Origin of the sequence: Gilvirhabdus luticola (genome assembly GCF_040117515.1) — a bacterium.
GTDB lineage: Bacteria > Bacteroidota > Bacteroidia > Flavobacteriales > Flavobacteriaceae > Gilvirhabdus > Gilvirhabdus luticola.
This window is the reverse complement of record NZ_JBEEEN010000004.1, coordinates 1-57,671: the sequence shown is the minus strand read 5'-3', so window position 1 is coordinate 57,671 and position 57,671 is coordinate 1. Positions and strand designations below refer to the sequence as shown.

Genomic DNA, 57,671 nt, shown 5'->3' with positions numbered 1-57,671 from the left:
ATTTGGGTCAAACGTTTTTTCTTCTTCGTTTTGTATTTCAATTAGTTTGGCATCTATGTCAAAGATACCTCCTCAACGCTCCAAGGCGTTCTACAAGATCTTTTACTTGATCGGATGTAGTCATAAAATTTAAAGTTTTCACAAATTTAAAATTTAACAAACACTGAAGAAACTTTTATGCTTTTATTTTTTTAAAGTAAATTAAGTACTTTTGCTTTTCAATTTTTTAAAATGAAAAAGCACTATCCATTTTTAATTGTTTTATTGGTATCGAGTCAATTATTTTCTCAAGGATTAAAAGGGAAAAGCCTTAAAAGTTATAAAGGATTTTTTAATTTTTATTATGAAGAAGCACAGGATAAAATTTATCTTGAAGTAGAAACGCTTGATAATGAGTTTCTTTATGTCAATTCGCTAGTAACTGGAATTGGGTCAAATGACATAGGTTTTGACAGAGGGCAAATTGGAGACCAACGTGTTGTGAAATTCATTAGACGAGGCGATAAATTGCTTTTAGTACAGCCAAATCAAAACTACAGAGCTGTAACAGATAATGAACTTGAAAAGAAGAGTGTAGAGCAAGCTTTTGCTCAATCCGTTTTATTTGGTTTTGAAATTAAAAGTCAAACAGCTGGTAAATTTATTATAGATTTTTCACCTTTTTTATTACAAGATGCTCATGGCATTTTAGATACATTAGCCAGAAAAAATGAAGGTAATTATACTTTAGATTTGAGCAAAAGCGCTATGTCTTTAGAGCGTACGAAAGCATTTCCTAAAAATGTAGAATTTGAAACGCTTTTAACTTTTAAAGGAGAGCCAAAAGGCAAAAACATTAAAAGTGTGACACCAACACCTTCTTTAATTAGCGTTATTCAGCATCATTCATTTATAGAATTACCAGATGATAATTATAGAAAGAGAGCGTTTGATCCAAGAAGTGGTTCGATTTTCATATCATATTCTGATTATTCCACTCCAATTCAAGAACCCATAAAAAAGAAATATATCATTCGCCATCGATTGGAAAAATTAAACCCAACTGATTCGATAACTGAAGCTGTAGAGCCTATAGTTTATTATTTGGATCCAGGAACTCCAGAACCTGTTCGTTCGGCATTATTAGAAGGAGCCAGTTGGTGGAATGAGGCTTTTGAAGCTATTGGTTTCAAAAATGCATTCCAGGTAGAAATGCTACCAGAAGATGCAGATCCAATGGATTGCAGGTATAATGTTATTCAATGGGTTCATCGATCTACAAGAGGTTGGAGCTATGGTAATAGTGTTATTGACCCAAGAACCGGAGAAATTATAAAAGGCCATGTGAGTTTAGGTAGTTTAAGAATTCGTCAGGATTTTATGATAGCTCAAGCCCTTTTGAATAGGCCTTTTGCAAATAATGATCATAATTACAAGCCAATGTTAGATATGGCATTGGCACGCATTAGACAATTATCTGCACATGAAGTTGGGCATACACTTGGCTTTACTCACAACTTTGCAGCAAGTACAAATAACAGAGCCTCCGTTATGGATTATCCTCATCCTATGGTCAAACTAAGTGATGGAGAAATTGAATTAAGTGATGCTTATGATGTAGGCATTGGAGATTGGGATAAAACTACAGTAGCTTACAGCTATTCTCAATTTAAAAATACCGAAAATGAAAAACAAGCTTTAAATAACATTTTAATTAAAGCTCAAGACAAGGGTTTAAGATTTATGGCAGATAGAGATGCCAGAGCAAAAAATGGAGCCCATGCGTATGCTCATCTTTGGGATAATGGCACAAGTGCTTCAAAAGAATTGGAAAATGTCTTAAAGATTAGAAAAACTGCAATTTCTAATTTTTCTGAAGACAACATTAGAAATGGAGAAACCTATTCAACACTAGAAGATGTATTTGTTCCTTTATATTTTTTTCATCGTTACCAAACAGAAGCTGTTTGTAAAGTAATTGGTGGATTGAATTACAACTATGCTATAAAAGGAGAAGACGAAGTCATTGTTGAAACAGTAAAGCCTCAACAACAAAGAGAGGCTCTTAGCGCTTTGATGAAAACAATTACATCTCAAACATTAGCAATTCCAGAAAGTAAATTAAAATTATTTCCACCAAGAGTTTATGGCTCTCCAAGAACTCGAGAATCTTTTAAAGGTGTTACAGGAGTTGCATTTGATCCATTATCTGCTGTTGAAACAGCCAGTGATATGGCATTAAGTATTTTGTTCAATGCAGAACGCATGAATCGAGTTTATGAACAAAGCATATTTGATAAAGAGCAATTAACTGTCAATGAAATTTTGGAAACAGTTTATTCTGAAACCCTGAAAAAGAAACCAGAAAAAGGATATTTAGGAGAAGTTCAGCAAATGATTAATTTTTCTGTATTAAAAAATATTATGTCCATGTCGGCTAATGATAAGTTATTGCCTCAAGTTCAAGCTATTATCAATTTTGAGATGATGAAACTAAAAGTCATTTTGCAAGTTAGACATATTGATCCAATTGCAATGCTTATGGTTAAAAAAATAGATTCGTATTTAGGGAATCCTTCAGGTTTTAAGGCGGTAGCCTCACCAAAAATTCCAGATGGTTCGCCTATTGGGAATGATGTTTGTAATTATATTCTGGATTAACTTATTTTAATCATAAGTTTGCATAACATGATAGATTTAAGGAGTGATACAGTAACTAAACCTAATCAAGGCATGCTGGAAGCCATGATGCAGGCTAAAGTAGGCGATGATGTTTTTAAAGAAGACGAAACGGTTAATATTTTGGAATGTAGATTAGCAAATATGTTTGGAAAAGAACAAGCTTTGTTTTTTCCTAGTGGCAGCATGGCTAATCAAACGGCTTTAAAGCTTCATACCAATCCTGGTGAACAGGTTATTTGCGATAAGTTTTCCCATATTTACAATTACGAAGCTGGAGGCGCTTCTTTTAACAGTGGTATTTCTTGTAATTTAATTGATGGAAACAGAGGAATGTTTACGGCACAACAAGTTATAGAAGCTATAAATCCAGACGCTTTTTATTATGCAAAAACTACTTTGGTTGAAATTGAAAACACCACAAATAAAGGAGGAGGAGCGTGTTGGGATTTTAATGAGATTGAAGAAATAAAAAAAATCTGTAAATCGCATAATCTCGGATTTCATTTAGATGGTGCTCGCATATGGAATGCACTGATAGAAAAAAAAGAATCTCCTAAACAATATGGAGAAATTTTTGACACAATTTCTGTTTGTTTAAGTAAAGGGTTAGGTTGTCCAATTGGCTCGGTGTTGATTGGTAATGAAAAGATTATGCGGGATGCTATTAGAATTAGAAAGGTTTTTGGTGGTAATATGCGTCAAGTAGGTTATTTGGCTGCCGCAGGAATATATGCTTTGGATAACAATCTTGAACGATTAGCCGAAGACCATAAAAAAGCAAAAGAAATAGGAGAGTTATTATCAACTATGTCAATAATAAAAAAAGTAGAGCCTGTAGAAACTAATATTGTTATTTTTGAATTAGAAACAAGTGTCAATGAAAAAGATTTTTTAAGAACGCTTGAAGCCCATAACATTAAAATTATAGGAATGGGAAGTCATAAATTAAGAATTGTCACACATTTGGATTATTCCAGCAAGATGCATGATAAGCTTTTATCAACCCTTAAAGAACTTACATTTTGAGTATTAATAAAAGTTCTTTAAATCTATTTAAACATATCTAACCCAGGAATATTTGGCATACCTTCTTTTGCCACAGCAGCCAATTCTGTTTTGTTTACTTTTGTGGCTTTTTCAATAGCCTTATTAAGGATTAAAATTAGATAATCTTCAAGTTGTTCTTTATCAGACAGCAATTTATCATCAATACTAATGGATTTAATTTTTCTATTTGCCGTAAGTGTAACCTGTAACAATTCGTCATTACTTTTTTCATCGATTAAAACTGAATCCAAGCGTTTTTTTGTTTCTTCAACTTTCTTTTGGGCCTCTTTAAGTTTGCCCATCATATTCATCATATCTCCAAACATAGCTTTATAATATTTTATTGATTACAAAACTATTTAATTTTTCTATTTTTGAAACCTTAAAATTCAAGAATATAAATCTTTTCATTTGAAAAAATCATTTTCTCCTCCTAGAGCAAAGCAAATATCTAAAAAGCTTGTTAAACACAATGATGTTAGAATTGACGAGTACTATTGGTTGCGAGAAAGAGGAAATACCAAAGTTATAGATTATCTCAATAAAGAAAATGATTATCTAAAAGAGCAAATGAAACATACCGAGGAGTTTCAAAATTCTTTATTCGAAGAGATGAAAGGTAGAATAAAAGAAGATGACACAACAGTTCCTTATAAGTTAAACGGTTATTGGTATATAACGCGATATGAAAAAGGAAAAGATTATCCAATTTATTCGCGTAAAAAGGAAACTCTTGATGCTGAAGAAGAAATTCTTTTTGACTGCAATGAGATGGCTCAAGGCCATGCTTATTTTAAATTAGGAGGTATTTCTATAAGTCCTGATAACACAATGGCAAGTTTTTCAGTTGACACATTAAGCAGAAGACTTTATACAATTAGAATTAAAAATTTAGTATCTGGAGAAATTTATCCAGAAACTATTTTAAACACATCTGGTAGTGCTGCTTGGGCAAACGATAATAAAACGTTATTCTATACACAAAAAGATGTGGTTACATTACGCTCAAATAAAGTCTTTAAACATTTATTATCGACTCATCCCAATGGTGATTTGGAAATTTATGAAGAAACGGATGAAACTTTTAACACTTTTGTTTATAAATCCAAGTCAAGAAAATATATCATTATTGGTTCAACAAGTACTCTGACATCAGAATATAGAATTTTAAATGCCAACACACCTCAAGAGGAATTTAAGATTTTTCAAAAAAGAGAACGAGAATTAGAATATACAATTTCACATTACGGAGACAATTTTTATATTGTCACAAATAATGAAGGAGCCACAAATTTTAAACTTCAAAGAACAAGTGAATTAAATACAGAAAAAGAATACTGGAAAGACGTTTTGGAATACAGACCAAAAGTCTTAATAGAAGATATTGAAATTTTTATGGACTATTTGGTTGTAAATGAACGACAAAACGGATTAAACTGTATCCGTATCATAAGTTGGAATGGGAAAGAAGATTATTACTTGCCTTTTAATAATGAAACATATACGGTATCTATTGGTAATAATCCGGATTTTGATAGTGAATTTTTACGTTATACCTATAATTCATTAACGACACCTAGCTCCGTTATTGATTATAATTTTTACAGTAAGGATAAAGAAATTAGAAAAGAGCAAGAGGTATTAGGAGGGAAGTTCAATAAACACAATTATACATCAGAAAGAATTTGGGCAACATCAAGAGATAATGTTAAAATTCCAATGTCTGTTGTGTATAAAAAAGGAATAAAGAAAGATGGGAGTAATCCACTTTTGATATCTGCCTATGGTTCTTATGGTCATACAGTTGATCCATATTTTTCTAGTGTTAGGTTGAGTTTGCTTGACAGAGGTTTTATTTATGTTATTGCACATGTTCGAGGAGGTGAATATTTAGGTAGAGATTGGTACGATAATGGAAGACTTTTAAACAAAATGAATACTTTTTATGACTTTATAGATTGCTCCAAATATTTGATTGAACAAAAATACACCTCACAAGAGCATTTATATGCCTATGGAGGTTCTGCTGGAGGTCTACTAATGGGAACAATAATTAATTTAAACCCAGAATTGTATCATGGCATTATTGCAGCTGTGCCTTTTGTTGATGTTGTTACAACCATGTTGGATGATACTATACCGTTAACTACAGGAGAATATGATGAATGGGGAAATCCAAACGTAAAAGAATATTATGATTATATGAAATCATATTCGCCTTATGATAATATAGAAGCTAAAAACTATCCTAACATGTTGGTTACAACTGGCTTGCATGATTCACAAGTACAATATTGGGAGCCAGCAAAATGGGTTGCTAAATTAAGAAGACTTAAAAAAGATAAAAATAAAATACTTTTTCATATCGATATGGATTCAGGTCATGGTGGAGCTTCAGGGCGATTTGAAAGTCTAAAAGAAGTAGCATTGGAGTATGCTTTTTTATTCGATTTAGAAGGAATTGACCATTAATTAAAAAAAATGTTTATTTTTGCGAGGTTTAGGTTACATTTTATTTTGACACAAAATGTAGTTTTAAAAGTCATTTATGAAATATAAAAATCAAGTTTTTGATAATGTATTGGATTTGGTTGGCAATACACCGCTAATTAAATTAAATAATATGACCTCCGATTTTAAAGGTAAATACTTTGCAAAAGTAGAAGCTTTTAATCCAGGGCATTCTTCAAAAGATAGAATAGCATTATTTATTATCGAACAAGCAGAAAAGCGTGGTTTATTAAAGCCAGGAGATACCATTATTGAAACTACTTCTGGAAATACAGGGTTTAGTATAGCAATGGTCAGTATCATTAAAGGTTATGATTGTGTTTTAGCTGTAAGCTCAAAATCTTCGGCAGATAAGATTGATATGCTGAAAACAATGGGAGCTAAAGTATATGTTTGTCCAGCTCATGTTAGTGCAGATGATCCAAGATCATATTACCAGGTTGCAAAACGTTTGCATGAAGAAATTAAAGGGTCAGTTTATATCAACCAATATTTTAATGAATTAAATATTGACGCTCATTACTATAGTACTGGTCCAGAAATTTGGAAACAAACAGAAGGAAAAATAACACATCTTGTTGCCTGTAGTGGTACAGGTGGCACAATTTCTGGAACAGCTAAATATTTAAAAGAGCAAAATCCTGCGATCAAAGTTATAGGTGTTGATGCTTTTGGTTCGGTTATTAAAAAATATCATGAAACAAGAGAGTTTGATGAAAAAGAAATTTACCCATATCGTATTGAAGGATTAGGCAAAAATCTAATACCATCTGCAACAGATTTTGACCAAATAGATGATTTTGTAAAAGTAACCGACGAAGAAAGTGCTCATACTGCCAGACAAATTGCTAAAACAGAAGGATTGTTTGTTGGTTATACATCCGGAGCTGCAATGCAAGCAATAAAACAACTTAATGAAGTTGATCAGTTTAAGGAAAACGATATTGTCGTTGTTATTTTCCCTGATCATGGTTCACGTTATATGAGTAAAATCTATAGTGATAAATGGATGAGTGAACAAGGCTTCTTTGATAGTATTAATGAAGTGGCAGCAGAAAAGATTCAATATATAAAGTAAAAGTTTTAAAATATTCTTAAATGATAGTTAGCTTTTTTAATGGTTGACTATCTTTTTTTTAGAATTGATTGAAAAAAAAGATTATGTAAAAAGGGTATAAATCCCTAATTTTACAACCACTAACGAAGAACTAATAGCTTTCATGAAAGACTTATTTGAAAAAATTTATAGAGATAAAGGACCTTTAGGTAAATGGGCTTCTCAAGCCGAAGGATATTTTGTGTTTCCTAAATTAGAAGGTCAAATTGCTAATAGAATGAAATTTCGAGGTAAAGACGTTATTACCTGGAGTATAAATGATTATTTAGGATTAGCCAATCACCCTGAAGTTAGAAAAGTTGATGCTGAAGCAGCGAAACAATATGGTTCTGCTTATCCAATGGGTGCGCGGATGATGTCTGGTCACACAGACCTACACGAAAAATTACAAAATGAGTTAGCTTCATTTGTGAATAAAGAAGCTGCATACCTTTTAAATTTTGGTTATCAAGGTATGGTTTCGACTATTGATGCATTAGTAACAAAAAACGATATCATTGTTTACGATGTTGATGCCCATGCATGCATTATAGATGGAGTACGTTTGCATATGGGTAAACGTTTCACATATAAGCATAATGATGTTGAAAGTTTAGAAAAAAATCTTGAGCGTGCAACAAAAATGGCCGAGCAAACAGGTGGAGGAATACTAGTTATTTCTGAAGGTGTATTTGGAATGAGAGGTGAGCAAGGCAGACTTAAAGAAATTGCAGCATTAAAGAAGAAATACAATTTCAGGTTTTTGGTTGATGATGCTCATGGTTTCGGAACTTTAGGCAAAACTGGAGCTGGAGCTGGTGAAGAACAAGGAGTCCAAGATGACATTGATGTATACTTTGCCACGTTTGCTAAATCTTTAGCCAGTACAGGAGCATTTATTGCTGCAGATCAAGAGATAATTGACTTTTTGAAATATAACTTACGTTCTCAAATGTTTGCAAAGTCATTACAAATGCAATTGGTAGTCGGAGCACTAAAACGATTGGAAATGCTTAAAACTAACCCAGAAATGAAAGCCAAATTATGGAATAACACAAATGCATTACAATCTGGTTTAAAAAACAGAGGTTTTGACATTGGTACTACTCAAAGCTGTGTAACACCGGTATATTTAAAAGGAAGTATACCAGAAGCTATGGCATTAGTTCGTGATTTGCGTGAAAATTATGGTATTTTCTGTTCTATCGTGGTATATCCTGTAATTCCGAAAGGAATGATTTTGTTAAGATTGATACCAACCGCTACACACACTTTAGAAGACGTAAATGAAACTTTAGACGCTTTTGATGCGATAAGAAACCGTTTGGAAAATGGTACTTACAAGCGCCTGTCGGAAGCTGTAATAGCATCTATGGAGTAGATTAATAATTATAAAATTTAAAAAAAAACCGATGACCGATCATCGGTTTTTTTATTCAATATTTTTTCTGAAAGTTTTTCTTCGCTTGTGAATTTTAGAATTAAAATGTTTCCATATCTGATGAATGGCATAATTCTCCTTTAATTCTGGAGTTCTAATACAATTTTGAATTCCTTTAGCATTAAAAACCTCATAGTATTCATTAAAAATAACAGCTGTTATTCCTTTATTTTGATAGTCCTTGTCAATTCCAATTAAATAAAAGATAACATCTTTACTTTCCTTTCTAGCTTTTATTAACTTGAAAAAACCAAAAGGAAATGGTTTTCCTTTTATTTCTTGTAATGCTTTTGAAAATGAAGGCATTACAATTGCAAACGCAATCATTTTATCATCTTTGTCAACAACAAATTTTATATATTCTGGATTAATAAAATTAATGTACTTCTTTTTAAAGTATTCCTTTTGAATATCTGTTATAGCAACAAATGATGAGAGATTTTTATATGTTTCATTAAAGAGATCAAACATATCGTCTACAAAAGGCATGATATCTTTTGTTCTGGTAAAATTGAGAGCTTTAACTTGATAACGTCTTTTGATCAATTCATTTGCTTTTACAAATGTGTCTGGGTCTACATCGTTGAAAGAAAATATTGCTTCTATAAACTCTTTTTCTGGCTTAAAGCCTAATTGTTCTAAATGAGTTACATAATATGGGTAATTGTACCAGGTTATCATAGTGCCAATACTATCATAACCTTCAGTAAGCACACCAACTTTGTCTAAATTTGAAAATCCAACAGGTCCTTCAATATATTCTAATTGGTTAGCTTCACCTATTTTATCAACTTCATCTAAAAGGGCTTGAGTGACAGCGATATCATCAATAACATCAAACCATCCAAAGCGCATTTTTTTTAAATTTTGTTGATTCACTTCGTTCCAATTAATGATTGCCGCAACTCTGCCTACAATCTCATTATTTCTATATGCTAACAAAAAGGTAGCTTCAGCGCTTTTAAAAACAGGATTCGCATCTTTATTAAAAGATTCAATTTCTTGATTAATAATTGGTGGTATCCAATATTTGGAATCTTTATATAGTTTAAAAGGAAATTTTACAAAAGCTTTTAAATCTTTCTTGGTTTGAACTTTTTTAATTGTTATCATTCATCATTTGCTTAATCATTAAAATCAATGTCAGTTTCTTGTCTATTTCCTCTTTTCTTTTCTCGAGATCTTCTTTTTCCTTCTTCCTTGGCCGATCCTCCATTGTCAATCTCTTTGTCTTGGTGAAAATCAAATCTGTAGGAAGCACCAAAGTTTACACTAAGTACAGATGGTGTGTCTTTTGTGTTAAATGTTATTGCAGTATCCAGTTGAATATCTTTTCCCCATAAATATGCTCCACCAAGTCTGAATAAGTTATCGGCATAAAAGTCGCTTTTAATACCTTGAGCTTCTCCAAACACGACCCATTTTGGATTAAAAGAATGTGTTAAAGTAAGTATGTATTGAAAATCTGAATAGTCTGAACCAATTCTATCTTTAATTAAATTCATTACAAAAACCCAACCACCGGCTAAATTGTTTTGTGTTGCAATCATCACCTTGGGACTAAAACCTTCAACATCTGGCAAAGTATATGGGTTGTCTTTAGAATCATAATTTGCACCTACATAAACAGCTACAGCAGGAATTAAGCTATTCCATTTAAACTGATGATTTGCCTTCCAACTATACAAATTTGGTTTTTCTTCTTCAGCATTTTTATAAGGATCGTAAACCAAGTATTTTGCACCAAGAGTAAAATTTTTAAAGTTAGATCGCTTATCTTCAGATGTAATAACAGAACGATTATCCGTAAAGGTGTCATTTTGGTAAGTACCTTCAAGATTTATTTCCAATTCTTCAAAAAGTAATCCATATCTAGCAGAAAAATCTGCTCCAAAACCAGAAACTTCATATTGGAGAGGAGTATGCTCTTCTTTAACAAAATATGGACCTACTTCAAATTGTATGACATTCGTGCCAACAGAAAAGGCGCTTCTTGAAACACCAGGTCTGTTAGAATTAATCACATCTGTATACTGTGCATAGGCATTAAAACAAAATAGGCTAAAGACTATTATGATAAAGGGCTTTACTGGGTTCATAATTTTGGTGTTAGGTTTCAAATATAGAGATTTTATATTTTTTTATCATTCTACAACGGATTTTAAGTGGTAAGAATTGTATTTTTGCATAAAAATTAAATTATGTTGCAAGAAGCTTCTGCCGTAGGTTTGGTAAGAACGATTTTAATTATATTATTGATTTATTTTGGAATAAAAATCCTTTCAAGGCTCTTTGCTCCAATTTTAATGAAATATGTAGTAAAAAAAGCTGAAAAAAAGTTTGGTACTCAATTCGAAGGATTTCAAAAACCTAAAGAACAAAAAGAAGGCGAAATTTCTATTGATAAGATTCCAAAGACTAAACCTTCAAATAAAGATGTTGGAGAATATGTAGATTACGAAGAAATTGATTAATTTTCAAAATCACTGTTTAACTCGCATCTATGCAATTTAATTTTAATAAACTCATTCCTCATTTATTAGTTTTAGTTGGGTTTGTAATTTTATCATTGGCTTATTTTAGTCCAGTTTTGAAAGGCAAAAAGATATTTCAAAGCGATATTATGCATTATATCGGAATGTCTAAACAACAAAACGATTTTAATGCAAACACAGGAGATGAAACCTATTGGACTAACAGTGCTTTTGGAGGCATGCCGACGTATCAATTAGGTGCAAAATATCCTCATAACTATATTAAAAAACTAGATTTAACTTTACGATTTTTACCAAGACCAGCCGATTATTTATTTCTTTATTTTGTAGGGTTTTATATTCTACTATTAGTATTAAAAGTTGATTATAGACTTTCCATATTAGGAGCTTTAGCTTTTGGATTTTCTACATATTTGATTATAATTTTAGGTGTTGGACATAATAGCAAAGCTCATGCTATTGCGTATATGCCATTGGTTTTAAGTGGAATTATACTCACTTTTAAAAGAAAATATATTCAAGGTTTTTTATTGACCGCTGTCGCTTTGGCATTGGAAATAGTTGCCAATCATTTTCAAATGACCTATTATCTATTGCTATTGGTCATAGTTTTAGGAATTGCTTATTTAATTGATGCTTATAAAAAGAAACTTTTGCATCATTATTTCAAATCTGTTGGAATACTTGTTTTAGCTGTTATTTTAGCCGTTGGACTAAATGCAACCAATATTCTGGCAACTCAAGAATATGTTAAGGAAAGTATGCGAGGAAAAAGTGAACTCACAATAAATCCTGATAATTCACAAAAAGAAGAGTCTTCTGGTTTGAGTAAAGAATACATCACAGAATATAGTTATGGTTTATTGGAAACCTTCAATTTATATATTCCACGTTTTCTTGGTGGAGGAAGTTATGAAGATGTGGGTAAAGATTCTGATTTTTACGAATTTAACCTTCGGCAAGGTGCAACACCATTGCAGGCCAAAGAAATGGTAAAACAAACACCAACATATTGGGGAAATCAGCCCATTGTTGAAGCACCAGCTTATGTTGGAGCAGTAATTTTGTTCTTGTTTGTGCTAGCATTATTTTTGGTTAAAGGACGATTAAAATGGTGGTTGGTTGGAGGAACCATATTGTCATTATTTCTTTCATATGGGAAAAACTTTGGAATTCTAACAGATTTCTTTATTGATTATGTACCACTATACAATAAGTTCAGGGCAGTAAGCTCTATTCAAGTCATTCTAGAATTGTGTATTCCTGTTTTGGGAGTATTTGGATTATTTAGATTATTGAATGATTTTGAAAGGGAAGAAGATAAACATAAAGCTTTAAAATATACTTTTGGTATTACAGCTGGACTAGCCTTAATATTTTTGTTTTTTAAGACCAGTTTGTTTGATTTTGTTGGAGCAAATGATGGCTATTATCTCCAAAATTATGGTCAGCAATTTATAGATGCTTTAAGAGCAGACAGGCAAATGCTTTTTACACAAGACACATTAAGAACTCTAGTACTGGTATTACTTTCAGCTGGTTTGGTTTTTGCATATTTAAAGAAAAAATTGTCAGAAACTTGGGTCATTGTTGCTTTTGGAATATTAATTCTGTTTGATTTAGTAGGTGTAGATAAACGTTATGTGAATAATGATAATTTTGTTTCTTCATTACAAGTTAATAAGCCGTATCAAGCCAATGCAGCCGATTTAGAAATATTAAAAGACACAACTCATTTTCGTGTTTATGACATCGTTTCTGGGAATCAGCCTGCTAAAGCATCATATTTTCATAATTCAATTAATGGATATAGTGCAGCAAAATTAAGACGATATGACGAGCTGTATGATTTTCATATCGAAAAAAGTAATATGGAAGTTCTAAATATGTTGAACACTAAATATTTAATTGCTCAAGATGAAGAAGGTAACATTTTTCCTTATACCAATGAAGAAGCCAATGGTAATGCTTGGTTTGTTGAATACTTTAAAGAAGTTAACTCCGCAGATGAGGAAATTATTGCTTTAGACAGCCTTGATTCAAAAAGGGTTGCTGTTATAAATATAAATCAATTTAGAAATTCAAACAAAACAGCATTTATAGTAGATTCAACCGCTTCGATAAAAGTATTGGAGTACAAGCCAAATTATATAAAATACGAATCGAACAATAATCATGATGGGTTTGCAGTGTTTTCAGAAGTTTATTATCCAAAAGACTGGAAATCATATATAGATGGTCAAGAAGTACCTCATATAAGAGTAGATTATGTGTTACGAGGCATGGAAGTTCCTAAAGGAAAGCATATTATAGAGTTTAAATTTGATCCTCAAGTGGTTAAAACAGGAAGTAAGATTTCGTTGGCAAGTTCTTTTATCTTTTTGCTATTGCTTTTAGGTGGATTGTTTATAGAATTAAAAAATGAAATTCAGAAAGGTGCGTAAAGCACTCATCATAACATATTATTGGCCTCCAGCTGGCGGACCTGGTGTACAACGCTGGTTGAAGTTTGTAAAATACCTTCCAGAATTTGGTGTTGAACCTATTGTATATGTTCCTGAAAACCCTAATTATCCTATTCTGGACAAGAGTTTGTTATCTGATGTACCAAATAGTATTACTATTTTAAAACAGCCTATAAAAGAGCCTTATAAGTTTGCTAATGTTTTTTCAAAGAAAAGATCTCAATCAATTAGTAAAGGTATTATTAAGGAAAATGATAATCAAAGCATTTTGGAGAAGATGATGTTATACATCAGAGGGAATTTTTTTATTCCAGATGCTCGAAAATCTTGGATTAAACCATCTGTAAATTACCTTATAAAGTATATTATTGATAAAAAAGTTGATTTAATTATCACAACCGGTCCTCCGCATAGTTTACATTTAATAGGGTTGCAATTAAAAAAACAACTAGGAGTGAAGTGGATTGCTGATTTTAGAGATCCTTGGACTACGATAGGCTACCATAAAAAGTTAAAACTAACAAAGCGTGCTCAATTAAAACATCAAGAATTAGAACATGATGTCCTAAACTCTGCAAATCAAATTATTGTAACAAGCCCTTCAACCAAAAAAGAGTTTGAACAAAAAACAAATAGTCCTATTGAGGTGATAACCAATGGTTATGATTGCGTATCAATAAACAAATTAGAACTGGATACTAAATTTACATTATCACATATTGGGTCATTGCTTTCAGGAAGAAATCCAAAGATTCTTTGGCAAGTTTTAAAAGAATTGATTGAAGAAAATCAAGAATTTAAAAATAGTTTCCAATTAAATTTGGTTGGTTCAATAAGTGAAGATGTATTAAATTCGATAGAAAAATATATTTCAACTAATTATATTAATAAGGTAGGATATATTTCACATAATGAATCAATTAAATATCAAAAAAAATCACAATTGTTGATATTAATAGAAATCGATTCCGAAGAAACCAAATGCATTGTGCCTGGTAAATTGTTTGAGTATATGGTATCCAATAGACCAATTATTGCTATTGGTCCTAATTCGTCTGATGTTGAATATATTTTAAAAGAAACCAATACTGGACATTATTTCAATTATTCAGACTACGATTTAATAAAGGAAACAATTTTATCGCATTTTATAGCGTTTCAAAATGGAGAATTAAAATCTCATGCTATAGGATTACAAAAATATAGTAGGAGAGAACTAACCAAAACACTTGCCAAGCTGATATTATGGGAATAGTAATCTCACAGTCCATTAAAAATACAGTGATTACCTATCTTGGTTTTGTTATTGGTGCTATTAATGTATTATTTCTCTTCACCAATTTTTTGAGTGATTATTATTTCGGACTTATTACTTTTATTCTCTCAACTGCTAACATTATGATGCCAATTATGGCATTTGGCGTGCAAAATACTATCATCAAATTTTATTCGTCATTTAAGACTAGACAATCGCAAAACAGTTTTTTGACATTAATGCTTTTCTTGCCAATATTGATAATAATACCAGTTGGATTAATTGGATACTTCTCTTTTGATATTATTAGTCATTGGTTAGCAAAAGAGAACGATATCATTGGAGATTACGTCTATTTAATTTTTATCACTTCTATTGCATTTGCTTACTTTGAAGTGTTCTATTCTTGGTCCAAAGTACAAATGAAAAGTGTCTTTGGAAATTTCATGAAAGAAGTATTTCATAGAATTTGTATTACAATTCTTTTGTTTGCGCTTTATTTAAATTATCTAACAGTTAATCAGCTGATATTTAGTATTGTTGGTGTTTATATTTTGCGAATGTTGATTATGAAAATTTATGCTTTTAGTTTAAGATTTCCTGTGATAAAATTTTCAAAGATCAATGGTTTGAGCTCAATCCTTAAATACACATCATTAATTATTATTGCTGGGTCTGTCGCTAATGTAATTTTGGAGATTGACAAATTTATGTTAGGCCAATATGTTGCTATTGAAAATGTTGCCTATTATGGTGTTGCGGTTTATATAGCCACAGTAATTGGTGTACCTTATCGTTCTTTACACCAAATTGCAAATCCGTTAACCGCAAAGTATTTAAATGAAAAAAACAGTATTGAATTAGAAAATTTTTACAAGAAAAGTTCATTAAATCTTTTTATTATAAGTGGTTTAATTTTTTTGCTCATTATTCTTAATATCAATGAGTTATACAAACTTATACCTGATGAGTTTAGCGGAGGATTACTGGTTGTGTTTTTGATTAGTTTTTCAAAACTAATAGATAGTATTTTAGGAAATAATAATGCTATTTTGTTTAATAGTAATTATTACAGAATGGTTTTGGTATTAGGAGCTTTTTTAGCTGTGTTAACCGTATTGTTTAATTTGTATTTTATTCCTAAATATGGATTAAATGGAGCTGCCTTTGCTTCTTTTATAGCTATATTTATTTATAATGCTGCAAAAATTTGGTTTGTTCATGCCAAGTTTAGAATGATGCCTTTTACTTTAGATACTGTTAAAACCTTTGTGTTGATTTTGGTGAGTATTGGTGTTTTCTACTTTTGGGATTTTTCTTTTAGTCCAATAATTAATATTATTATTAAATCATTAATTATAACTTTGTTTTACGGTTTGATAGTTTACTTTTTTAGGTTTTCTGAAGATATTTCAACGATTATAGATTATTTACTCAAGAAAGTAAATATATAAAAAAAGCCCTGTGATGCTGCTTTGAGGCAAACTATTTCACAGGACTTTCCAACTAACCAACCAAAAAGTTATTGCCTTTTTTGGCTCGATCTTGATTTAGATCTACTTTTATTATTTTTTGAGCTATTACTCCTTTGAGGTTGAGCTCTCTGTTTTATTTGTTTAGTTCGCTTTGATACTTGTGGCGAATTTTTTGGGATCTTCTTATCATATTTACGAACACTAGATGGTTTTGGATTATTAACTACACGTTTGCTGTTTGTCGTTCTTTTGTTAACTACCTGATTTTTGCTAACATTCCTTTTAGAATTATTTACAATATTTACGTTTTGTTTGCTTCTTTTTATATTAGCATTCGTATTAACTCTTTGAGTTGAATTATTTCTTCTTATATCTTGTCTGCTATTATCTCTTCTAACGGAGCTATTTATGCTTTTAGTATTATTTCTTCTTGTATTACTACTTGAAACTATTTGTCTGTTATTGTCTCTTCTTAAAGAATTATTAACATTGGCAGTTCTTCTGCTCGAATTGTTATTTCTGTAAGCAGAAGCATAGTTTCTGTTTCTAACAACTGCTTCACCTCTTCTACTTGCAACTGAAGTTCTATATCTATAATTGTTAGTGTATGGTCTAGTATATTTATATCTAACGGGCTTATAATACTGTCTATACGGCCTATTATAAACAACACAATAATCATAAGCTGGCACTCTATAATAGCTATGCCATGGTCTGTAAGTATAATATCTGTTATAAACATTAATGTATCCTGTATAGTGTGAGAAAACATTATATCTGTTATAGTGAACATATAAACCACCTACTCGAGAAACATAACCATAGTTATTATAGTTTATCCTCACATTACCTGCTCTTACAATTCTACCATAGTAATCATAATAGATAGGGACATTTTCAATTTGAATTATCGCACCAAATTCATCATATTGCACATAAGCATTAAAATCATAACCAGAATTAAAACTCACATTTAAGCGAGGTGAACCAACAGATACATTTACGTTCGAACCATATCTTGGCATGTAGAAATCGAATTGACCATCTGGGAAAACAGAAAATTCAACACCACCTTCCATAAAGATAAATGAGTTGTCATAGCCTTTTATAAAAGTTGTGTTTATAACTGTATTGACATTGGTAGTAGTTGCATTTGCCGAAATTGCTACTATGAATAAGCAAGCAATTAGTAATGTAATTCGTTTCATAATATAAAGTTTTAAAAGTTCAATATTATAATACCAAACAGCGTGCCAAAACTTTTTTTGATAATTTGATATCAACTTAATTATTGATAATCAAGTATTTAATTTAATTTGTTTTTTATTACTTTTATAGTGCTAACCAATATTTAATGGAGACTAACATTACCATTTGTAAAAACTGTGAGAAAGAACTTAATGAGAACTTTGAATTTTGTCCTCACTGCGGGCAAAAGACCAAGGATGAGCTTACCATTGGTGTTTTATTTTACAACACGATAAGTAATTATTTTTCTTTTGATGCTAGATTTTTTAAGAGTTTTATTCCTTTAATGTTTAAGCCCGGAATTCTTGCCAAACGGTTTATTCAAGGTAAACGATTATTGTATCTACATCCTGCGCAAATGTACTTGTTCATTTCGGTTATATTTTTCTTTTTGTTTGCGATTTATTCAAGAGATTCGGTAAAAAAATTTGATGAAGTTCTAGAAAAGGGATTTAAGAGCGATGCAATTTTAGAATTTGACTCTGTTCCCAAACGTGTAACAGACTCAATAGAAATTAGGAAAATAGCTGAATCTTTAAAGGATGATGGAGTAATAACAGGTTTGAAGGATGAAGAGTTTGAACAACTGGATTCTATTTTAAAAGAAAGTACACAGCCAAAAAATATTACATCAATGACATTTGATTATGATAAAAACAAGGTAGATTCTTTAATTGCTGTTGGAGCGCCAGAATCTGAAAAGTTGAAGGCCATGGGAATGCCAGACGACGCAGGATTTTTGAAAAGACGTTTTTATAGGCAATTGCTTAAATTCCAAGAACAAAGTGGAAAAGGAATATTACAAGCTTTTTATGATAGTATACCAATATCATTGTTTGTACTTTTACCAATATTCGCATTAATTTTAAAGTTGTTCTTTTATAGGCGAGGAAGTTTTGCTCATCATCTAGTATTCAGTTTCTATTTTTTTTCATTCCTTTTTACAACTTTTAGCATCATATTACTTGCAGAACTAATTTTTGAAATTCCAGGTTGGATTAAATGGTTGGTCTTTTTGTCTACTTTTTTCTATTTGTTTCTAGCAATTCGACATTTTTACCAGCAAGGATATATAATTAGTTTTATAAAAACTAGCATAACATCTTTTATTTACGTGATTATTGTCATTCCAATAGCTGCGTTCTTGGTAGTAATGGGCTCTTTTTTATTTTATTAAAAACTTTAAAGTTTCCCTTTTAAAAAAGTTCCAGTAACAGATTTCTTATTTATTATAAGTTCTTCAGGTGTTCCTTCTGCAACAAGATAGCCACCATTTTCACCACCTTCAGGCCCTAAATCGATTATATAATCTGCACATTTGATAAGTTCTAGATTATGCTCAATAACAATTATAGAATGCCCAATATTAATTAATGATTGAAAGGATTTGAGCAATTTTTTTATATCATGAAAATGTAATCCAGTTGTTGGTTCATCGAAAATAAATAATGCATTATTACTTTTTGAACCCTTGCCTAAAAAGGAAGCCAATTTAATACGTTGTGCTTCACCACCGGAAAGCGTAGAAGAACTCTGCCCTAAAGCAACATAACCCAATCCAACATCTTGTAATGGTTGCAACTTATTTTGAATTTTTGTTTGCCTATGTTTTACGAAAAACTCAATCGCTTCATCAACAGTTAAATTTAATACATCATCAATAGATTTTTCTTGAAAAGTAACTTCGAGCACTTCTTTCTTAAACCGTTTACCATTACATGCCTCACAAGTTAAATGGACATCTGCCATAAACTGCATTTCAATAGTCACTTCACCTTCGCCTTTACAAGTTTCACAACGACCACCATCTACATTAAAGCTAAAATGTTTAGCTTGATAGTTTCTGATCTTGCTTAATTTCTGATGTGAGAGCAAAGCCCTGATGTCATCATAGGCTTTGATATATGTTACAGGATTTGATCGTGAAGAGCGGCCTATTGGATTTTGATCTATAAACTCAACATGCTTTAAATTATTAAAATTTCCTCTTAACTCTGTAAATTGTCCCGCTTTATCACTAAAATCTGTAATATGCTTTTGTAAAGCAGGAAATAATATTTTTTTTACGAGAGTACTTTTTCCACTTCCTGAAACGCCAGTAATTACAGTGAGCATTTCTAAAGGAAAACATACATCAATGTTTTTAAGGTTATTTTCACGTGCTCCAATAACCTCTAAGTGATATTTAGATTTCCTGCGTTCTTGGGGGACTTCAATTTTTAATTGTCCGTTTAAATATTTGGCAGTCAAAGAATCTGATACCAAAATATCTGTATAGCTGCCACTAGCAACAATATTACCTCCAAAGGTTCCTGCCTCTGGACCAATATCAATAATTTCATCAGCAGCTTGAATAATGTCTTCGTCATGTTCAACAACAATAACAGTATTTCCTAAATCTCTTAATGATTTTAAAACAGATATAAGGCGTTGGGTGTCTTTAGGATGAAGTCCTATGCTTGGCTCATCTAAAATATACATTGAGCCTACAAGACTACTACCTAAAGATGTTGCCAGATTTATTCTTTGGCTTTCACCTCCGGAAAGTGTGTTTGATCTTCTATTTAATGTTAAATAATCTAAACCTACATTTGAGAGAAAGGATAATCTATCATTTATTTCCTTTAAAAGTCTTTTGGCAATTTTTGTATCATAATCATTTAATTCTAATTCCTCAAAAAATTGTGAGAGTTTGTTTAGAGGCTTTTCAACTAAATCTGTAATTGACAAACCACCAATTTTTACAAAGTTTGCTTCTTCTCTTAATCTTTTACCATGACAAAGCTTGCACTTTGTTTTTCCTCGATATCGAGATAACATAACTCTATTCTGAATTTTATAGGCTTTTGATTCAAGTTCGGTAAAAAAAGAATTTAATCCTTCAAAATACTTGTTGCCATCCCAAATAAGTTGTTTTTGCTCATCAGTAAGCTGATGATAAGGTTTGTGTACGGGAAAATTGAAATGATGGGAGTTATTAACCAGCTGGTCTCGATACCAACTCATGCTTTCGCCACGCCATGGGAATATAGCATTTTCATAAACTGATAGCCCAGTATTTGGTATAACCAAATCCTCATCAATTCCAATGATGTCGCCATAGCCTTCACATTTTGGACATGCACCATAAGGATTGTTAAAACTAAACAGATGAATATTTGGTTCTAAAAAAGAAATTCCGTCAAGCTCAAATTTATTACTGAAATAGTGTTGTTCATTATTGTTTAATGATTCTATGATGCATTCATTTTTACCTTCAAAAAAAGCTGTTTCAATGGCATCACTTAAACGATTGAAAAAATCTTCATCATTTTTGGTTATAATTCTATCTACAACCAAAAAGATAGTTTTTATAGATTTTTCATATGATTCAGCTTCTTCAATTCTTAAAACGTCTTCATTTATTTTTATTCTGGAATAGCCTTGTTGTTTTAATGTTTTTAGCTTATCGTCCATTTGACGACCTTTTTCCAAGTGAATAGGAGCTAATAGTAATAATTTTTCGTTCTCTGGAAATGTCTTGATATAATTTAAAATATCGGTAATTGTATCTTTACTTACTAATTTTCCAGATTTTGGAGAATAGGTTTTACCAATTCTTGCAAATAATAACTTTAAATAATCATAAATTTCTGTTGTTGTACCTACTGTAGATCTTGGATTTGTAGAGTTTACTTTTTGCTCAATTGCAATTGCAGGAGCAATACCTTTAATATAGTCTACTTTTGGCTTATTAAGCCTTCCTAAAAACTGTCTGGCATAACTTGAGAGACTTTCTACATATCTTCTTTGGCCTTCTGCATACAAAGTGTCAAATGCTAAACTAGACTTTCCCGAACCAGATAATCCTGTGATTACCACTAATTTATTTCTAGGAATAACAACATTAACATTTTTTAAATTATGCAATTTTGCACCTTTAATGATGATGTTTTCTTTTGGATTAACTTCTAAAATGTTAGTGTTCATAAGACTTTTCGAGGAATAATCTTGCAAAGATACTATATCTATTTCAGCTTAAAAAATAGATTGCATCTTAACGAATTGTTAAAAAGTTGTCCAAATTTTTGTTTTTTAGGAACGATTGTTGTTATATTTGGTATTCAAATCAAAACAAAATTATATTTGCCTATAGCATAATATTACTTTTTAAATTTTAACCCCAAGTAAAGAAGACTGCTTCTTTGATTAAAAGTAATGATTATGCAAAACCAAGTTATTTCAGATGCTATTCTTGTAAGTAGCTATATTAATGGAGATGAAAATGCTCTAGAGACTCTTATTAACAGGCATAAACAACGTGTTTATAGTTTTATCTACTCTAAAGTGTATGACAAAGATATAGCGGAAGATATTTTTCAAGATACTTTTATAAAAGTTATTAGAACTTTAAAAAGAGGTGCTTACAACGAAGAAGGTAAGTTTCTGCCTTGGATTATGCGAATTTCTCATAATCTGATTATAGATCATTTTAGAAGAAATAATAGAATGCCAAAGTTTGATAACAGTGGTGAATTTAGTATTTTTTCTGTTTTAAGCGATAACGCTTTAAATGCTGAAAAACAGATTATTAAAGACCAGTTGGAAAATGATGTAAGAAGACTTATAGAAGAACTTCCTGAAGATCAAAAGCAGGTTCTTTTAATGCGTATGTACAATGATATGAGTTTTAAAGAAATTTCAGATAAAACAGGTGTAAGTATCAATACTGCCCTTGGGCGAATGCGTTATGCATTAATCAATATGAGAAAAATAATTGAAAAACATAATATTATTTTAACCAATTAATACAATAAAGTAATTTTTCTTGCGTTAAGAATGTAATTAACTACAAAATTAACGTAATGGCAAAACTTTACTCTGAACGTTCTATTAAACATTTGAACAACGTACAACCGAGAGAAGAAACGGTTAAATTTCTTCTGAATTATTCTAAGGCTTTAAGTGTTATAAATTGTAATAAGATGAAGTTTGAAGCACTTCTCAACTAAACTTTGAAAAGTCCTGATAGTTAGTCGTCAGGACTTTTTTATTTTATAGTAATATTTTATTACAGATCGTCTTCCAATTGTTTTTGTAATAATATCTTTATCAAGATTCCATCCTCTAGCAGGAGAATACTCTCGCCCATACCAAATTATTTGCAAGTGTAAGTCATTCCAAAGGGATTTAGGGAACAACCGCTTTGCATCTTTTTCAGTTTGTACAACATTTTTACCATTGCTCAATCCCCAACGATACATTAATCTATGGATATGAGTATCTACAGGAAAAGCAGGAATGTCAAATGCTTGAGACATGACAACACTTGCAGTTTTATGCCCTACAGCAGGCAATGCTTCCAATGCTTCAAAACTTTGTGGGACTTTACCATCATACTTTTCTATTAAAATTTCAGATAATCCGTGAATACCTTTGCTTTTCATTGGAGAAAGTCCAACAGGTTTAATAATTTCTCTAATTTCTTCAATAGTTAATTTGACCATATCATAAGGGTTATCTGCTTTTTTAAAAAGAATTGGAGTTATTTGATTAACTCTCACATCAGTACTTTGTGCCGATAAAAGCACTGCAATTAGCAAAGTGTATGGGTCTTTATGATCTAATGGGATAGGTATTTCAGGGTAGAGTTTGTTAAGTGTTTCTATAACAAAATTTACTTTTTCTTGTTTGGTCATTTATTGTACATTTGCATTGGCAAAGTTAAGAAATATGACCACATTAAAAGTAGGAGATAAGGCTCCAGATTTTAAAGCTAAAGATGAACAAGGAAATGTTGTTTCGTTGTCAGATTATAAAGGAAAAAAATTAGTTGTTTTTTTCTACCCAAAAGCCAATACGCCTACCTGTACTACAGAGGCTTGTAATTTAAGAGACAATTATAAAATATTGAAAGATTATGGGTATGAGATTTTAGGAGTAAGTGCAGATACTCAAAAAAGACAAAATAATTTTAAAAAGAAGTATAATTTTCAATACCCTTTGATTGCTGATGTTGATAAAACCATGATTAATGCTTTTGAAGTTTGGGGACCTAAAAAATTTATGGGCCGTACTTTTGATGGAATACATCGTATAACTTTTGTAATTGACGAACTAGGTGTGATTACAAAAATTATAAATAAAGTGAAATCTAAAGAACACGCCTTACAAGTATTGGAATAATATAAAGATCGAATTATCTTTTATGTCTTATTTTTTTGTTTAAAATCATTGGCTTTCTTGTGTAACCAAACATACGGTAGTCTTTTATTATATCTGCAATACCTTCTGGAAGCATGTCTTTCCATCCTGCTTTACCATCAGCGATTAATTGAAAAATCTCACGAGAAAATATATTTAAAACACTAGCATCATAATCTTTAACATCAATTACTTTACCATTATATTTAAAGAACTTGTACAATTCTTTCATCCTTGGATGTACTTTGATATTTTCACTTGTAACTAATTCACCAGTTTCTGTATCAATCATAGGATAGAGATACACTTTTAAATCTTTAAAAAACAACTTACCAAACGCTTCTAATATTCCACCACTCAAATGGCGATAATATTTTTCGTCAAATACATCTACTAAATTGTTGACACCCATTACAAGTCCCATTCTGTTTTTACTATAAAGCGAAAAGTATTCAACGAGTTTATAATATTCTCTAAAATTTGAAATTAATACCGTTTGACCTAAAGAACATAATAAATCAGCTCTATCCATGAAGTCTTGTTCATCAATTTCACCTTCGGCACGTAAATTAGATAATGTAATTTCGAAGAGAACCTGGGTATTTTCTTCATCAACCTTGTTTTCGCTAATAAACATTTTATATGATTTTTCATACATATCCATATTTACCTTGGTTACTGGTCTAAAACTTCCGCGAAGTGCTAAAATATTTTTTTTGTACAAAGCACTTGCAGGCAGAACATTATTGCCGTCTGGATCAAACATTACAGCATCGGTCATACCATTTTTAACCAATTGTAAACTCATTAATCTATTATCTACATCTTTAAAAATAGGACCAGAAAAGTTAACAGTATCAATTTCTAATTGGTCTTTATGTAAATGATCATATAAGTATCGTAATAATTTTTTTGGCTCATTGTACTTATAAAATGCACCATAAATTAAATTAGTTCCTAAAATACCTAATGTTTCTTGTTGCAAACGCGCATCGGTTTCTTTAAAACGAACATGCAATACAATATCATTATATTCCTGATTGGCCTCAATTTGATATTTTATACCTACCCAACCGTGACCTTTAAATTGTTTTGCAAAATCAATTGTTGCAACTGTATTAGCAAAAGCAAAGAAAATTTTATTGGGGTGCTTATCTCTAGTAATGCGTTCTTCAATAAGGTTTACCTCGTGATTTAACATTTTTCTTAACCGAGATTCAGTAACATAACGCTTATCATCTTCAATGCCATAAATAGCGTCACTAAAGTCTTTATCATAGGCTGACATGGCTTTTGCAATTGTTCCAGAGCCACCACCAGCTCTAAAAAAATGCCGAACAGTTTCCTGACCAGCACCAATTTCGGCAAATGTGCCATAGATATTATCGTTAAGATTTATCTTAAGCGCTTTGGTTTTTAGTGAAGGGATATCATCAATTTTTTTATCACCTTTTATAGTAATTTCATTATCATTTCTTTTAGTAATAGCCATATCCGTTTTTGTTGGAACAAAAATAGAAAAAAAAGATCTTTTAAATTAAAAATTAAGCTAAAGAGTGTATAATGTTTTTTAAAACGAAAAGTTTACATTTCTTTTATTTCAGCAATAATAGCTTGTATTGAAGCTTTGGCATCTCCGAAAAGCATTGAAGTTTTAGAGTTATAAAACAGTTCGTTTTCAATACCAGCATAACCTGGTTTCATACTGCGTTTGTTTACAATAATATGCTTGGCATTTTCTACATCTAAAATAGGCATTCCATAAATTGGACTTGACGGATCATTATGTGCTGCAGGATTAACCACATCATTAGCACCAACTACAAATACGACATCTGTATTAGGAAATTCGGAGTTAATATTTTCCATTTCAACTAGCTTATCATATTCTACATTTGTTTCAGCCAATAAGACATTCATATGACCTGGCATTCTTCCTGCGACTGGATGAATAGCATATTTAACTTCTATACCTTTGCTTTCTAATAGCTGTTCTAGTTCATGAATGACATGTTGTGCTTGAGCAACTGCCAGACCGTATCCTGGAACTATAATGACATTTTGAGAATAATTCATTAAAATAGCGACGTCACTTGGAGAAGCTTCTTTAATAACTCCCATAATTTTATTACCTTCTTGAGAAACAGTTGAAATATTGCCTTCTCCAAAAGCACCAAATATGACATTGGACAATGGCCTGTTCATTGCTTTACACATTGCAAGTGTTAATATTGTTCCAGCGGATCCCACTAAAATACCTCCAGTAAGCATGACCATGTTTCCATATAAAAATCCAGCAAAAGCAGCAGCTAAACCAGTAAAAGAATTTAGCAGAGATATGACAACTGGCATATCTGCGCCACCAATAGGTAAAACAAATAAAACACCATAAACCAAAGCAGCAAGGAATAGTATATACAAGTATAATTGGCTATCGCTGTCATTTATAATCATAAAAGCACCGAAGGCTAGCATTGTCAATAAGAACACATTGTTTAGAATATTGTATTTAGGTAATCGGAGTGGTTTATTTAGAGTCCCGTTAAGCTTTGCCCAAGCAATCATACTTCCTGAAAATGACACACTACCAATAATCATTCCTGCAATGATTGTGAATATTGACAATGTATCTCCTGTATAATGGTGATATTCAATTAGACCAATTAACGCAGCGCTGGCTCCGCCCATACCGTTAAACATAGAAACTAATTCTGGCATTTTGGTCATGTCTACTTTTTTAGCAACAGCCCAGCCTATAATTGTACCGATAAAAATAGCAATACCAATTAAGATATATATTTGATCAGATACTTCACCTTGATATAAAAATAATGTGCCAAAAATTGCTAAAGTCATTCCTGCAGCAGCAATTAAATTACCTCTTCTTGCAGTTTCTGGATGACCTAACATCTTTAAACCTAAAATATAGGTTATAGATGCTACTATATATATAAACTCTAAACTGAAAATGTATTCCATTATTTTTTCTTTTTAAACATTTCTAACATGCGGTCGGTTACTACAAATCCTCCAACCACATTTAATGTACCAAGTAAAACAGCTACAAAACCTAATGCTTGAGCTAGTATATTATCAATGTCAGCACCTAGCATAACTAATATTGCACCAATTATAACAACCCCATGTATTGCATTTGCCCCTGACATTAAAGGAGTATGCAATACTGCTGGCACATGACCAATTACTTCTACACCCACAAAAATCATCAAGATTACGATATAAATCATTTGAAGATTGCTACTTATAAATTCTATAAATTCTGTCATATTTCTTCTGTTTTTCCGTTTTGTCTAATCTCTCCGTTAAATACTATTAAGGTTTCATCAGTAATTTCATCTTTTAAATCCCATTTAAATTGATTATCATCGGTTAAATGAATCAAATAATTATACATATTCTTTGCATATAGATCGCTTGCATTTGTAGATACACTCTCTGGCGCAATCGTTGTTCCAATAATTTTTACACCATGTTTTACAACTGTTTTATTAAATTCGCTTAGCTCACAATTTCCCCCTTGAGCTGCAGCTAAATCGATGATTACAGCACCATTTTTCATTTGTTTTACCTGATCTTCTTTAATTAATACAGGCGATCTTCTTCCAGGGACCATTGCTGTTGTGATAACCAAATCGGCTTGGAATAATGATTTGTTAACAGCTTTTTGCTGGCGACGTGCATAATCTTCTGAAGCTACTTTTGCATAAACACTATTCATATCTTCTCCTTCATCCTCATTGTTTACAGTAATAAATTTTGCACCAAGCGACTCTGTTTGTTCTTTGGTCTCTAATCTAATATCTGTGGCCTCGACAATTGCTCCTAATCTTTTGGCTGTAGCAATAGCTTGTAAACCAGCTACTCCAACACCATAAATTAATACTCTAGATGGCGTAATGGTTCCGGCAGCAGTCATCATTAAAGGAAATATTTTCGTCATCTCATAGGCTCCTAAAATAACAGCCTTATAACCAGCCAAATTACTTTGAGAGCTTAACACGTCCATATCTTGTGCTCTTGATATTCTTGGCATAGCATCCATTGAGAATGCTGTTGCTCCAACTTGAGAAATATGTTGCATTTCTTTTGGATGTGATTTATGGAATAGTTGAGCTATAATAATCTGTCCCTTTTTTAGAAGATCAATTTCACTATTATCAAAAGGATTAATTTTAATCAATACATCAGCGTTTTTAAAAATGTCTTCTTTAGTTCTAATTTGCGCTCCAGATTTACTATAATCAGAGTTTTTATATGATGACTTTATACCAGAATCTTCTTCGATAAAAACCTCAAAACCCTTATTTTTAAGTTGTTCAGCTATCTTTGGCGTAATAGAAACACGTCTTTCACCTTTTTGTGTTTCTTTTAAAACCCCTATGTTCATTTTATATTTTATTTATGTTATCTGTAAATTTAAAATTAAAATAAACTATAAAATCTGATTTTTATCATCTTAATAGTTTAATCATAGAACATTTTAAAAAAATGTTCTATGAAATTAAAGTATTTTTATAATATTCGTAACATTTAAAGCTCTTTTGGTTAGAAATCTATGAAAATCACATTTCTCGGAACAGGAACATCACAAGGAATTCCAGTAATTGGTAGTACGCACCCTGTTTGTTTAAGCGATGATATAAAGGATAAAAGATTAAGAGTATCTGTACTTGTAGAATGGGATAACTATTCCTATGTTGTTGATTGCGGTCCAGATTTTAGACAGCAAATGCTCAATGCAAATTGCAAAAAAATTGATGGCATTTTATTTACACATGAACATGCGGATCATACCGCTGGTTTAGACGATATTAGACCGTTTTTCTACAGACAAGGTAATATTCCAATATATGCAAAAAAACGTGTCTTAAAATCTTTAAAAAGGCGTTTTGGCTATATTTTTACAGAGAAAAATAAATATCCTGGTGCTCCAAGTGTGAAACAAAACAAAATAAACAATAAGTCATTTACATTAGGGAATATAGATATTATACCAATAAAAGGATTTCATAATCAACTTTCTGTTTACGGGTTTAAGTTTAATGATTTTGCATATTTAACTGATATGAAAACGGTCGTAGACAATGAGATAGAAAAAATTAAAGGAGTAAAAGTTCTAGTTATTAATGCTTTAAGGCATGAACCCCATGAATCTCATTTTAATTTAAAGGAGGCTTTGGAGTTTGTAAATAAAGTAAATCCTGAAACCACCTATCTCACCCATATTAGCCATCTACTTGGGTTTCACAAAGAAGTGCAATCAACTTTACCAAGAAATGTCTTTTTAGCCTACGATAACTTACAAATTACGATATAATGAAGAATAAAATTTTTATGTATTTGTTTATTTTTTCTGTGCTGTTAATTTTATTTCAGTATGTTAATTTTAAAGGAATTCACGAAGAAAGTATAAAACAAACGGAATCTTTAAAAAATGAAATAGAAAAACTCAAAGACTCTGTCACAACTCTAGAAGATGATATTTTAGAATTATCGCATTTTAACCTTGATAGAAATGAAGACGCTATCTCATATTTTGAAAGAGATGGTTATAATGTTGATGAGTTGATTCCTTTCATAAAAGATGAGTTATATCAGCTTAATATTTCAAAAGGTGAACATCCTTTGATTCCATATAGTTCCGAAGATGGTGGCAAAATGCTTATTAACACTGTAAAACTATTAAATCATAAATGGATAATAGCCGATTTTTCCGACGGACAATTTTGGGGAGAAATGTTTATAACCTATCAAATTACAGAAAAAAGAGAATTGAAATTTAGGGTAGTTGAGTCTTTTCTATATCCACTTTATTAATTTGTATAAGCAATACCCTTCTGTTTTTTAGATTCTCCAACATATGAATACTCAAATGTGTATGACGAATCTGTTGTAGTTAGTATTTTCAAGTGAACATCTTTTTTTTCAATCCTATTTTTCGGATTAATTGTTTTAAAAATCATCTCACAATCGTTAATCCATCTTACATTGGAGGAATCTATTTTATCTTCAAAAACCTCTACTTGCAGATTATCAGTGCGTTTAAATCTGGAAGTGTAAGTAATACCATCAATGACAATTTCACTATAAAAACTTCCATTTTTGTAAAGATTACAATTACGCTCTACTTGATAACAGCCTGAAAAACTAATCAAAACCAATAATAGCAATAAATATTTCATTTACTTTAATTTTAGGCAAATCTACTAAAGTAATAGCTTATTTTTCGAAATCCTCGAAGCTTCCATCAGAATAAAAAATCACTATTCTATTAATAACTTTACTTTTTTCAATTCTATTTTTTGAACTGTTTGTTTTTGATAGAATTGAAATTTCTTTTCCCGAATTAGTAGGGAAGACTCCTTTACCATTTAAAAGCCAATACATTTCAACTTCTGGATAAGAGGAAAGAATTTTTAAAACAAAATCTAAACTTGGTTTATTTCTGCCAGAAAGTATGTGAGAAATACTTGAACGTTGTACTCCAATTTTTTCAGCAAAAGAGGAGGACGATTCACCATAGTAGTCAATAACTTTTTGAAGTCTTTTAGCAAAAGCATCATTGTTTATCATTGTAAACCATCTGTTAGTTAATTTTAAGTACAAAAGTACTTTTTAAAACGATAAACAGTGCAAAATAGTATAAAAATTATATAGTACAAATAACTTAAAACTTTATATAAATAATGATAATATACTGAAAAACAATAATATAAAGTTCAAAATATTAATCACATTAAATTTCGTTAACAAATGCTGGCTTTTGTTTACAAAACTGAACACTAAACGCTTTAATTGATGTTTACAAATGTAAAATAGTAAATGTTTACATTTGTATTCCAACTTTATTTAATGCAAGTAGAACGAATAAAACTGATCTTTAACAACAATAAAGAAAGAACACTTTTTGGCCGATATATTAGTAACGATCATATATTGCCTTTACTAGAAAAATTAAAAGGCCATTTTCAAGTTTCTCATATTGGAAATTCTGTTAACGAAGCTCCTATTTACTCTGTTCGTGTTGGTCAAGGCAAAAGGAAAATTTTGATGTGGTCTCAAATGCACGGGAATGAATCTACTACCACAAAGGCTATTTTTGATTTATTAAATGCATTTGCCAATAAAGTTGATGATTTAGATTCTATTGTAAAGAATTGCACTCTTTTAATAATTCCAATCCTTAATCCCGACGGTGCAAAAGCGTATACAAGAGTAAATGCGAATCAGATAGATTTGAACAGGGACGCACAAGATTTATCACAACCAGAAAGTATTGTTCTTCGTAAAACTTTTGAAGAATTTCAACCTAATTTTTGCTTTAATTTACATGGTCAGCGTACAATCTTTGGCGCTGGAAATACAAGTAAATCAGCAACTGTATCATTTTTAGCTCCTTCTCAGGACGAAGAATGTACCGTTACGACCAATAGAAAAATTGCCATGGAAGTTATTTGCGAAATGAATGGATTTCTACAGATTCAAATTCCTAACCAGATTGGTATATATGATGACACCTTTAATATTAACTGTGTTGGAGATACTTTTCAAAATTTGGGAGTTTCGACTATATTGTTTGAGGCTGGTCATTATGCAAATGATTATGATAGAGAAATTACTAGAGAATTTATATTTCAATCATATATAATCGCTTTAAGTTATATTGCAAATAATAAAATAGACGGAAATAAACATTCTCTATATTTTGATATTCCTTTAAATCAAAAAAACTTTTTTGATATTATTATAAAAAATGCTTTAATAGATCCTTATGAAAAGTTAATATCTGATGTAGGTATATTGTATAAAGAGGAATTAATTGATGGAAAAGTAAATTTTACGCCAAAAATTGAAAAAATTTCAAATCTTGAAAATTTTTATGGACATAAGTTTGTAGATGCCAATGGAACAATTGTTGAAACCGTAAATTTTGATTCCATTTCTGAAGGCTACGAAAACGATTTCGTTTTGCTAAATCGTGAATATTTCTCACTAAAACTAAAATAAAATGTAAAAAATATAGATATTTATCAATAAAAATGTATTATTTTTGATTAATATTTAAAAAATTACAAATAATGGGGAAGTTTAAATTAGATGAAATTGATCACCAAATTCTAGATATGTTGATCGATAATACTAGAATTCCATTTACAGATATAGCAAAAAAATTACTGATATCTGCGGGTACAGTGCATGTTAGAGTAAAAAAAATGGAAGATGCAGGTATAATAAGGGGTTCGTCATTAACTTTAGATTATAATCAGTTGGGATATGCTTTTATTGCTTATGTTGGTATTTTCTTGCAAAACACATCTCAAACTAAATTTGTATTAGAGCGTATAAATAATATTCCTTATGTTACAGTTGCCCATATAACAACTGGTAAATTCAATATTTTTTGTAAAATTAGAGCTAAAAACACAGAACATGCTAAAGACATTATCTTTATGCTGGATGATATAGAAGGTATTCATCGTACGGAAACAATGATATCTTTAGAAGAAAGCATAAATGATAAAAAACGACTTATGCATTCTATTTTTAACGAACTATAATCGATAAGCTCTTTTTTAAGAGCTTTTTTTAGTGTTAAACTAAAATCACCTTAAATGAATTCATCTAAATTACCTACAAGAGAGTACTTACCATACTATTCTAGTTATATCGGGAAAGCCAATTGTTCTGATTTAATAAATGGTTTAGAAGATTCTTTGGGCAATACATTGTCTTTTTTTAATTCTATTCCAAATGAAAAATTTGAATATCAATATTCTGAAGGTAAATGGACTATTAAGGAAATAATTCAACATATCATTGATGCCGAAAGAGTTTTCACCTATAGGGCTTTATGTTTTGCGAGAGAAGATAAAACGCCTTTACCTAGTTTTGATGAAAATAATTATGCAAAAGTGTGTAAGGCAAATTCAAGAAGTGTAAAAAGTTTGATAAATGAATATGCAGCATCAAGAAAATCTACTATATTATTATTTAAAAGTTTCAGTGATGATACTTTAAAGAATATTGGTGTTGCCAGTGGTGGAGAGATGTCGGTTAGAGCTATTGCCTTTGTAATAGTTGGGCATGAAAAGCATCATGTAGATATCATTAAAGAGAGATATCTTTAAGTTACTCTTCTTCGTCATTAAACACATCTTCTTTTAAATCATTATTCAAGATAACATTACCAAGATCATCCGTTTCAATTTCCAGGTTATCAAAATTGGCTATTGAATAATGAAGACGACTGTTCACCTTTACTAAATAGACAGCATCATCTGTTTTAACCTCAACTGCATCAATAGTTTGGTTGTGATGATCGTCAAAAGTGATAATGTCATCATCATCATATCCATCTGGAAACTTTTCAGTTAAAAGCTTAAGAATTTCTGGAGTTACTTTTTTATAATCTACAATAATTCTGCGCATTGTAACAATTTTATGATTAACAATTAAATTATATCATTTAGTTCAATTTCGGAAACAGTTACAATAAATTTACAAATTATTTTAATTCAAAATCAGCTATTATAAAATTTAAAAGCATTATAAATTAATTCTTCATCAACAGTACAATCAATTTTAGGTTTGCCAATTTTTTCTAGTAATACAAAATTGATATTTCCATGTTCGTTCTTTTTATCATATTTCAAAAGTTGAACGATAGGTTCGAAGTCTTTAGCATCTATTTGCTCTTTACCATAAGTTTTAATCATCAGTGCTTTAATACTTTGACATAAATCTTCTGAAAACCCCAAAAGACTAGTTGAAATATGAGTTTCTAATATCATACCTATAGCAATTGCTTCACCATGCAAGAGTTCTTTTTTACTTGGATTGCTTAAAAAATAGGATTCAATTGCATGCCCTAGTGTGTGACCAAAATTCAGAGTTTTTCTCAATTTTTTTTCATAAGGATCTTGATCAACAATGTCTTTCTTAATCAATATCGACTCGTAGATTAATTCATCTAAATCTTTATAAGTCAAATTTGATAAGTCAGAAAATTTTTCCCAGTAAGCTTTAGACTTTATAAGCCCATGTTTAAGCATTTCTGCCATTCCAGATTTTAATTGAATGTTTGGTAAAGTCTTTAAGAATTCAGTATTAATCATAACCATTTCTGGATTTATAATAACACCTATTTGATTTTTTAAGTGTCCTAAATCTACACCAGTTTTTCCTCCAACTGATGCATCGACCATCGATAATAATGAAGTTGGAACATTAATAAATTTAATCCCTCTTTTAAATGTTGAAGCGACAAAACCTCCTAAATCTGTTATAACACCACCACCAAGATTTATAATAAGACTTTTTCTATCTGCCTCAAGGTCTGAAAGTGTATTCCATATACCTACACAAGTTTCTATAGTTTTATTTGTCTCACCAGATTCAATTTCAATTATTTCTGTATCGTTTAAGCCTTCGATGTTTTCTAAAAATGAAGGCAAACAATACTTGTGAGTATTCTCATCAACTATAATAAAAACTTTTGAATAGTTACTTGTTTTTAAGTGTTCATTCAAAGCTTGATAAGATGACTCATTAAAATGAATGACACAATCGTTTGCAGTAATAGAATTCATATAATTACAACTAAATTTTCACTGTTCGAAATTAAGGAGATTTATTTAAAAAAGTAGATATATGATAATTATATTTGTTAATAAATTATTTAAAATGAATACTGAATTAATTTTTGAAAATACAGAAATAGCTTTTAGCCTTAAGAGTGATTCAGAGCTTGAAAGAGCCTATTTCTTGTTTAAAATGATATCAATAGAGCCATTGGTAAGGATTGGCACAGCAGCCACGAATTTTGCTATCAAAGCTCACTTGCCAATAGAAGGTCTTATTCGCTCTACAGTTTTTGATCATTTTTGTGGAGGCGTAAATGAAAATGACTGTTTGCCGGTAATTGAAAAGATGTATGAAAAAGGAGTAAGTTCTGTATTAGATTATTCGGTTGAAGGAAAAGAGAGCGAATCAGAATTCGATTTTGCTTTAAAAAAGACTCTTGAAATCATTGAATTTGCAAAAGAAAAAAAACATATGCCAATAGCTGTTTTTAAGCCAACAGGTTTTGGACGATTTTCACTTTACGTAAAAATTGGAAAAGGTGAGGAGCTAAATGATAAAGAAAAAGAAGAATGGCAACGTGTTGAGAACCGTTTTGATAAGGTTTGTAAAGCTGGAAAAGACAGCAATATAGCTGTTTTAATTGATGCTGAAGAAAGTTGGATGCAAGATGCTGCAGACCATTTAGTGTCTAAAATGATGGCAAAATATAATACCGAAAAAGCGATTGTTTATAATACCTTGCAAATGTATAGACATGATAGGTTGGCTTACTTAAAGCAACAACATGAATTGGCTAAAGAACACAACTACTTTTTGGGTTTTAAATTAGTAAGAGGTGCTTATATGGAAAAGGAAAATGATAGAGCAGAGGAGAAGGGTTACCCAACTCCAATATGTAAAGATAAAGCAACAACAGATGCCAATTTTAATGATGGTGTGAAGTATATGTTGGATAATTTAGATGTTATGTCTCTTTTTGCTGGCACACACAATGAGGATAGTTGTTATTTAATTATAGATATCATGAAACAAAAGGGTATTAAAAATGATGACAGTCATGTATGGTTTGGTCAGCTCTACGGTATGAGTGATCATATAAGTTTTAATTTGGCTCATAGAGGCTACAATGTAGCTAAATATGTTCCTTTTGGTCCAGTAAAAGATGTTATGCCTTACCTTATAAGAAGGGCAGAAGAAAATACTTCTGTAGCTGGGCAAACAGGAAGAGAGCTTAATTTGTTAACAAAAGAAAAAGCACGAAGGAAGTGTTAAGAAAATTTCCACCATTTTTTAGAAGATTTATTTGGATTTTTTCCATAACCGTAAGCATAACCCAAACCTTTTTTAAAATTTACATAATTAACTAAAACGGCCATATTCGGTAAGCGTTTTTCGTTATACATATTTTGAGCTACATAAAGTTGACGTTTGTCAAGATAATTAGCTTTTACAACATAAATAAACATATCTGCATACTTGCTAATAAGCAATGAGTCTGTTACCAGACCAACCGCTGCAGTATCAACAATAATGTAATCATATTTAGATTTTACATCATCAAACAATAATTGCACACGATCACTCATTAGCAATTCTGATGGGTTAGGAGGAATAGCTCCAGCAGTTATAATATCCAAATAATCATTTCCATTTACATTTTTAATAATATCTTCACTTTTTAAATCAGTATCACTAATAAAATTGGTTAAACCTATATCATTTTTAATATTAAGATAAGTCGTCGTTTTTGGCACTCTAATATCCGCTTCTATTATTAGAACCTTCTTCTTTGAATATGATAAAGATAAAGCTAGGTTAGTTGATGTATGTGATTTCCCTTCTTTGTTTGTCGTTGAAGTGACAAAAATTGTTCGTGATCTATTTTTAATGCCTTGTAGCATAAATTCTAGATTAGTCCTAATAATTCTAAATGCTTCTGCTTTTGGAGAGTAATCAATCTCTGAAATTAATAAGCTTTTTTTGGTAGCTTTTGGTATTTCACCTATGTAAGGAATATCAATAATTTGTTTTACGTCTTTATAGGTATGAACTTTTGTATCCATTAAATTCAAGATGTATATCAAACCTATTGGTATACCAAGTCCTAATAATAGTGCTGCAAGAATGATTATTACTTTTTTGGGAGACACAGGTTTTGATGAAGCAAAGGCTGGATCTATAATTTTAGCATTTGAAGAAGTTACTCCCAATGAAATAGCAGACTCTTCCCGTTTTTGCAATAGATATAAGTACAAGGCTTCTTTAATATCTTGTTGTCTTTTAATATCTCTAAATTGTCTTTCTTTTTTTGGTGCTGAAAATATTTGTGAATTAATTCTTGAGTTTTCAGCATATAAATTATCTAAAGTAATTTGATTTGTAGATTTTACATTGTTTAAACTTTGGTCTAAATTTTGCTTAATGGCATCTATTTGATTATTTAAGTTAATAACCGTAGGATTAATTTCACTAGAATTCTTTAAAATCCTATTTCTTTCTAAAACAAGTTCATTATGTCTTTTGGTTATTTGATCAATAGAACCATCTGCGATACCTATATTGGCAGGAAGTAAATCAGAAGAACTATTCTTTAAATATTCGTTCATATAATCAATAAGCTGTATCTGATTTGCAGTATTTATAAGCTTATTTTCATTTTCTTTTTCCGTTTGTAAAAAAATGTCCGATTGAGTTTGTAGATCAGTCAATTTATTTTTTTGTTGCAGAGATTCTGCAGTTAAATCTACCTCTTCTAGTTCTCTCGAGACAACCTCTAATCTATTATTGATAAAATCTGATGTAGTTTTTACAACCAGTTGTTTATCTTTTACTACATCTTGATTATATTTTTCTATAAGTTTGTTTAGAAACAACTTTCCTTTTTCTTTTAGATTGTCATTAATGGTAAGCTTTATAACACTAGAAGTTTCTTTTGTTTCTAAAAGTAATTTGCTTTTATAAAAGCTTGAAACTGAATTTAAAGGAGAGATTTTAATCTTAATATTAGAATCAATTTTAGCCGCATACTGACCTATATTTGGTGTAATTATAATATCACCAAAACCTGTTTCAATACTTTCACCAAAATTGTAAACTACACCATCTTCTTCAATTTCCTTTCCTTTTTTAGCAAAAGACTTTTTGTCTATTCCTTTAAAGAGAAATGATGTAGGAGATTTGATCTTTATTGAAAAAGTGGTATCGACTTTATGGATTATAGAATCTGATGCACTGAAGTTTATATTTAATGGTGGGTTGGTATATATTTCTACCGCTTTAATTCTACCTTCAACAAAGCACTGAACATTAAATTTTAGGTCTTTTACGACTTCAGTAATCAAGGCCCTAGATTTAAGGACTTCTATTTCATCAATAACATTGTTTAAATCTGTTTTGAATAAGCCATAATTTTGAAGATTAGAAATTTCTGGAAGCTTATTTTTGGACTTATCATCAGTGATTTTAATCGTAGCGATAGCTCTATACTGGTAATCTGCATATCGCAAATATAAAAACGCTAAAACAAGGGCAACAACTGTACAAAAAGCAATAAATTTCCATCTTAAAAGATAGACATCTATAATATCTCTAAAATATTCTTTTTGTTCTGTTGTGTTTTTTGCCATTATTATTATTTTATTAAAATAGCTATGATAGTTGCTAATGTAGCAACAGCAGAAATAATAATTACATTATTTTGATTGTATGATGATGATCTTACTTTAGCTTTATTAGGTTCAATATAAATTACATCATTTTGAGTTAAGTAATAATTAGGTGAATTTACAACCTTAATTGAGGTAAGATCAAATTTTGTAAAACGTTTTATACCATTATCTTCTCTTATTAAAAATACATTCTCTCTTTTACCATAAATGGTCAAGTCGCCTGCAAGGCCTATAGCTTCTATTAAAGAAATTCTTTCATCTTCAACAGTAAAGGTTCCAGGATTGTTTACTTCTCCCAAAACAGTTACAGTAAAATTTGCAAGTCTTATATTTACAATAGGGTCTTTTATATAATCTTCTAACTTTGTTTTTAACAATTGTGTAGCTTGAGATCTTGAAAGCCCTCCAAGTTTTATATTTCCAAGAACTGGAAATTCTATAAAACCATTTAAATCTACCAAATAGGTTTGCATTTTCAGTTCGCCTTGAGCTTTAATCAAGGAATTATTGTTAGCTATTACTGGTAAATTAAAAGGTTTTACGGCTTCTGGATCTAACCCAGAAACTACAATGGTTAACAAATCATTTGGCTTATATATCAATTCAGATTCCGTTGGAATTTGATCATTCTTTTCTATTATTTCATCTTGGAAATAAACAATCTCTTTACTTGAACCACAAGAAGTAAATGAAATTACAACGGGTAATATTATTATGTAGAATACTTTTAACTTCATGATTTTAGATTGTTAAATTTAAAGATTTAATGCATCATACATTGAATTGTTTGGAATGTATTCTGGAACTAGATCTTTTATCTTTGAAACAATTTCAATATTTTGTGTAGTTGGACTTAAAGAGCACAACTCGTTTATTTTTATCTCTTGATCATTAATATTTTCCGTTTTACATTTAGCAATCATTATTTTCTCATGATATGTTGGTTTGGTTTTTTCTCCATCTGCTAAAAGTTCTTCAAATATTTTTTCACCAGGGCGTAATCCTGAAATAGAAATATCTATATCTTCAGGATATTTCAATCCAGATAAGGCTATCATATTTACAGCTAAATCAAATATTTTAACAGGCTTACCCATATCAAACACAAAAATTTCACCGCCTAATCCCATTGAAGCCGCTTCCAAGACTAACTGACTCGCTTCTGGAATAGTCATAAAATATCTAATCACGTCTTTGTGTGTAACAGTTATTGGTCCTCCAGATTCAATTTGTCGCTTAAATAGAGGTATTACAGAACCATTTGACCCAAGAACATTTCCAAATCTTGTAATGATAAATTTAGTATTACCTCCTTGAGTTTCTTTTTTACAGCAAATACAGATTTCTGCAACTCTTTTGGTTGCTCCCATAACGTTTGTAGGATTTACGGCTTTGTCTGTAGAGATTAATATAAACTTCTCAACACCATGTTTAACCGATGACTTTGCTGTATTGTCTGTGCCTATAACGTTTACACTTAATGCTTCATAAGGATTTTGCTCCATTAATGGAACATGTTTGTATGCTGCCGCATGAAACACAATTTTTGGTTTGTATTTATTAAAAATGAAATCTAACCTTACAGAATCTCTGATGTCGGCGACAACGGCTTCGAAGTTTTTTGCCTTTTTTTGAATTAATTCTTGTTGTAAATCATAGAGAGCAGATTCTGCATTGTCAACTAGAATTAATTTTTTATAATTATAATCACATAATTTTCTTACAAGCTCACTGCCAATAGAACCAGCGGCTCCTGTTATAAGTAAAACTTTACCATCATATTCTTCTATAAGATCTGGATTATGAATGTTTATAGGCTCTCTACCTAATAGGTCTTCAATTTTAATGTCTTTAATCTGTCCTAGGCTCAAGTCTCCATCGATCCAATTTTGAACTGGTGGTACAATTTTCACTTTAAGATTCAATTGAAATAACTTTCCAGTTATTTCTAACAAACGATTTGAGCTAGCATTTTGTATAGAGATAATAACCTCCTCAATATTATTTTTTGCAATGAAATCTTTGTTTAATTTGCTTAGATGGTAAACATTTAGGAGATTGATTGTTTTGCCTACTTTACTTTCATTATCATCTATGAATCCAATGACCTTGATGTTGCTCATTGCGTCGTTTGAAAGAGCTTCATAAGTTATTAATCCAGAATTTCCAGCGCCATAAATAAGAACTCTAGTTTCTTCTTCATAGTCCTGCATAACACTTTTGTATATAGATTTGATAAAGAATTTAGCACCAATAAGAAAGAATACATTTAATAGAAGATGAATGTAAATGATTGAACCAGGTATATCGAATACATAGTCAAAATCATATTTTCTACTCATAAAAGTGGTGATGATTAAAATTGTTGCAAGGATGTTTATTCCAACAATAATATTGATCACATCTTTGACACCTGTAAATCGGACAACGCCTTTATGAGACCCAACAATTATAAAACTTATTACAGCTGCAGTAAGCACAAATGGGATTTGTTTTAAAAAAGTATAGAAGTTAAAATCTATTTCGAAATTGAACCTAATTAAATAAGCTATAAAAAAGGTAAAAGCTACAACACATAAATCAAATAAAAGCACGAGCCATTTTGAGGCGTACCTATCAAATAATCTTTTTAATATGTTATTAATATTACTGCTCAAAGTATGACTTTATTATTTTAACGATTCTACTTAAATCATCCAAAGTTAAATTGGAACCACTAGGTAAACACAATCCCTTTTCATATAATTCGTCTGAAGTTCCATTCAAATAACTTGGGAAAGTATTAAAAACGGGTTGCAAATGCATAGGTTTCCATGAAGGCCTAGATTCTATATTCTCTTTTTCTAATAACAATCTAATTTCTTCTCTAACCTTCTTTGATTTAAAAACAACACAAGTAAGCCATCTATTTGAAGAATAGCCTTTAGGTTCTTTTAAGAAAGAAATATTTTTGTATGTGCCTAAATGTTCATAGTAGAAATTAAAATTACGCCTTCTTAAATTCACTCTTTCATCTAGTACTTTCATTTGACCACGACCAATTCCAGCTAATATATTTGAAAGACGATAATTATAACCAATAGTCGAATGAGAATATTCAGCACCTTTTTCTTTTGCTTGAGTTGCCAAAAAAACGGCTTTCTCTTTATCTTCTTTGTTACGTGTAATTAATACACCACCGCCAGAAGTAGTAATTATTTTATTTCCGTTGAATGAGAAGACAGAATAATCTCCAAAAGTCCCACACTTTATATTATTATAACTTCCACCAATAGCTTCAGCGCTATCTTCAATTACAGGAATTGCATAGGTTTTGGATATTCTATTTATAGCTTCAACGTTATAGGGCATACCATACAAATTTATAGCAATAATTGCTTTAGGTTTTTTGTTTAAGGCAACTCTTTCCTTTATAGCTTTTTCAAGCAATTCTGGACATATGTTCCAGGTTTTTTTTTCACTATCAATAAATATTGGTTTCGCTCCTTGATATATAACAGGGTAAACAGACGCAGCAAATGTCTTTGTTTGACATATAACTTCATCTCCACAACCAACATTTAATAAAATTAAAGCCAAATGAATTGCTGCAGTACCAGAACTTAAAGCTACAGCATGAGAATTATGATTCAGATACAACTCAATATCTTTTTCAAAACCAATAACATTAGGTCCTAATGGAGCAATCCAATTTGTTTTAAATGCCTCATCTATAAACTCTTGTTCATACCCACTCATGTGTGGAGGCGACAACCAGATTTTAGATTTCAAGGCAGAAATTTTATTTTTCATAGTAAATATCAAAGTTTAATTAGTCACGGTCAAATAAATACGATAAATAACTAATTTCGACGTTGTTATATTTTATTTTTTTAAAGTTATCAAGTTTCATCCAATTTTTTGAACACTTTATCTATATATAATAGATTGTAAATAGACAAGATTTTGTTTTTCTGGTAAATTTTATTTTGAAAAAACAACTCGTATCGTATTTAAAATTATTTTGAAGTCTTGATAGATTGTAGGATTGTTTAAGTACAATTTGTTGAGACGAATTTTTTCAGGTAATATTTCTTTAACATAAAGTAAATCAGGATCTTTTACTGATTTTAATAGTTCTGCCTCATTTCTGAAATGAATGGATGCATAGTCTGTAATGCCAGGTTTTATTGCGAGTATTTTAAGATCATTTTCAGAATAATGATTAACATATTTTCTTACTTCTGGTCTCGGGCCAACAAAACTCATATTGCCAATAAAAACATTAATAAGTTGAGGTATTTCATCAAATTTATACTTTCTCAAAAAGTAGCCTACTTTTGTTACTCTAGGATCTCTGTCTCCAACTGTCAAAAGCCCTTTTTTATCAGAACCTACATACATGGTTCTAAATTTGAAAATTTTAAAATCTTTATTATTTATCCCAACACGTTCTTGTAAAAAAAACACAGGGCCTTTAGATTCAACCATAATAATTATGGATATTATGATAAAAAAAGGAAACAATAAAATCAGACCAATAAAAGAAAAAAGTATGTCAAAAACACGTTTCATAAAAGCACCAATTCTACTGACTCTTTTACAGAACTAACAATATGATCTAATTCATTATCAGTAAGTTGAGGATATATGGGTAATGAGATTTCTCCCTTGTAATTCTTATATGCCATAGGGAAATCTTCAATGTTATAACCAAGATTTTTGAATAATGTCAAAAGTGGTAATGGCTGAAAATGAACGTTTACAGCGACTCCTTTTTCTGTAATTTTTTCTATAATTAAATCTCTGGTTTCTTCTTTTACATTATTAATTCTTAACGCATAAACGTGACAAGATGAAACTTTATCTTGAGATTTAAAAGGAGGCAATATTGCCCAATCATTATCTGAAAAAGATTTTTGATAAAAGTCAAAGATTTGCCGTCTTTTAGGTAAGGTGTTCTCAAAGTAATTTGGCAATTGAGCTACACCTATTGCAGCAAGGACATCGGGTAAATTGATTTTTAGACCAGCAAATGCAATATCATATTTCCATCCTCCAGCTTTAGATTTTGTAAAAGCATCCTTGGTTTGGCCATTTAAAGTATAAAGTCTTAAATAATCATATACTTCTTGATTGTTAAATGGTTTTGGTAAATTTATGCATAAAGCACCACCTTCTGCCGTGGTAACATTTTTAACCGCATGAAATGAAAATACAGTAATATCTGTTGCAGCGCCAATGTAGTTATTTTTGTATTTAGCACCTATTGAATGAGCAGAATCTGAAACAACTAAAATTCTACCAAGTTTTTCTTGATTCTCACCATTTGGCTCAAACAAATGGTTTTTCTGTTTTACTAAATCATTTATTTTATTGTAATCGCAAGGCCAACCTGCAATATCTACTGGAATAATTGCTTTTGTCTTTTTTGTGATGGCTTTTTCAATATTTGTATGAGAAATATTAAAATCATTTTCTACATCAACCATAATAGGCGTAGCACCAACATGAATAACTGCTAAAGCCGTTGCAGCATATGTATATGCCGGTATTATAACTTCGTCACCTTGACCAATTTCGAACCATTTTAAAGCTAACATTAACCCCGAAGTTGCAGAATTTACGCAAAGCGTATTTGGAGAAGGTGTATATTTTGAAACGAGTTCTTCCAATCTTTTAACTTTAGGTCCAGTCGTAATCCACCCAGACATTAGAGAGTTTTTAACTTCATCTATCACATTGTCATTGATGTCTGGTGGAGAAAAGGGGATTTTCATTTTATTGTTTCTTTATAAGTGAATCAAAGATAGCTATATATTGATTAGAAATTTTTTCTAAACTAAATTCCTCAACTTGATTTAATGCATCTTCTGCTAACGTATCACATAGCTGTTTATCACTTGCTAAAATAATCATAGTTTCTGCTAATATCTTTGAATTTTTAGGTTCTATTAATAAGAAATCCTTTTGATGTTTTCCAAATTCACGAACACCAGTAACATTGGTTGAAATTATTGGTAATCCAACTGCTGCAGCCTCAAGTAATACTCTTGGAAATCCTTCGCCATAAAATGTTGGTAATACAAAAGCATCAGATTTTGATAGTACGTTTAGAATATCGTTACGTTGCCCCAACCATTCAACCAAATGGGCGTGATTTTTTAAAATGTCTTCATTTAGGCTGCTTGAATTCTCTTCTAAAGGTCCAACAAGAAGGAATTTGAAATTATAACCATTATCTCTACAAATTTTTGCTGCTTCTAAATAATTAATAATACCTTTTTCATAAATCAATCGTGAAACGCATATAAATGTAAAAGGGTTGCCTATACGTATGGCCTTATCTTTAATATTATTTAATTCAATTCCGCTACTATAAATAATATCATAATTTTGATCTTGCATTAAGTTTTTGTCTAAAAACAAATTCTTATTGTCTGAATTTTGAAAAATGGTTTTAGAAACTCTTTTTTTAATTATTCTATGAAAAATAAAGTAGAATTTTCGCAAAATAAAATTAGAAAAAGATTCTTTGTTAAAAATAATTCCCAAGCCCGTTATAGTTCTACTTATGGGTGTTTTGGTGTTACGTAAGGCTAGAGGAACCAAAAATGCTGGTTTGGTATCGAAGGTGTGAATTAAATCAAAATTATTTTTCGTGAAAAAACTTTTATACCATTTTAAGGTTTTATAATCATCAAAAGGTGCAAAGTTTCTATTTAAACTGTAAGAAACATAGGTTGTATTTTCTGGGAATTTGTGTTTACTAGAACCTATTATTGTAACGTTATATCCAGCATCAATAAGATATTTAGAAAGCGGTATTCGTTTATGTACATCTTCACCACCAACAATGCATATTTTCTTTGCCATAGAAACTAATTGTAAGTATTGCAATACCATTTTTGGAATACATAAAATGCCCAAATCTGATAGCTATTGTCAATTTTTTTTGAAATATGATTCTTTACCATAGGTATGACAAAATTACAATTAAAAATGCCTTGTTTGTCTAAAAATTCTTGGTCAATATAAGATTCTAATTCAGCTTTTAAGCTACAACGTAACCAATCTCCAACAGGAACAACAAAACCTTGTTTTGGTTTTTCAAGAAAATTTTCAGGAAAATAGGTTTTAAATGCTTCTTTCAAGATATATTTTTTATTCCACTTATTTAAAAGATATCCTTCTGGAAGATTATTAGAATAATCCCAAAGTGTTTTATTTAAAAAAGGTGCTCTGCATTCTAAAGAATTTAGCATACTTGTTCTGTCTACTTTTACTAACATATCACCTTCAAGACTTATATGTCTATCTATTTCTCTAAAGTCGAATAATGTTTTTGGGGTTTCTATTCCTGATTTTGTTTTGTAGTAATCAAATACACCTGAATGTTTATATTCTGGTAAAAACAATTCTGATAATTCTTTAGAAAAGCCAAGCGAAATAATATTCCAGTATGAGTCATTATCATAATTTACTGAATCGATGAGCTTTTTTATTTTGAATCTTTTTCCGCGCTGGTCATCTTTTGTAGAAAGTATTTTTTTTAAAATATTTTGTGAAGCTTCATGTAATTTTCGAGGAACAAGATAGGTATATTTCTTATTTAATTTACCCATGTAATACTTATTGTAGCCACCAAAAACTTCATCGCCACCATCACCTGTAAGTGCTACCTTAACATAATCGCTGGTTTTTTTAGACACAAAATAAGTTGGTAAAGCTGAAGAATCTGCAAAAGGTTCATCAAAGTTAGAAAGGATACTATCAAGGTCATTTTTTAAATCATCTTCAGACAACATAAACTCATGATGATTACTTTTGATAAGCTTTGCAACAAGTCTGGATTTATCTGTTTCGTTAAAAGAAGCTTTTTTAAAACCAATGGAAAAAGTATCAATTTTTTTATCTGTTAGTTGCGAAACCCCTAAACTTACAATTGAAGAGTCTACGCCTCCTGATAAAAAAGTACCAATAGGGACATCAGATACCGTTCTGCTTTCTATGCTTTGCATGACCAAATCATGCACTTGGGTTTTTGCTTCTATAAATGAAATATTTTGTTCTTGTTTTCTTTCAAGTTTATCAATAGATTGAATTTCAAACTCATGAGAGTTTAAATTGTACTCAATGTAATGGTTTGCTTCAAGTTTGTAGATATTTTCAAAAATTGTAAATGGAGCAGGAGTATAGGTCAATTTAAAAAATAAACTAAGTCCTTTTTTTGATATTTGAGGTTTAAAATCTAATTGATCAACTACTGATTTTAACTCTGAAGCCCAAATAAATTTATCCTGATTCTTAAAGTAATACAATGGTTTTTCTCCAAAAAAATCTCTGGCAACATAAATTTTGTTTTTATTCTTATCAAAAATGCTGAAGGCGAACATTCCATCCAATTCTTTAAAACTTTCAGTTCCATATTTTTCATACATTTTAAGTATAACCTCTGTATCACTTTTGGTACTGAATACCACACCTTCATTTATAAGTTTATTTTTTAGTTTTTGATAATTATAGATCTCTCCATTAAATACAATAACTATTGTTTGGTCTTGATTATAAATGGGTTGACTTCCCGTATTTAAATCTATAATTGAAAGCCTCCTCATAGCCATACCTATAGAATAATGGTCATTAGAGCCAACAAAAAAGCCATCATCATCTGGACCGCGATGAATAATAAGATGATTCATGGTTTGTAGCATGCTTTTTATGCTAGAAGGATCAACTTTATTGGATGATATGACACCATTAATTCCGCACATTAAATATTAATCTTGTTAATTAAATTGTTCATTTCTAGTCCGATTTTTGAAACCTCAAACTCTTTAACTCTTTCAAGCCCCTTTTCTGAATAATGTAGCCTTATATCATTATTTTTTTGCAAAAACTGAATAGCTTTGCTCAAACCTTGAATATCATTAACATTAACTAAAATACCATATTTGGCTTTAAAAAAGCTTCCTGTTTCAATACTTACGGACTGATTTTCGTTAAGTAATTCTAATGGACCAGACATGCAATTGCTTGATATTACTGGCAGGCCCACAGACATGGCTTCTAAAATAGCATTTGGAAATCCTTCTGTATTAGAGAAAAGAACAAGACAGTGTCCTTTTACTAAATAGTCTAAAACATTGTTCACACTTCCTTTAAAATGTATTCTTTCTTCCAATTTTAAGTTGGCAGAAGTCAATTTTAATTCATTTTCTAAAGAACCATTTCCAAAAATTTCCAGTGTATAATTTGAAGGTAATAAATCGATAGATTCAATGGTGCCTTTATGGTTTTTTTCTTCAATTAATCGACCAATAGATATAACTTTAAATTCTTGTGAAGGCTTATCATAGCTAGATAAATCCTTTCTTTGTTGGGCTAATTGAATTGGATTGTAAACAACTTTGGTGTAAATTTTTAATCCAAAGTTTTGAATTAAATCTTCATTAATATATACAGAATTTGAAAACAATAAATCATTTTTATTATAAAAGCTTTTAACAATAAATTTAAATGAGCGCATTGAAAATTTAATTGATGAATACATTTTTGAAGGAAAACAACGTTCGCTTATTATGGTTTTTAGTTTACCATTTAAAATTTTAGCACAACTGTTAATCAAATTTGGCAGAACTAGAAAAGAAATGGAAGTTTCAATATTATTTTTTTCTAATGCCTTGCGATACCTAAATAAAACTTTAAAAAAAAGAAAAACTTTGGATAACAGTGATTGCTTTTGATTAAAATTTTCGTTGGTAAGTACAATTATATTGACATCTTTATGTATTGGAAATTCAATGTTGTTGTAGATAATTATCAGAGAAACATTATAATATTTAGTTAATTCATTACATAATAAACTGACTACTCGTTCTGTGCCACCAAAACTTAAATAATTTGAGAATAATGCTATTTTCTTTTTAGGAGGCATTTTTAAAAATGTTTACAAACAGAGATTCATATTGCTTTAAAATGGTTTTTTTATTAAACCTTGAATTTACAACTTGACTTACTAATTCTGGCTTAAAATAAAAATTTGTGTATAGATTATTTAAATAGTCCACACAATCTTCCACATTGTTCACAATATAGCCATTCACATTACTTTCAATAATTTCATCCAAGCCACCTGGAGCATTGAATGCCACTACAGGAGTACCAACAACACAACTTTCTAACAGCACATTTGGGAACCCTTCTACATAAGAACCTTGCAAGAAAAGATCGCTTTTTTTCAAATAATTATTCACATTTTTTGTATAGGGTATATGCTTTGTATTATGTTTTAAATTGTTTTCTTTGATAAGTAACATTAGGTTTTCTCTTTCTATACCATCTCCAATCATTGTGTAATTAAATGGAAAATTTAATTTAGAGAGTACTTCAATAATTCTTTCATATCCTTTTTCCTTGCTTAATCTTCCAACAGTAATAATTGAAAGTAAATGCATGCTATTTCTAGATTTCAACTTTGGTTTCAAGTCACTCGTAATCGGATTGTTTATTAGTACAAGTTTTCTTTCAGGAATATTATAGGTTTTGGCCATATCTGCTTTCATATCTTTAGATTGGCATATGATACAATCAATCAATTTATAAGCAAATACAGTTAAAAATTTAGGAAAGTAAACTTTAGTATAATGGTTATATTTTATTAATTCGCTCAACACATTGGCTTCTCTTGCTATAAACTTGGTTTTGTGAAAGAAAACAGATAAAAAAGCTGTGAGCGTATTTAAATGAACAATTGAGCTTAAAACTATATCTGGTTTAGCTTTTCTGAAATAATTGAATAATCCAATGGTTCCATGTAAAACACGTTTTTTATTTAAAAAGATAGTATTTGTTTTTCCTGTATTGTAAACAGAGTCTTTTTCAAAACCGATAACCAGTAAGGTTGTTTCAAAGATATCTTGATTGAGTTCTTGTGCAATAAAAGACATAATACGTTCTGCACCACCAGCAGATAGTGATGGTAAAATAAAGGTTATTTTTATTTTTTTTTCAGGCATTATTTAATTGTATAACCTTTTCCGTTAGATTTTAACCATTGCTTTAAAACTAATAGCTTCCAAATAAGAGGATATCTATTCCAAGAGCCGTTCATGTGCTGTTGAATCATAAAACTCACTTCTTTTGGATTAATACAAGGAATATCTTTTAAGTTAGAATCACTTAACTCTGTAAGCACATATTCTTTCAGTTCGTCTTTAAACCATTCCTTAAAAGGCATTGTAAAACCAGCTTTGGGTCTTTCAAATATATGTTTTGGTACATAATCGTATAAAACATCTTTTAATATTCGCTTTTGATTTTTACCTTGGTATTTAAAATTGGTGGGAAGAGAACGTGCAAAATCTACAATTCTATAATCCATTAATGGCGAACGTGCTTCAAGCGAATAAGCCATCGTAGCTCTGTCTACTTTTGTGTTAATATCCCAATTTAGGTAAGTTTTTAAATCAAAGTCCGAAATACGTTCATAAAGATTTTTATTCTTGTGAAACAAATACTTTTTTTCATCAAAATCCAAATGATTATGATCAGTCTCTAACCATGAAAGATTAATTCCTGTCATAGACGCCAAATAAATGCTGTTTGCGTCATTGTACTTTAAAGCATGTGCTAATATTTTGACCCTATAATTTGGAGTAAGATGCATAATACTAGACAAAAGTTTTCTTAAAGAAAGAGGAACTTTATATGCTAAATCTGCTTTCTTCATCCAATGATAGCGTTGGTATCCTATAAAGCTTTCATCACCACCATCTCCAGATAATGCCACAGTAACTTGCTTTCTAGTATACTTTGCTAATAACATTGATGGGATTGCTGATGAATCTGCAAAAGGTTCATCATAGTAGTAGCAAAAATTATCAATCAAATCAATACCTTCCTTATAATTACACTCAATGATATGATGGTCTGTTTGTAAATGGTCAGCGACTTGCTTTGAGTATGTGCTTTCATCAAATCCCTTCTCATTGAACTTTACAGAAAATGTTTTTACCTTACTAGATGTTGTTTGTGTTGCCAGTGCCGCTACAACTGAAGAATCTACACCACCAGATAAAAATATACCTACCGGAACATCAGCAAATAATCTTATGGATACAGCATCTTTAATGTAATCGTTTAAGATATGCTTGGCATCTTGATAATTACCTTGGAATGGATTTGAACCATGATAATCTATGTCCCAATACTGTTCAATTTTTAAACCATTATTAATTAGGTTATACGTAAAGTAGTGTCCAGCCTCAAGTTTTTTGATTTCATTGAAAATTGAATTTGGGTCAGGAACCGCTCCCCAAGCCAGATAATTGCTTATATTATCTTTTGATATTGAGAGATTGTCATTAAATAACTGTATTTGAGAAATCTGACTAGCAAATTCAAAATTTTTACGATCATGAAAATAATAAAATGGTTTTTGCCCCAATCTGTCTCTTGCTCCAAAAAGAGTTTGCTTTTTAACATCATAAATCACAAAGGCAAACATACCGTTAAACTTATTAACACAAGCGTTACCATATTCTAAATATGCGGCACAAATAACTTCAGTGTCACTTGTAGTTTTAAATTCGTAGCCACTTTGAAGGAGATCTTTTTTAATGGTTTTGAAATTGTAAATTTCCCCATTAAAAACAATGTGGCAATGCTCATTGTATGAGAATGGCTGATTGGACCTTGGGTCTAAATCTATAATTGACAACCTGTTATGACCAAAGATTGTGGGATTTGCTTCAGAGCCTAAAAACTTAAAATCAAGTTTATCTGGACCTCTGAAATCGGTTCTCTCTAGCTTTCGTTTTACCTGTTCTTTTGAGTATTTTATTGTTGATCCGTAGATACCACACATGGGTTTAAGATTTGGTTATTGGGTTAATGATTTCTGGGCTTTCCTTTACTTTGATATATAACCATATTGAAATAAATAAAATTAAATAATTGTCAAAAAAATTATGTGAAACTAGTAAATAAGTGATTAAAATTATTGACAAATAATTATATTCTGGATGTGCAGAAAAATGTTTGAGACTTTTAATAAAAATAAATACATAGATATAAGTAAGTAATAAAAAAGGAATTAAACCTGATTCACCCAATACCATTAGGTATGTATTGTGAACACCAGCCTTTATCCCTACAGTATCCGTTTCTTTTCCCTGCATACTTTTATAACCATGACCATAAATTGGCTTGTCTAAAACGACATCTGTATATAAAGCCCAAGTTTCATTTCTTGGGTTTTCTGAAATAGCTTCTCTATCTACATCATCTGAAAAAATGCTTTTAAGTGCGGAAAATCTTTTAGAATTGAGTTGTAAAGTAGTTGTACCAAGAATAATAACTAATGCTACAGCTCCGATCAAAAGACCAATAATATTTTTTTTATTGGAAATCATTGATACCAAATTAACTAGAATTAAAACCAATATAAAAGATCTTGAAAAAGTCATTATACCTGCGATTGTGAATAAAAATTGCAATAGCAATCTATATTTTAATGATTTGATAGAGTAACTATATGCAAATCCTAAAAGACAAACAACTCCTGCTGTATTGGGATTAAGATAAAGTCCGCTATAACGTCCATAACTATTAGGAAACTGAATAACATTAACAAGTATACTCAAAGCTCCAATGAGCAGAATAATACAAACTTCTATTTGTTTGGTTTGTTTTATTAAATAGCCCGTAAGAATAATAAAAATTAGATACTTAATGATATCATTAATATAATCTTCGAGAAATCCAGAAAAATTCACTCCAGAAATTAGATAATAACTTAAACCAAGGACTAAAAATGGAAATACAAATTTTTCTTTTTTATTAAGAAAGAAATACCCTAAAATTCCAATAAACATTAACAAAACCAATGCACTACCTACACCAGGGCCAAAAGCATACAGACCAAAAGTGGGTAAACTTAATAGTACTAATGTGAGTAATATATATTTGAAGATTTGCATTATTTTAAGAATATTTTTTTCTGTGCATTAACAAATTTTAACAAAAAGAAACTTTTGATGATTTCAATAATTAAGGTGCAGATAGCAATTCCTAAAATACCGTAAAATTTCATCAATATAAAATCAAAAATGATATTTAAAATAACACTTCCCAAAGATACATAAGCCAAAAAAGCATTTTTATTGATACTTGTCAAAAATCTAACTATAACATCGCCACATACTGCAAAAGGAATAGCAATTAAAAATGCATTTTGGACACTAGCTACTATAATTGTATCGTCATGTGTAAATTCATTTCGTTCAAATAAAAGTTCAATTAGAGTAGTAGAGAAAAATAATAATGGAATAACAATAAGGATTAAACCGAAGAACAATAATTTTAAAATATAGTTGAGTTGTTTAAATGCATTTTCTTTATTGTCAATTATTAAGTTAGAGAAATAGGGCAGTAGCACACTACCTAAAGCCATAATAATTAGGGTAGAAAAAAACGCAGGAATTTTCATTCCATAGTTTAATGCAGCAATAGAACCAATTATTAATTGAGCTGAAAAAAATTGGTCGGTAACTGGGATTAAACCCGTAAGTAAACCAGATGAAATTCTTGCTGGTAATTGTTTGAACATTATTTGCACATTCCTACCTGAAAAACTTGGCTTCGCTAACTTTATAACTTTCTTTATTAAGCAAACAATAGCTAAATAGAAAACCTCTGCTACACATCCTATAAGCATACCTACTGCTAGTACTGTTTCTTGTAATTCATCTTTAAAAAAGATTAAACAGATAAGCATGGCGACGGAAGTTAGGACAGGATAAATGGAGGAATGCCTAAATTCATGGTAAACATTTAATAAACCACTTAATAGTGATGACAAGCCCCATAATAAAATACATGGTACTAAATAATAAAATTGAATTTTTATTAATTGATAATAGCTTTCAGTGTGTCCTTTAAAAAAAACATCCAAAAAAACATCCGTGATCAGATATGCTATTAATATAAAAAAAAGACCAGTAGCTATAGTTACCAAAAAACTCATAGACTGAAATGAACCAATATTTTTTGTGGTTTTAGATTCTGCAATGTAGTTGGGTATAAAAACTGCCTTAAAAGCAATTAAAAATACTTGGTTAATAAATCCTGGGAGTAATGCTGCTATATAAAAGGTATCCAACAGTTCTGATAGTCCAAACGAACCAGCAACAACAACTTCTTTATAAAAACCAAAACCTTTTACAACTACAGTAATAATAACAACTGTTATGATATTAAAAGTTGTAGGGCTTTTTAAAACCCTTTTGAAATTAGATATTATTTGATCTTTTAGAGTTGTCACTTACTATTTAAACTTTATAAATTTTCTAAATGGCCAACATAATACAAATACAGATCTTAAAAAATAGCAGTCAATTGATGAATATATGTCTTTCATGGAAAACTCCAGATTCTTTGATGCCATTAGTAAATAGTATATCCATTTTAAAAATAAAATGGGATTTTTTGAAAAATAGTCTTTATAAAACCAGTTTAAAATACAGAGTGAATACACAGCTAATCCAAGAGTGTTTTTACTATAACTTTCTCCAGTAATGCTGTTTCCTGTATCTAAATAATAGACACGTAAAATTTCATTAATGTACATAGTTTTATAACCTAATTTAGCAAGCATATTCCAGATAACGCCTTCAGGTATGTATCCTCTAGAGTAGAGGTAAGGGTCAATTTTTACACCCATTAAAATCTCTGTTTTTGTAAAACCCCATTTTTCAAGTTTATATCTATTAATTAAGATATTATTAAAGGTAGAACTGTAATATGGATCTGAATCAAATTTTTCGCCAACAAGTTTTCCAAATTGATCTTTACACAAACATGTAACACTGCTTACATTTTCTTTTAAATGGTTTGGAATAGAATTATAACGCTCATGAAATATTTCCAATGCATCTTCTGTGCATTCATCATCAGAGTCAAATGGAAGAAAAAACTCTCCTTTTGCCAAGGAAATTCCCTGTATCAAACATGCCATTTTGTGATTGTTGACTTCATTATTAATATAAGTTGTTTTGAAGTCAACATGTTTTAGATGTTTAGATATTTCTTCGTGTGAGTTATCTGTAGAACCATCATTAATTATAATTAATTCAAAGTTTCGGAATGTTTGCTTGTTTAAAGAATCGAAAACACGATGTAAAGTATCTGCACGATTATAAACAGGAGTAAACACAGTAAATTTATATTCAAAATTTGAAATTTCTTTTGCGGGTTCATATTTTGGTAATAATTCTTTAAGTCTCATAGGTCACAGCAACTTGTTAATAATCGTTCTCCATTGACTGACTATATTATCTGCATTTAGTCTAGATACTGAATTTACAGCATTCTTGCTTAAAATAATTCTTAATTCTTCATTGTTCATTAATTCAATTAATTGAGTTTCTAATGCCTTTTGATCATTAACAGGAAAAAGTAAACCATTCTTATTGTGTTCAATGATATCCGAAGGTCCAGTTGGACAATCACTTGAAATAGATGGAATACCAAAACTCATAGCTTCTATAAGTACATTTGGGAATCCTTCATAATCTGAAGTTAATGCAAAAATCTTTGCACGATTATATTCTGTGTGAATATCAGTAGTTCTTTCTACTAAAAAAATGTACTCTTCTTTATTTAAATCACGAATCAGCTTTTTATATGCCTGTTTTTCTTCTCCATCTCCAATAATTAATAATTTCCAGTTATTGTGTGGAATATTTGCAAAAGCATTTATTAAAATTTCATGATTTTTTTGTTTAGTAAATCTACCAACTGTTAGAATTATATTTTCTTTTATTTGGTTTACGTTAATACGGTTTTGAAGTTCTGGGTCAATAGGATTTGGAATTACTGTTAGTTTATTTTCATTTATAAATCTTTTATAAAAGTCTTTAACACTACCAGTCTGTAATATTACCATATCAGATTTAGGATATATTTTTTTTCTAATTGTATTCCAAAACTTATTTTCCACACTGTAATTAGGATTTATCCGTTCGCTAATAATGCTGGGTATTTTTATAAGTTTAGAAGCAATTATAGCATAAACATTGCAGGTTGTTGTAAAACCTATAATAATATCTTGACCTTTTGTAAATCTAAATACTTGTTTGATCATGTAAACATGATTAATTATAGATTTAAAAAAATTAGATTTTCTGCTATAAGTTCGCTTGCAAAATTTTATACTTATTCCTTTGTCAAGAAAATAAAAAGGCTTGTTTTTATAAAGTAGAATGATCTTTACATCATAAAATTCCAATAACATATTTGCCAAAATCGAGACAACACGTTCTGCTCCTCCAGATGTAAGGCTGGGTATAATGAAGACAATTTTTTTTCTTTCCAATTAATACAGTAGGTTTGGGCATTATACATTATTACAAAATGTAAATGTTATTAGCTTTTAAAAGTAACAATTTTCAGCTGTTTGTAATTAATCTTAATATTTAATTAGATGAAATAACAATTTTACAATTTGAAATGCACATTTGATAATGTTTATTTTAGTTATAAGTTTTAACATTTTTTCATCGTCCGAAACAATACTTTCTTCCGTATATAAACCTTTATTTCTTTTTATAGCTTAATTTTTATCGATAAAATGCATTCAATATCTATTAAATGTATATTAAGAAAGAAATAACCTACAAAAATTTTGTAATTCATCGAAAAATCTAAATCGTTTAGATTTTAAAAAAAATGTTTTCGATAGATTTAGGCTATAAAATAGTAAAAGCCCCAAATACTATGATTAAATGTTGCTCTAAATTCCTTTTGAACAGGAATTTTTACTGGATTGTTTTTTTATTATTTATAATAGTAGCTAAAGGACAAAACTACCCTGATGATGTTCAATTATCATCAATTAATTATTCAAATTATCTGCCGCCTTCCGGTCAAGCGCCAGAATATTTGACACCTTTTATCGAGAGCTCATTCAACAACACTGTTACTCGAATAAGTGATAGCCAGGTTTTTGGGACTTCTGCGGGGAACTTAAGACATCATTATCCTGTAACACAGCCTTGGAATAGTGATGGCTCATTAATAATGTTGCAAAGTTTTCCATCTGCAATTCTAGATGGAGAATCCTACGAATTTCTGTTTTGGAGTGATGTTCCCAGTGAAGCAAAATGGAGTAATACACAACCTAATATTATGTACGGTACTCCTGCTAACAAATTTGTGTCATTTAATGTAAATACTAATCAAACCAATACCTTGCATTCTTTTGATGCATATGCAAAAATAGATTTTGGTTACAATAAAGGAAACCAATCTGCTGATGATAAATATGTTGGACTTATAGGTTCAAATGGTAGTCAAATAACGCTTATAACCTATGATATTAAAAATGATATAATTGTAGGAGAACTGAATTTGGGAGACATGAGTAATCAGAACATTAAATGGTTTTCTATAAGCCCATCAGGCAAGTATGCAATACTTGCTTATGGAATTAGTGGCTCTGGTGAATATCAAGGTTATAAAAGATACAATATAGACTTGACCAACAAAACTCATCTTTACAACAATACAGCACATGGAGATATGGGATTTGATGCGAATGGAAATGACGTACTAGTTCAGTTTGGAGATTCTAGCACATGGGATGAAGATTATTATTTAGCTATGATTCATTTAGATAATGCACAGGTAACACCCTTATTTTACTGGCCACAAGAAGATCATAATGGATTGACTGGTATTTGGGGAGGACATGTAAGTTTAAGAAATACAAAACGACCTGGATGGGCATATGTAAGTGAAGGTTGTTGCACAGATCATCCAGTTGCTGCAAGAGAAATATTTGCTATAAAATTGGACGGATCTAATACGGTTGAGCGATTTGCAATTCATCATTCAGATTATACAGCTGGATATGGTCATGAAGCTCAAGCAGTTCCTAATAGAGATGGTTCAAAAGTTATGTTTGGAAGCAATTGGAATAATGCATTTGGAGGACAATATGCACCTTCATACATAGTTGAAAAAAAAGACTCTGAACCAGGCAATATTGCAGCTAATGCAGGAGAAGACGTTTCTATTTGCCAAGGAAGCAGTACAACACTTACTGCATCTGGTGGAGACCAATATTTATGGAATACAGGTGAAACCACAGCCAGCATACAAGTGAGTCCAGCAAGCACAAGTACATATACAGTTACCGTTAGTAGTGGAGGAGAATCAGATACTGATTCAGTTGTAGTCACAGTTAACGAAATCCCTGAAGCGAATGCCGGAGCAGATGTTACCATAGAAGAAGGACAAAGCACAACGCTCACAGCTACAGGAGGAACGAGTTACCAATGGAGTAATGGTTCAACATTACAGAGTATTACCGTTAGCCCAAATGTTACAACAACCTATTCTGTAGAAGTATCCCAAAATGGATGTAGTAATGAAGATTCTGTCGCTGTAATTGTTGTTCAGCCTGAACCAGGCAATATTGCAGCTAATGCAGGAGAAGACGTTTCTATTTGCCAAGGAAGCAGTACAACACTTACTGCA

General features: G+C 30.5%; 49 protein-coding genes (1 of these 49 running past the window's edge). 19 read left to right on the top strand and 30 right to left on the bottom strand.

The annotated features are described in order from the left end of the window. Positions 1–124 (bottom strand): peptide chain release factor 2 gene (gene prfB, locus AAFP94_RS08470; RefSeq protein WP_316662142.1). Its coding sequence is split into 2 segments (ribosomal slippage): positions 1–60 and positions 62–124, totalling 1,110 coding nucleotides; it reaches 987 nt to the left of the window's first position; the frame shifts between segments, so codons are not numbered across the junction. A 107-nt stretch (positions 125–231) separates the two neighbouring features. On the opposite strand from prfB, the gene AAFP94_RS08465 reads away from it, so the two are divergent. Then, on the top strand, positions 232–2,640 hold the full coding sequence (locus tag AAFP94_RS08465; protein ID WP_316662141.1) for a zinc-dependent metalloprotease: 2,409 nt from the start codon (positions 232–234) through the stop codon (positions 2,638–2,640). Positions 2,641–2,667: 27 nt separating this feature from the next. Beyond that, entirely contained in the window at positions 2,668–3,687 is a 1,020-nt protein-coding gene (locus AAFP94_RS08460; RefSeq protein WP_316662140.1) for a threonine aldolase family protein, read from the top strand. A gap of 23 nt (positions 3,688–3,710) precedes the next feature. On the opposite strand, the gene AAFP94_RS08455 is transcribed toward AAFP94_RS08460, so the two are convergent. Then, positions 3,711–4,034 (bottom strand): YbaB/EbfC family nucleoid-associated protein, encoded by a 324-nt coding sequence (locus AAFP94_RS08455; protein WP_316662139.1) that lies wholly within the window; start codon positions 4,032–4,034, stop codon positions 3,711–3,713. A gap of 85 nt (positions 4,035–4,119) precedes the next feature. Here AAFP94_RS08455 and AAFP94_RS08450 point away from each other — a divergent pair, with 85 nt between their 5' ends. The 3 genes from AAFP94_RS08450 (at position 4,120) to AAFP94_RS08440 (ending at position 8,696) form a co-directional block, all read left to right on the top strand. Then, complete coding sequence (locus AAFP94_RS08450; protein WP_316662138.1) at positions 4,120–6,180, top strand: S9 family peptidase; 2,061 nt, start codon at positions 4,120–4,122, stop codon at positions 6,178–6,180. A gap of 76 nt (positions 6,181–6,256) precedes the next feature. After that, a complete protein-coding gene (locus tag AAFP94_RS08445) occupies positions 6,257–7,297 on the top strand; it encodes a PLP-dependent cysteine synthase family protein (protein WP_316662137.1) in 1,041 nt (346 codons plus the stop codon). A gap of 142 nt (positions 7,298–7,439) precedes the next feature. Continuing rightward, the gene (locus AAFP94_RS08440) at positions 7,440–8,696 is read left to right on the top strand and encodes an aminotransferase class I/II-fold pyridoxal phosphate-dependent enzyme (protein WP_316662136.1); all 1,257 of its coding nucleotides are present in this window, start codon (positions 7,440–7,442) and stop codon (positions 8,694–8,696) included. Between the two features lie 51 nt (positions 8,697–8,747). On the opposite strand, the gene AAFP94_RS08435 is transcribed toward AAFP94_RS08440, so the two are convergent. After that, complete coding sequence (locus tag AAFP94_RS08435) at positions 8,748–9,869, bottom strand: GTP cyclohydrolase (RefSeq protein WP_316662135.1); 1,122 nt, start codon at positions 9,867–9,869, stop codon at positions 8,748–8,750. Positions 9,870–9,880: 11 nt separating this feature from the next. Continuing rightward, positions 9,881–10,855: a transporter gene (locus tag AAFP94_RS08430; protein ID WP_316662134.1), complete on the bottom strand. Its 975-nt coding sequence runs from the start codon at positions 10,853–10,855 to the stop codon at positions 9,881–9,883. A gap of 102 nt (positions 10,856–10,957) precedes the next feature. Between AAFP94_RS08430 and AAFP94_RS08425 the strand changes: the two genes are divergently transcribed. From AAFP94_RS08425 to AAFP94_RS08410, 4 genes are read left to right on the top strand one after another with little or no spacing between them, the layout of a single operon-like run. Beyond that, a complete protein-coding gene (locus tag AAFP94_RS08425) occupies positions 10,958–11,230 on the top strand; it encodes a DUF4834 family protein (RefSeq protein WP_316662133.1) in 273 nt (90 codons plus the stop codon). A gap of 29 nt (positions 11,231–11,259) precedes the next feature. Continuing rightward, positions 11,260–13,695, top strand: coding sequence for a YfhO family protein (locus AAFP94_RS08420; protein WP_316662132.1), 2,436 nt, complete (start codon positions 11,260–11,262; stop codon positions 13,693–13,695). After that, positions 13,673–14,971, top strand: a complete 1,299-nt coding sequence (locus AAFP94_RS08415) for a glycosyltransferase (RefSeq protein WP_316662131.1) — start codon at positions 13,673–13,675, stop codon at positions 14,969–14,971. The genes AAFP94_RS08420 and AAFP94_RS08415 overlap by 23 nt, the downstream gene beginning before the upstream one ends. After that, complete coding sequence (locus AAFP94_RS08410) at positions 14,962–16,425, top strand: lipopolysaccharide biosynthesis protein (RefSeq protein WP_316662130.1); 1,464 nt, start codon at positions 14,962–14,964, stop codon at positions 16,423–16,425. Before AAFP94_RS08415 ends, AAFP94_RS08410 begins: the two co-directional genes overlap by 10 nt. 68 nt (positions 16,426–16,493) lie before the next feature. On the opposite strand, the gene AAFP94_RS08405 is transcribed toward AAFP94_RS08410, so the two are convergent. Further along, a complete protein-coding gene (locus tag AAFP94_RS08405; RefSeq protein ID WP_316662129.1) occupies positions 16,494–17,654 on the bottom strand; it encodes a hypothetical protein in 1,161 nt (386 codons plus the stop codon). Between the two features lie 146 nt (positions 17,655–17,800). On the opposite strand from AAFP94_RS08405, the gene AAFP94_RS08400 reads away from it, so the two are divergent. Beyond that, on the top strand, positions 17,801–18,871 hold the full coding sequence (locus AAFP94_RS08400) for a DUF3667 domain-containing protein (protein ID WP_316662128.1): 1,071 nt from the start codon (positions 17,801–17,803) through the stop codon (positions 18,869–18,871). 5 nt (positions 18,872–18,876) lie between these two features. On the opposite strand, the gene uvrA is transcribed toward AAFP94_RS08400, so the two are convergent. Further along, positions 18,877–21,663 (bottom strand): excinuclease ABC subunit UvrA, encoded by a 2,787-nt coding sequence (gene uvrA / locus AAFP94_RS08395; RefSeq protein WP_316662127.1) that lies wholly within the window; start codon positions 21,661–21,663, stop codon positions 18,877–18,879. A gap of 234 nt (positions 21,664–21,897) precedes the next feature. Between uvrA and AAFP94_RS08390 the strand changes: the two genes are divergently transcribed. Next, positions 21,898–22,482, top strand: a complete 585-nt coding sequence (locus AAFP94_RS08390) for an RNA polymerase sigma factor (protein ID WP_316662126.1) — start codon at positions 21,898–21,900, stop codon at positions 22,480–22,482. A 230-nt stretch (positions 22,483–22,712) separates the two neighbouring features. Here the strand turns inward: AAFP94_RS08390 and AAFP94_RS08385 are convergent, their stop codons facing one another. Then, a complete protein-coding gene (locus AAFP94_RS08385) occupies positions 22,713–23,372 on the bottom strand; it encodes an endonuclease III domain-containing protein (protein ID WP_316662125.1) in 660 nt (219 codons plus the stop codon). A gap of 34 nt (positions 23,373–23,406) precedes the next feature. Here AAFP94_RS08385 and bcp point away from each other — a divergent pair, with 34 nt between their 5' ends. Beyond that, positions 23,407–23,859, top strand: coding sequence for a thioredoxin-dependent thiol peroxidase (gene bcp / locus AAFP94_RS08380; protein WP_316662124.1), 453 nt, complete (start codon positions 23,407–23,409; stop codon positions 23,857–23,859). Between the two features lie 13 nt (positions 23,860–23,872). Here bcp and AAFP94_RS08375 read toward each other — a convergent pair whose 3' ends face one another. From AAFP94_RS08375 to AAFP94_RS08360, 4 genes are all read right to left on the bottom strand, one after another. Beyond that, positions 23,873–25,369, bottom strand: coding sequence for a TonB-dependent receptor (locus tag AAFP94_RS08375; protein WP_316662123.1), 1,497 nt, complete (start codon positions 25,367–25,369; stop codon positions 23,873–23,875). Positions 25,370–25,461: 92 nt separating this feature from the next. Beyond that, entirely contained in the window at positions 25,462–26,856 is a 1,395-nt protein-coding gene (locus AAFP94_RS08370; protein WP_316662122.1) for an NAD(P)(+) transhydrogenase (Re/Si-specific) subunit beta, read from the bottom strand. After that, the gene (locus tag AAFP94_RS08365; protein ID WP_316662121.1) at positions 26,856–27,164 is read right to left on the bottom strand and encodes an NAD(P) transhydrogenase subunit alpha part 2; all 309 of its coding nucleotides are present in this window, start codon (positions 27,162–27,164) and stop codon (positions 26,856–26,858) included. Before AAFP94_RS08365 ends, AAFP94_RS08370 begins: the two co-directional genes overlap by 1 nt. Next, positions 27,161–28,285, bottom strand: coding sequence for a Re/Si-specific NAD(P)(+) transhydrogenase subunit alpha (locus tag AAFP94_RS08360; protein ID WP_316662120.1), 1,125 nt, complete (start codon positions 28,283–28,285; stop codon positions 27,161–27,163). The genes AAFP94_RS08365 and AAFP94_RS08360 overlap by 4 nt, the downstream gene beginning before the upstream one ends. 168 nt (positions 28,286–28,453) lie before the next feature. On the opposite strand from AAFP94_RS08360, the gene AAFP94_RS08355 reads away from it, so the two are divergent. Together AAFP94_RS08355 and AAFP94_RS08350 are read left to right on the top strand one after the other, a co-directional pair. Then, positions 28,454–29,215, top strand: coding sequence for an MBL fold metallo-hydrolase (locus AAFP94_RS08355; protein ID WP_316662119.1), 762 nt, complete (start codon positions 28,454–28,456; stop codon positions 29,213–29,215). Continuing rightward, positions 29,215–29,715 (top strand): hydrolase, encoded by a 501-nt coding sequence (locus AAFP94_RS08350; protein ID WP_316662118.1) that lies wholly within the window; start codon positions 29,215–29,217, stop codon positions 29,713–29,715. The genes AAFP94_RS08355 and AAFP94_RS08350 overlap by 1 nt, the downstream gene beginning before the upstream one ends. Here AAFP94_RS08350 and AAFP94_RS08345 read toward each other — a convergent pair. Together AAFP94_RS08345 and AAFP94_RS08340 are read right to left on the bottom strand one after the other, a co-directional pair. Next, positions 29,712–30,080 (bottom strand): DNA topoisomerase IV, encoded by a 369-nt coding sequence (locus AAFP94_RS08345; protein WP_316662117.1) that lies wholly within the window; start codon positions 30,078–30,080, stop codon positions 29,712–29,714. The two genes, AAFP94_RS08350 and AAFP94_RS08345, sit on opposite strands and share 4 nt — an antisense overlap. Before the next feature lie 37 nt (positions 30,081–30,117). After that, a complete protein-coding gene (locus AAFP94_RS08340; RefSeq protein WP_316662116.1) occupies positions 30,118–30,471 on the bottom strand; it encodes a helix-turn-helix domain-containing protein in 354 nt (117 codons plus the stop codon). Positions 30,472–30,750: 279 nt separating this feature from the next. Between AAFP94_RS08340 and AAFP94_RS08335 the strand changes: the two genes are divergently transcribed. The 3 genes from AAFP94_RS08335 to AAFP94_RS08325 all read left to right on the top strand — a co-directional run bounded on the left by AAFP94_RS08335 (position 30,751) and on the right by AAFP94_RS08325 (position 33,026). Next, entirely contained in the window at positions 30,751–31,905 is a 1,155-nt protein-coding gene (locus tag AAFP94_RS08335; protein ID WP_316662115.1) for a M14 family metallopeptidase, read from the top strand. A gap of 71 nt (positions 31,906–31,976) precedes the next feature. Then, positions 31,977–32,456 (top strand): Lrp/AsnC family transcriptional regulator, encoded by a 480-nt coding sequence (locus tag AAFP94_RS08330; protein ID WP_316662114.1) that lies wholly within the window; start codon positions 31,977–31,979, stop codon positions 32,454–32,456. Positions 32,457–32,510: 54 nt separating this feature from the next. Continuing rightward, positions 32,511–33,026, top strand: a complete 516-nt coding sequence (locus AAFP94_RS08325) for a DinB family protein (RefSeq protein ID WP_316662113.1) — start codon at positions 32,511–32,513, stop codon at positions 33,024–33,026. A gap of 1 nt (position 33,027) precedes the next feature. Here AAFP94_RS08325 and AAFP94_RS08320 read toward each other — a convergent pair whose 3' ends face one another. Both AAFP94_RS08320 and aroB read right to left on the bottom strand, forming a co-directional pair. Further along, positions 33,028–33,327 (bottom strand): hypothetical protein, encoded by a 300-nt coding sequence (locus AAFP94_RS08320; RefSeq protein ID WP_316662112.1) that lies wholly within the window; start codon positions 33,325–33,327, stop codon positions 33,028–33,030. A 92-nt stretch (positions 33,328–33,419) separates the two neighbouring features. Continuing rightward, positions 33,420–34,487 (bottom strand): 3-dehydroquinate synthase, encoded by a 1,068-nt coding sequence (aroB, locus tag AAFP94_RS08315; protein WP_316662111.1) that lies wholly within the window; start codon positions 34,485–34,487, stop codon positions 33,420–33,422. A gap of 94 nt (positions 34,488–34,581) precedes the next feature. Between aroB and AAFP94_RS08310 the strand changes: the two genes are divergently transcribed. Continuing rightward, positions 34,582–35,754, top strand: a complete 1,173-nt coding sequence (locus AAFP94_RS08310; RefSeq protein ID WP_316662110.1) for a proline dehydrogenase family protein — start codon at positions 34,582–34,584, stop codon at positions 35,752–35,754. Here AAFP94_RS08310 and AAFP94_RS08305 read toward each other — a convergent pair. The 15 genes from AAFP94_RS08305 to AAFP94_RS08235 all read right to left on the bottom strand — a co-directional run bounded on the left by AAFP94_RS08305 (position 35,751) and on the right by AAFP94_RS08235 (position 55,506). Further along, positions 35,751–38,108 carry a GumC family protein gene (locus tag AAFP94_RS08305; protein ID WP_316662109.1) on the bottom strand — a complete coding sequence of 786 codons (2,358 nt, stop codon included), beginning with the start codon at positions 38,106–38,108 and terminating at the stop codon, positions 35,751–35,753. The two genes, AAFP94_RS08310 and AAFP94_RS08305, sit on opposite strands and share 4 nt — an antisense overlap. A gap of 5 nt (positions 38,109–38,113) precedes the next feature. Continuing rightward, the gene (locus AAFP94_RS08300) at positions 38,114–38,887 is read right to left on the bottom strand and encodes a polysaccharide biosynthesis/export family protein (protein WP_316662108.1); all 774 of its coding nucleotides are present in this window, start codon (positions 38,885–38,887) and stop codon (positions 38,114–38,116) included. An 18-nt stretch (positions 38,888–38,905) separates the two neighbouring features. Continuing rightward, positions 38,906–40,807 carry a polysaccharide biosynthesis protein gene (locus AAFP94_RS08295; protein ID WP_316662107.1) on the bottom strand — a complete coding sequence of 634 codons (1,902 nt, stop codon included), beginning with the start codon at positions 40,805–40,807 and terminating at the stop codon, positions 38,906–38,908. Then, complete coding sequence (locus AAFP94_RS08290) at positions 40,797–41,942, bottom strand: DegT/DnrJ/EryC1/StrS family aminotransferase (protein WP_316662106.1); 1,146 nt, start codon at positions 41,940–41,942, stop codon at positions 40,797–40,799. The genes AAFP94_RS08295 and AAFP94_RS08290 overlap by 11 nt, the downstream gene beginning before the upstream one ends. Before the next feature lie 171 nt (positions 41,943–42,113). Beyond that, positions 42,114–42,704: a sugar transferase gene (locus tag AAFP94_RS08285; RefSeq protein WP_316662105.1), complete on the bottom strand. Its 591-nt coding sequence runs from the start codon at positions 42,702–42,704 to the stop codon at positions 42,114–42,116. Then, on the bottom strand, positions 42,701–43,909 hold the full coding sequence (locus AAFP94_RS08280; RefSeq protein ID WP_316662104.1) for a DegT/DnrJ/EryC1/StrS family aminotransferase: 1,209 nt from the start codon (positions 43,907–43,909) through the stop codon (positions 42,701–42,703). The genes AAFP94_RS08285 and AAFP94_RS08280 overlap by 4 nt, the downstream gene beginning before the upstream one ends. Position 43,910: 1 nt before the next feature. Continuing rightward, positions 43,911–45,005, bottom strand: a complete 1,095-nt coding sequence (locus tag AAFP94_RS08275; protein ID WP_316662103.1) for a glycosyltransferase — start codon at positions 45,003–45,005, stop codon at positions 43,911–43,913. A 5-nt stretch (positions 45,006–45,010) separates the two neighbouring features. Next, complete coding sequence (gene asnB, locus AAFP94_RS08270) at positions 45,011–46,903, bottom strand: asparagine synthase (glutamine-hydrolyzing) (RefSeq protein ID WP_316662102.1); 1,893 nt, start codon at positions 46,901–46,903, stop codon at positions 45,011–45,013. Next, the gene (locus tag AAFP94_RS08265) at positions 46,903–48,066 is read right to left on the bottom strand and encodes a glycosyltransferase (RefSeq protein WP_316662101.1); all 1,164 of its coding nucleotides are present in this window, start codon (positions 48,064–48,066) and stop codon (positions 46,903–46,905) included. The genes asnB (AAFP94_RS08270) and AAFP94_RS08265 overlap by 1 nt, the downstream gene beginning before the upstream one ends. Further along, positions 48,056–49,147, bottom strand: coding sequence for a glycosyltransferase (locus AAFP94_RS08260; RefSeq protein ID WP_316662100.1), 1,092 nt, complete (start codon positions 49,145–49,147; stop codon positions 48,056–48,058). The genes AAFP94_RS08265 and AAFP94_RS08260 overlap by 11 nt, the downstream gene beginning before the upstream one ends. Then, a complete protein-coding gene (gene asnB, locus AAFP94_RS08255) occupies positions 49,147–50,997 on the bottom strand; it encodes an asparagine synthase (glutamine-hydrolyzing) (RefSeq protein WP_316662099.1) in 1,851 nt (616 codons plus the stop codon). Before asnB (AAFP94_RS08255) ends, AAFP94_RS08260 begins: the two co-directional genes overlap by 1 nt. A gap of 4 nt (positions 50,998–51,001) precedes the next feature. Further along, the gene (locus AAFP94_RS08250) at positions 51,002–52,111 is read right to left on the bottom strand and encodes an O-antigen ligase family protein (RefSeq protein ID WP_316662098.1); all 1,110 of its coding nucleotides are present in this window, start codon (positions 52,109–52,111) and stop codon (positions 51,002–51,004) included. Beyond that, positions 52,111–53,454 carry a murein biosynthesis integral membrane protein MurJ gene (gene murJ, locus AAFP94_RS08245; protein WP_316662097.1) on the bottom strand — a complete coding sequence of 448 codons (1,344 nt, stop codon included), beginning with the start codon at positions 53,452–53,454 and terminating at the stop codon, positions 52,111–52,113. Before murJ ends, AAFP94_RS08250 begins: the two co-directional genes overlap by 1 nt. A 3-nt stretch (positions 53,455–53,457) precedes the next feature. Continuing rightward, a complete protein-coding gene (locus tag AAFP94_RS08240) occupies positions 53,458–54,417 on the bottom strand; it encodes a glycosyltransferase family 2 protein (protein WP_316662096.1) in 960 nt (319 codons plus the stop codon). Between the two features lie 3 nt (positions 54,418–54,420). Further along, positions 54,421–55,506 (bottom strand): glycosyltransferase family 4 protein, encoded by a 1,086-nt coding sequence (locus AAFP94_RS08235; RefSeq protein WP_316662095.1) that lies wholly within the window; start codon positions 55,504–55,506, stop codon positions 54,421–54,423. 353 nt (positions 55,507–55,859) lie between these two features. Between AAFP94_RS08235 and AAFP94_RS08230 the strand changes: the two genes are divergently transcribed. Further along, positions 55,860–57,671, top strand: a 1,812-nt coding sequence (locus tag AAFP94_RS08230) for a hypothetical protein (protein ID WP_316662094.1), incomplete at its 3' end; no start/stop codon positions are given.

Excerpts from the sequence above, each read along its gene's own strand:
- AAFP94_RS08465 (WP_316662141.1), top strand. The coding sequence starts at position 232 with ATGAAAAAGCACTATCCATTTTTAATTGTTTTATTGGTATCGAGTCAA.
- AAFP94_RS08460 (WP_316662140.1), top strand. The coding sequence starts at position 2,668 with ATGATAGATTTAAGGAGTGATACAGTAACTAAACCTAATCAAGGCATG.
- AAFP94_RS08455 (WP_316662139.1), bottom strand. The coding sequence starts at position 4,034 with ATGTTTGGAGATATGATGAATATGATGGGCAAACTTAAAGAGGCCCAA.
- AAFP94_RS08445 (WP_316662137.1), top strand. The coding sequence starts at position 6,257 with ATGAAATATAAAAATCAAGTTTTTGATAATGTATTGGATTTGGTTGGC.
- AAFP94_RS08440 (WP_316662136.1), top strand. The coding sequence starts at position 7,440 with ATGAAAGACTTATTTGAAAAAATTTATAGAGATAAAGGACCTTTAGGT.
- AAFP94_RS08435 (WP_316662135.1), bottom strand. The coding sequence starts at position 9,869 with ATGATAACAATTAAAAAAGTTCAAACCAAGAAAGATTTAAAAGCTTTT.
- AAFP94_RS08430 (WP_316662134.1), bottom strand. The coding sequence starts at position 10,855 with ATGAACCCAGTAAAGCCCTTTATCATAATAGTCTTTAGCCTATTTTGT.
- AAFP94_RS08425 (WP_316662133.1), top strand. The coding sequence starts at position 10,958 with ATGTTGCAAGAAGCTTCTGCCGTAGGTTTGGTAAGAACGATTTTAATT.
- AAFP94_RS08420 (WP_316662132.1), top strand. The coding sequence starts at position 11,260 with ATGCAATTTAATTTTAATAAACTCATTCCTCATTTATTAGTTTTAGTT.
- AAFP94_RS08415 (WP_316662131.1), top strand. The coding sequence starts at position 13,673 with ATGAAATTCAGAAAGGTGCGTAAAGCACTCATCATAACATATTATTGG.
- AAFP94_RS08410 (WP_316662130.1), top strand. The coding sequence starts at position 14,962 with ATGGGAATAGTAATCTCACAGTCCATTAAAAATACAGTGATTACCTAT.
- AAFP94_RS08405 (WP_316662129.1), bottom strand. The coding sequence starts at position 17,654 with ATGAAACGAATTACATTACTAATTGCTTGCTTATTCATAGTAGCAATT.
- AAFP94_RS08400 (WP_316662128.1), top strand. The coding sequence starts at position 17,801 with ATGGAGACTAACATTACCATTTGTAAAAACTGTGAGAAAGAACTTAAT.
- uvrA (WP_316662127.1), bottom strand. The coding sequence starts at position 21,663 with ATGAACACTAACATTTTAGAAGTTAATCCAAAAGAAAACATCATCATT.
- AAFP94_RS08390 (WP_316662126.1), top strand. The coding sequence starts at position 21,898 with ATGCAAAACCAAGTTATTTCAGATGCTATTCTTGTAAGTAGCTATATT.
- AAFP94_RS08385 (WP_316662125.1), bottom strand. The coding sequence starts at position 23,372 with ATGACCAAACAAGAAAAAGTAAATTTTGTTATAGAAACACTTAACAAA.
- bcp (WP_316662124.1), top strand. The coding sequence starts at position 23,407 with ATGACCACATTAAAAGTAGGAGATAAGGCTCCAGATTTTAAAGCTAAA.
- AAFP94_RS08375 (WP_316662123.1), bottom strand. The coding sequence starts at position 25,369 with ATGGCTATTACTAAAAGAAATGATAATGAAATTACTATAAAAGGTGAT.
- AAFP94_RS08370 (WP_316662122.1), bottom strand. The coding sequence starts at position 26,856 with ATGGAATACATTTTCAGTTTAGAGTTTATATATATAGTAGCATCTATA.
- AAFP94_RS08365 (WP_316662121.1), bottom strand. The coding sequence starts at position 27,164 with ATGACAGAATTTATAGAATTTATAAGTAGCAATCTTCAAATGATTTAT.
- AAFP94_RS08360 (WP_316662120.1), bottom strand. The coding sequence starts at position 28,285 with ATGAACATAGGGGTTTTAAAAGAAACACAAAAAGGTGAAAGACGTGTT.
- AAFP94_RS08355 (WP_316662119.1), top strand. The coding sequence starts at position 28,454 with ATGAAAATCACATTTCTCGGAACAGGAACATCACAAGGAATTCCAGTA.
- AAFP94_RS08350 (WP_316662118.1), top strand. The coding sequence starts at position 29,215 with ATGAAGAATAAAATTTTTATGTATTTGTTTATTTTTTCTGTGCTGTTA.
- AAFP94_RS08345 (WP_316662117.1), bottom strand. The coding sequence starts at position 30,080 with ATGAAATATTTATTGCTATTATTGGTTTTGATTAGTTTTTCAGGCTGT.
- AAFP94_RS08340 (WP_316662116.1), bottom strand. The coding sequence starts at position 30,471 with ATGATAAACAATGATGCTTTTGCTAAAAGACTTCAAAAAGTTATTGAC.
- AAFP94_RS08335 (WP_316662115.1), top strand. The coding sequence starts at position 30,751 with ATGCAAGTAGAACGAATAAAACTGATCTTTAACAACAATAAAGAAAGA.
- AAFP94_RS08330 (WP_316662114.1), top strand. The coding sequence starts at position 31,977 with ATGGGGAAGTTTAAATTAGATGAAATTGATCACCAAATTCTAGATATG.
- AAFP94_RS08325 (WP_316662113.1), top strand. The coding sequence starts at position 32,511 with ATGAATTCATCTAAATTACCTACAAGAGAGTACTTACCATACTATTCT.
- AAFP94_RS08320 (WP_316662112.1), bottom strand. The coding sequence starts at position 33,327 with ATGCGCAGAATTATTGTAGATTATAAAAAAGTAACTCCAGAAATTCTT.
- aroB (WP_316662111.1), bottom strand. The coding sequence starts at position 34,487 with ATGAATTCTATTACTGCAAACGATTGTGTCATTCATTTTAATGAGTCA.
- AAFP94_RS08310 (WP_316662110.1), top strand. The coding sequence starts at position 34,582 with ATGAATACTGAATTAATTTTTGAAAATACAGAAATAGCTTTTAGCCTT.
- AAFP94_RS08305 (WP_316662109.1), bottom strand. The coding sequence starts at position 38,108 with ATGGCAAAAAACACAACAGAACAAAAAGAATATTTTAGAGATATTATA.
- AAFP94_RS08300 (WP_316662108.1), bottom strand. The coding sequence starts at position 38,887 with ATGAAGTTAAAAGTATTCTACATAATAATATTACCCGTTGTAATTTCA.
- AAFP94_RS08290 (WP_316662106.1), bottom strand. The coding sequence starts at position 41,942 with ATGAAAAATAAAATTTCTGCCTTGAAATCTAAAATCTGGTTGTCGCCT.
- AAFP94_RS08285 (WP_316662105.1), bottom strand. The coding sequence starts at position 42,704 with ATGAAACGTGTTTTTGACATACTTTTTTCTTTTATTGGTCTGATTTTA.
- AAFP94_RS08280 (WP_316662104.1), bottom strand. The coding sequence starts at position 43,909 with ATGAAAATCCCCTTTTCTCCACCAGACATCAATGACAATGTGATAGAT.
- AAFP94_RS08275 (WP_316662103.1), bottom strand. The coding sequence starts at position 45,005 with ATGGCAAAGAAAATATGCATTGTTGGTGGTGAAGATGTACATAAACGA.
- asnB (WP_316662102.1), bottom strand. The coding sequence starts at position 46,903 with ATGTGCGGAATTAATGGTGTCATATCATCCAATAAAGTTGATCCTTCT.
- AAFP94_RS08265 (WP_316662101.1), bottom strand. The coding sequence starts at position 48,066 with ATGCCTCCTAAAAAGAAAATAGCATTATTCTCAAATTATTTAAGTTTT.
- AAFP94_RS08260 (WP_316662100.1), bottom strand. The coding sequence starts at position 49,147 with ATGCCTGAAAAAAAAATAAAAATAACCTTTATTTTACCATCACTATCT.
- asnB (WP_316662099.1), bottom strand. The coding sequence starts at position 50,997 with ATGTGTGGTATCTACGGATCAACAATAAAATACTCAAAAGAACAGGTA.
- AAFP94_RS08250 (WP_316662098.1), bottom strand. The coding sequence starts at position 52,111 with ATGCAAATCTTCAAATATATATTACTCACATTAGTACTATTAAGTTTA.
- AAFP94_RS08240 (WP_316662096.1), bottom strand. The coding sequence starts at position 54,417 with ATGAGACTTAAAGAATTATTACCAAAATATGAACCCGCAAAAGAAATT.